The sequence below is a fragment of the Rhizobium sp. Root708 genome, from assembly GCF_001429725.1.
Classification (GTDB): Bacteria; Pseudomonadota; Alphaproteobacteria; order Rhizobiales; family Rhizobiaceae; genus Rhizobium.
In genome coordinates, this window is record NZ_LMHV01000034.1 from 283,610 (window position 1) to 339,006 (window position 55,397).

61 protein-coding genes (1 of these 61 cut by a window edge) are annotated in these 55,397 nt (G+C 60.3%); 28 read left to right on the forward strand and 33 right to left on the reverse strand.

Annotated features, from left to right (window positions below; genetic code table 11):
• The first annotated feature begins 78 nt into the window (after positions 1-78).
• Positions 79-909, forward strand: coding sequence for an alpha/beta fold hydrolase (locus tag ASE04_RS18375; RefSeq protein WP_056820031.1), 831 nt, complete (start codon positions 79-81; stop codon positions 907-909).
• A gap of 109 nt (positions 910-1,018) precedes the next feature.
• On the opposite strand, the gene ASE04_RS31230 is transcribed toward ASE04_RS18375, so the two are convergent.
• Positions 1,019-1,186 carry a hypothetical protein gene (locus ASE04_RS31230; RefSeq protein WP_200960737.1) on the reverse strand — a complete coding sequence of 56 codons (168 nt, stop codon included), beginning with the start codon at positions 1,184-1,186 and terminating at the stop codon, positions 1,019-1,021.
• 210 nt (positions 1,187-1,396) lie between these two features.
• On the opposite strand from ASE04_RS31230, the gene ASE04_RS18380 reads away from it, so the two are divergent.
• Together ASE04_RS18380 and ASE04_RS18385 are read left to right on the forward strand one after the other, a co-directional pair.
• Complete coding sequence (locus ASE04_RS18380) at positions 1,397-1,651, forward strand: DUF2188 domain-containing protein (protein WP_056820034.1); 255 nt, start codon at positions 1,397-1,399, stop codon at positions 1,649-1,651.
• A 2-nt stretch (positions 1,652-1,653) separates the two neighbouring features.
• Entirely contained in the window at positions 1,654-1,980 is a 327-nt protein-coding gene (locus ASE04_RS18385) for a hypothetical protein (protein ID WP_056820036.1), read from the forward strand.
• A gap of 165 nt (positions 1,981-2,145) precedes the next feature.
• Here ASE04_RS18385 and ASE04_RS18390 read toward each other — a convergent pair whose 3' ends face one another.
• Both ASE04_RS18390 and ftsZ read right to left on the reverse strand, forming a co-directional pair.
• The gene (locus ASE04_RS18390) at positions 2,146-2,343 is read right to left on the reverse strand and encodes a hypothetical protein (protein WP_056820039.1); all 198 of its coding nucleotides are present in this window, start codon (positions 2,341-2,343) and stop codon (positions 2,146-2,148) included.
• Positions 2,344-2,698: 355 nt separating this feature from the next.
• Positions 2,699-3,727: a cell division protein FtsZ gene (ftsZ, locus tag ASE04_RS18395; RefSeq protein WP_056820042.1), complete on the reverse strand. Its 1,029-nt coding sequence runs from the start codon at positions 3,725-3,727 to the stop codon at positions 2,699-2,701.
• A gap of 196 nt (positions 3,728-3,923) precedes the next feature.
• Here ftsZ and ASE04_RS18400 point away from each other — a divergent pair, with 196 nt between their 5' ends.
• Together ASE04_RS18400 and ASE04_RS18405 are read left to right on the forward strand one after the other, a co-directional pair.
• The gene (locus ASE04_RS18400; protein WP_056820045.1) at positions 3,924-4,139 is read left to right on the forward strand and encodes a hypothetical protein; all 216 of its coding nucleotides are present in this window, start codon (positions 3,924-3,926) and stop codon (positions 4,137-4,139) included.
• An 86-nt stretch (positions 4,140-4,225) separates the two neighbouring features.
• Positions 4,226-5,233: a ketopantoate reductase family protein gene (locus ASE04_RS18405; RefSeq protein WP_056820049.1), complete on the forward strand. Its 1,008-nt coding sequence runs from the start codon at positions 4,226-4,228 to the stop codon at positions 5,231-5,233.
• A gap of 54 nt (positions 5,234-5,287) precedes the next feature.
• Here ASE04_RS18405 and ASE04_RS18410 read toward each other — a convergent pair whose 3' ends face one another.
• Positions 5,288-6,445, reverse strand: coding sequence for a pyridoxal phosphate-dependent aminotransferase (locus ASE04_RS18410; protein WP_056820051.1), 1,158 nt, complete (start codon positions 6,443-6,445; stop codon positions 5,288-5,290).
• Between the two features lie 213 nt (positions 6,446-6,658).
• Here ASE04_RS18410 and ASE04_RS18415 point away from each other — a divergent pair, with 213 nt between their 5' ends.
• The 5 genes from ASE04_RS18415 (at position 6,659) to aat (ending at position 10,469) form a co-directional block, all read left to right on the forward strand.
• Positions 6,659-7,417, forward strand: a complete 759-nt coding sequence (locus ASE04_RS18415; protein WP_056820054.1) for a DsbA family protein — start codon at positions 6,659-6,661, stop codon at positions 7,415-7,417.
• 143 nt (positions 7,418-7,560) lie between these two features.
• The gene (gene aroQ, locus ASE04_RS18420) at positions 7,561-7,998 is read left to right on the forward strand and encodes a type II 3-dehydroquinate dehydratase (RefSeq protein ID WP_056820057.1); all 438 of its coding nucleotides are present in this window, start codon (positions 7,561-7,563) and stop codon (positions 7,996-7,998) included.
• A 22-nt stretch (positions 7,999-8,020) separates the two neighbouring features.
• Positions 8,021-8,491, forward strand: coding sequence for an acetyl-CoA carboxylase biotin carboxyl carrier protein (gene accB / locus ASE04_RS18425; RefSeq protein WP_056820060.1), 471 nt, complete (start codon positions 8,021-8,023; stop codon positions 8,489-8,491).
• Positions 8,492-8,501: 10 nt separating this feature from the next.
• Positions 8,502-9,848: an acetyl-CoA carboxylase biotin carboxylase subunit gene (gene accC, locus ASE04_RS18430; RefSeq protein WP_056820063.1), complete on the forward strand. Its 1,347-nt coding sequence runs from the start codon at positions 8,502-8,504 to the stop codon at positions 9,846-9,848.
• Positions 9,849-9,854: 6 nt separating this feature from the next.
• Positions 9,855-10,469, forward strand: coding sequence for a leucyl/phenylalanyl-tRNA--protein transferase (gene aat / locus ASE04_RS18435; protein WP_056820066.1), 615 nt, complete (start codon positions 9,855-9,857; stop codon positions 10,467-10,469).
• A 3-nt stretch (positions 10,470-10,472) separates the two neighbouring features.
• Here the strand turns inward: aat and ASE04_RS18440 are convergent, their stop codons facing one another.
• The 5 genes from ASE04_RS18440 to gatB form a co-directional block, all read right to left on the reverse strand.
• Positions 10,473-10,898 (reverse strand): DUF2155 domain-containing protein, encoded by a 426-nt coding sequence (locus tag ASE04_RS18440; protein ID WP_056820069.1) that lies wholly within the window; start codon positions 10,896-10,898, stop codon positions 10,473-10,475.
• A gap of 105 nt (positions 10,899-11,003) precedes the next feature.
• Complete coding sequence (locus tag ASE04_RS18445) at positions 11,004-11,402, reverse strand: NADH:ubiquinone oxidoreductase subunit NDUFA12 (RefSeq protein ID WP_056820071.1); 399 nt, start codon at positions 11,400-11,402, stop codon at positions 11,004-11,006.
• A gap of 104 nt (positions 11,403-11,506) precedes the next feature.
• Positions 11,507-11,968: a GNAT family N-acetyltransferase gene (locus tag ASE04_RS18450; protein WP_056820074.1), complete on the reverse strand. Its 462-nt coding sequence runs from the start codon at positions 11,966-11,968 to the stop codon at positions 11,507-11,509.
• A gap of 14 nt (positions 11,969-11,982) precedes the next feature.
• Entirely contained in the window at positions 11,983-12,486 is a 504-nt protein-coding gene (locus ASE04_RS18455; protein WP_056820077.1) for a GNAT family N-acetyltransferase, read from the reverse strand.
• Between the two features lie 4 nt (positions 12,487-12,490).
• On the reverse strand, positions 12,491-13,993 hold the full coding sequence (gene gatB, locus ASE04_RS18460) for an Asp-tRNA(Asn)/Glu-tRNA(Gln) amidotransferase subunit GatB (protein WP_056820080.1): 1,503 nt from the start codon (positions 13,991-13,993) through the stop codon (positions 12,491-12,493).
• A 137-nt stretch (positions 13,994-14,130) separates the two neighbouring features.
• Here gatB and ASE04_RS18465 point away from each other — a divergent pair, with 137 nt between their 5' ends.
• Positions 14,131-14,445, forward strand: a complete 315-nt coding sequence (locus ASE04_RS18465) for a DUF1294 domain-containing protein (protein ID WP_443216884.1) — start codon at positions 14,131-14,133, stop codon at positions 14,443-14,445.
• Here the strand turns inward: ASE04_RS18465 and ASE04_RS18470 are convergent, their stop codons facing one another.
• Positions 14,446-14,943, reverse strand: a complete 498-nt coding sequence (locus tag ASE04_RS18470; protein WP_056820086.1) for a GNAT family N-acetyltransferase — start codon at positions 14,941-14,943, stop codon at positions 14,446-14,448. It lies immediately after the preceding gene.
• Between the two features lie 292 nt (positions 14,944-15,235).
• On the opposite strand from ASE04_RS18470, the gene ASE04_RS18475 reads away from it, so the two are divergent.
• Positions 15,236-15,493: a YjhX family toxin gene (locus ASE04_RS18475; RefSeq protein WP_056820089.1), complete on the forward strand. Its 258-nt coding sequence runs from the start codon at positions 15,236-15,238 to the stop codon at positions 15,491-15,493.
• A gap of 44 nt (positions 15,494-15,537) precedes the next feature.
• Here the strand turns inward: ASE04_RS18475 and ASE04_RS18480 are convergent, their stop codons facing one another.
• From ASE04_RS18480 to ASE04_RS18500, 5 genes are all read right to left on the reverse strand, one after another.
• Positions 15,538-15,813 (reverse strand): hypothetical protein, encoded by a 276-nt coding sequence (locus ASE04_RS18480; protein WP_056820091.1) that lies wholly within the window; start codon positions 15,811-15,813, stop codon positions 15,538-15,540.
• 24 nt (positions 15,814-15,837) lie between these two features.
• Positions 15,838-16,302: a GNAT family N-acetyltransferase gene (locus ASE04_RS18485; RefSeq protein ID WP_056820095.1), complete on the reverse strand. Its 465-nt coding sequence runs from the start codon at positions 16,300-16,302 to the stop codon at positions 15,838-15,840.
• Between the two features lie 20 nt (positions 16,303-16,322).
• Entirely contained in the window at positions 16,323-17,804 is a 1,482-nt protein-coding gene (gene gatA, locus ASE04_RS18490; RefSeq protein WP_056820099.1) for an Asp-tRNA(Asn)/Glu-tRNA(Gln) amidotransferase subunit GatA, read from the reverse strand.
• 54 nt (positions 17,805-17,858) lie between these two features.
• On the reverse strand, positions 17,859-18,146 hold the full coding sequence (gene gatC, locus ASE04_RS18495; RefSeq protein WP_056820102.1) for an Asp-tRNA(Asn)/Glu-tRNA(Gln) amidotransferase subunit GatC: 288 nt from the start codon (positions 18,144-18,146) through the stop codon (positions 17,859-17,861).
• A 123-nt stretch (positions 18,147-18,269) separates the two neighbouring features.
• Entirely contained in the window at positions 18,270-18,974 is a 705-nt protein-coding gene (locus tag ASE04_RS18500) for a metal-dependent hydrolase (protein ID WP_056820105.1), read from the reverse strand.
• A gap of 116 nt (positions 18,975-19,090) precedes the next feature.
• On the opposite strand from ASE04_RS18500, the gene ruvX reads away from it, so the two are divergent.
• On the forward strand, positions 19,091-19,585 hold the full coding sequence (gene ruvX, locus ASE04_RS18505) for a Holliday junction resolvase RuvX (RefSeq protein ID WP_056820109.1): 495 nt from the start codon (positions 19,091-19,093) through the stop codon (positions 19,583-19,585).
• On the opposite strand, the gene ASE04_RS18510 is transcribed toward ruvX, so the two are convergent.
• From ASE04_RS18510 to ASE04_RS18530, 5 genes are all read right to left on the reverse strand, one after another.
• Complete coding sequence (locus ASE04_RS18510; RefSeq protein WP_056820113.1) at positions 19,522-19,854, reverse strand: DUF6105 family protein; 333 nt, start codon at positions 19,852-19,854, stop codon at positions 19,522-19,524. The genes ruvX and ASE04_RS18510 overlap by 64 nt on opposite strands.
• Entirely contained in the window at positions 19,851-20,024 is a 174-nt protein-coding gene (locus ASE04_RS31235; RefSeq protein WP_056820115.1) for a hypothetical protein, read from the reverse strand. Before ASE04_RS31235 ends, ASE04_RS18510 begins: the two co-directional genes overlap by 4 nt.
• A 123-nt stretch (positions 20,025-20,147) precedes the next feature.
• Complete coding sequence (locus ASE04_RS18520) at positions 20,148-20,810, reverse strand: TetR/AcrR family transcriptional regulator (RefSeq protein ID WP_056820118.1); 663 nt, start codon at positions 20,808-20,810, stop codon at positions 20,148-20,150.
• Between the two features lie 152 nt (positions 20,811-20,962).
• Positions 20,963-21,580 (reverse strand): GNAT family N-acetyltransferase, encoded by a 618-nt coding sequence (locus tag ASE04_RS18525; protein WP_056820120.1) that lies wholly within the window; start codon positions 21,578-21,580, stop codon positions 20,963-20,965.
• Positions 21,580-23,229 carry an acyl-CoA dehydrogenase family protein gene (locus tag ASE04_RS18530; protein WP_056820122.1) on the reverse strand — a complete coding sequence of 550 codons (1,650 nt, stop codon included), beginning with the start codon at positions 23,227-23,229 and terminating at the stop codon, positions 21,580-21,582. Before ASE04_RS18530 ends, ASE04_RS18525 begins: the two co-directional genes overlap by 1 nt.
• 181 nt (positions 23,230-23,410) lie before the next feature.
• Between ASE04_RS18530 and ASE04_RS18535 the strand changes: the two genes are divergently transcribed.
• Genes ASE04_RS18535 through dprA form a run of 4 tightly spaced genes read left to right on the forward strand, consistent with a single transcriptional unit; the run spans position 23,411 to position 27,443 of the window.
• Entirely contained in the window at positions 23,411-24,367 is a 957-nt protein-coding gene (locus ASE04_RS18535) for an aspartate carbamoyltransferase catalytic subunit (protein ID WP_056820125.1), read from the forward strand.
• A complete protein-coding gene (locus ASE04_RS18540) occupies positions 24,364-25,653 on the forward strand; it encodes a dihydroorotase (RefSeq protein WP_056820128.1) in 1,290 nt (429 codons plus the stop codon). Before ASE04_RS18535 ends, ASE04_RS18540 begins: the two co-directional genes overlap by 4 nt.
• 19 nt (positions 25,654-25,672) lie before the next feature.
• Positions 25,673-26,293: a glycerol-3-phosphate 1-O-acyltransferase PlsY gene (gene plsY / locus ASE04_RS18545; protein WP_056820131.1), complete on the forward strand. Its 621-nt coding sequence runs from the start codon at positions 25,673-25,675 to the stop codon at positions 26,291-26,293.
• A 1-nt stretch (position 26,294) separates the two neighbouring features.
• Positions 26,295-27,443 carry a DNA-processing protein DprA gene (gene dprA, locus ASE04_RS18550; RefSeq protein WP_056820133.1) on the forward strand — a complete coding sequence of 383 codons (1,149 nt, stop codon included), beginning with the start codon at positions 26,295-26,297 and terminating at the stop codon, positions 27,441-27,443.
• Between the two features lie 4 nt (positions 27,444-27,447).
• Here dprA and ASE04_RS18555 read toward each other — a convergent pair whose 3' ends face one another.
• The gene (locus ASE04_RS18555) at positions 27,448-27,627 is read right to left on the reverse strand and encodes a hypothetical protein (protein ID WP_056820136.1); all 180 of its coding nucleotides are present in this window, start codon (positions 27,625-27,627) and stop codon (positions 27,448-27,450) included.
• Positions 27,628-27,882: 255 nt separating this feature from the next.
• On the opposite strand from ASE04_RS18555, the gene topA reads away from it, so the two are divergent.
• The 5 genes from topA (at position 27,883) to rpmG (ending at position 35,088) form a co-directional block, all read left to right on the forward strand.
• Complete coding sequence (gene topA, locus ASE04_RS18560) at positions 27,883-30,537, forward strand: type I DNA topoisomerase (RefSeq protein ID WP_056820139.1); 2,655 nt, start codon at positions 27,883-27,885, stop codon at positions 30,535-30,537.
• Positions 30,534-32,906: a ribonuclease R gene (rnr, locus tag ASE04_RS18565; protein WP_056820142.1), complete on the forward strand. Its 2,373-nt coding sequence runs from the start codon at positions 30,534-30,536 to the stop codon at positions 32,904-32,906. The genes topA and rnr overlap by 4 nt, the downstream gene beginning before the upstream one ends.
• A gap of 32 nt (positions 32,907-32,938) precedes the next feature.
• A complete protein-coding gene (locus ASE04_RS18570) occupies positions 32,939-33,394 on the forward strand; it encodes a DUF983 domain-containing protein (RefSeq protein WP_056820145.1) in 456 nt (151 codons plus the stop codon).
• 248 nt (positions 33,395-33,642) lie between these two features.
• A complete protein-coding gene (locus tag ASE04_RS18575) occupies positions 33,643-34,827 on the forward strand; it encodes an MFS transporter (RefSeq protein WP_056820148.1) in 1,185 nt (394 codons plus the stop codon).
• 93 nt (positions 34,828-34,920) lie between these two features.
• Positions 34,921-35,088, forward strand: coding sequence for a 50S ribosomal protein L33 (gene rpmG, locus ASE04_RS18580; RefSeq protein WP_003547442.1), 168 nt, complete (start codon positions 34,921-34,923; stop codon positions 35,086-35,088).
• 695 nt (positions 35,089-35,783) lie between these two features.
• Here rpmG and ASE04_RS18585 read toward each other — a convergent pair.
• Together ASE04_RS18585 and ASE04_RS18590 are read right to left on the reverse strand one after the other, a co-directional pair.
• On the reverse strand, positions 35,784-37,151 hold the full coding sequence (locus ASE04_RS18585; RefSeq protein ID WP_056820151.1) for a PleD family two-component system response regulator: 1,368 nt from the start codon (positions 37,149-37,151) through the stop codon (positions 35,784-35,786).
• A 15-nt stretch (positions 37,152-37,166) separates the two neighbouring features.
• Positions 37,167-37,538: a response regulator gene (locus ASE04_RS18590; protein WP_010065708.1), complete on the reverse strand. Its 372-nt coding sequence runs from the start codon at positions 37,536-37,538 to the stop codon at positions 37,167-37,169.
• A 131-nt stretch (positions 37,539-37,669) separates the two neighbouring features.
• On the opposite strand from ASE04_RS18590, the gene ASE04_RS18595 reads away from it, so the two are divergent.
• The 4 genes from ASE04_RS18595 (at position 37,670) to ASE04_RS18610 (ending at position 41,353) form a co-directional block, all read left to right on the forward strand.
• Positions 37,670-37,978: a DUF3572 domain-containing protein gene (locus ASE04_RS18595; protein WP_056820154.1), complete on the forward strand. Its 309-nt coding sequence runs from the start codon at positions 37,670-37,672 to the stop codon at positions 37,976-37,978.
• 2 nt (positions 37,979-37,980) lie between these two features.
• Positions 37,981-38,625: a hypothetical protein gene (locus ASE04_RS18600; protein ID WP_056820157.1), complete on the forward strand. Its 645-nt coding sequence runs from the start codon at positions 37,981-37,983 to the stop codon at positions 38,623-38,625.
• A 107-nt stretch (positions 38,626-38,732) separates the two neighbouring features.
• Positions 38,733-40,025: a DNA polymerase IV gene (locus ASE04_RS18605; RefSeq protein ID WP_056820463.1), complete on the forward strand. Its 1,293-nt coding sequence runs from the start codon at positions 38,733-38,735 to the stop codon at positions 40,023-40,025.
• A gap of 92 nt (positions 40,026-40,117) precedes the next feature.
• Positions 40,118-41,353, forward strand: coding sequence for a L,D-transpeptidase family protein (locus tag ASE04_RS18610; RefSeq protein WP_056820159.1), 1,236 nt, complete (start codon positions 40,118-40,120; stop codon positions 41,351-41,353).
• A 3-nt stretch (positions 41,354-41,356) separates the two neighbouring features.
• Here ASE04_RS18610 and dnaE read toward each other — a convergent pair whose 3' ends face one another.
• A complete protein-coding gene (gene dnaE / locus ASE04_RS18615) occupies positions 41,357-44,854 on the reverse strand; it encodes a DNA polymerase III subunit alpha (protein WP_056820162.1) in 3,498 nt (1,165 codons plus the stop codon).
• A 304-nt stretch (positions 44,855-45,158) separates the two neighbouring features.
• On the opposite strand from dnaE, the gene ASE04_RS18620 reads away from it, so the two are divergent.
• Together ASE04_RS18620 and ASE04_RS18625 are read left to right on the forward strand one after the other, a co-directional pair.
• On the forward strand, positions 45,159-45,743 hold the full coding sequence (locus tag ASE04_RS18620) for a hypothetical protein (RefSeq protein ID WP_056820166.1): 585 nt from the start codon (positions 45,159-45,161) through the stop codon (positions 45,741-45,743).
• A 70-nt stretch (positions 45,744-45,813) separates the two neighbouring features.
• Positions 45,814-46,278, forward strand: a complete 465-nt coding sequence (locus ASE04_RS18625) for a DUF5680 domain-containing protein (RefSeq protein ID WP_056820169.1) — start codon at positions 45,814-45,816, stop codon at positions 46,276-46,278.
• Here ASE04_RS18625 and ASE04_RS18630 read toward each other — a convergent pair whose 3' ends face one another.
• From ASE04_RS18630 to ASE04_RS18670, 9 genes are all read right to left on the reverse strand, one after another.
• Entirely contained in the window at positions 46,279-46,962 is a 684-nt protein-coding gene (locus ASE04_RS18630) for an ABC transporter ATP-binding protein (RefSeq protein ID WP_056820466.1), read from the reverse strand.
• Between the two features lie 15 nt (positions 46,963-46,977).
• Positions 46,978-48,285: a lipoprotein-releasing ABC transporter permease subunit gene (locus tag ASE04_RS18635; protein ID WP_056820172.1), complete on the reverse strand. Its 1,308-nt coding sequence runs from the start codon at positions 48,283-48,285 to the stop codon at positions 46,978-46,980.
• A 15-nt stretch (positions 48,286-48,300) separates the two neighbouring features.
• Positions 48,301-49,623: a proline--tRNA ligase gene (gene proS, locus ASE04_RS18640; protein ID WP_056820175.1), complete on the reverse strand. Its 1,323-nt coding sequence runs from the start codon at positions 49,621-49,623 to the stop codon at positions 48,301-48,303.
• A gap of 561 nt (positions 49,624-50,184) precedes the next feature.
• Positions 50,185-50,466, reverse strand: coding sequence for a DUF1467 family protein (locus ASE04_RS18645; RefSeq protein WP_056820177.1), 282 nt, complete (start codon positions 50,464-50,466; stop codon positions 50,185-50,187).
• 119 nt (positions 50,467-50,585) lie between these two features.
• The gene (mce, locus tag ASE04_RS18650; RefSeq protein WP_056820180.1) at positions 50,586-50,990 is read right to left on the reverse strand and encodes a methylmalonyl-CoA epimerase; all 405 of its coding nucleotides are present in this window, start codon (positions 50,988-50,990) and stop codon (positions 50,586-50,588) included.
• Between the two features lie 5 nt (positions 50,991-50,995).
• Positions 50,996-52,666 (reverse strand): ribonuclease J, encoded by a 1,671-nt coding sequence (locus ASE04_RS18655; protein ID WP_056820183.1) that lies wholly within the window; start codon positions 52,664-52,666, stop codon positions 50,996-50,998.
• Positions 52,667-52,683: 17 nt separating this feature from the next.
• A complete protein-coding gene (locus ASE04_RS18660) occupies positions 52,684-53,448 on the reverse strand; it encodes a biotin--[acetyl-CoA-carboxylase] ligase (RefSeq protein ID WP_056820186.1) in 765 nt (254 codons plus the stop codon).
• Positions 53,448-54,893: an NADH-quinone oxidoreductase subunit NuoN gene (gene nuoN / locus ASE04_RS18665; protein WP_056820188.1), complete on the reverse strand. Its 1,446-nt coding sequence runs from the start codon at positions 54,891-54,893 to the stop codon at positions 53,448-53,450. The genes ASE04_RS18660 and nuoN overlap by 1 nt, the downstream gene beginning before the upstream one ends.
• Positions 54,894-54,911: 18 nt before the next feature.
• Positions 54,912-55,397, reverse strand: partial view of an NADH-quinone oxidoreductase subunit M gene (locus ASE04_RS18670; RefSeq protein ID WP_056820191.1) — the final stretch only. It continues 1,026 nt past the right edge of the window; the window shows 486 of its 1,512 coding nt (coding positions 1,027-1,512); its start codon lies off the right edge, out of view; its stop codon occupies positions 54,912-54,914.

Consider the following 55,397-nt stretch of genomic DNA (forward strand, 5'->3'; position numbering starts at 1 on the left):
TATTGGCGCAGGACGGGCGCTCGCGTGCCATTGATGCCAAGAACTCTCAAATCACAGTCACAAACAGGGAACGTTGCCATGCCATTTATCAAGACCGCCGACGGAACTGAGATTTTCTACAAGGATTGGGGTGTGGCCACCGCCCAGCCTATCGTCTTCCATCATGGCTGGCCGCTCAGCGCCGACGACTGGGATGCGCAAATGATGTTCTTTCTGGACAAGGGCTACCGGGTGATCGCCCATGACCGGCGCGGCCACGGGCGTTCGAGCCAGACCTGGCAGGGCAACGAGATGGACACCTATGCCGCCGACGTTGCGGCCCTTACCGACGCACTCGATCTCAAGAATGCCATCCATGTCGGCCACTCGACCGGTGGCGGCGAAGTTGCCCACTATGTCGCGCGCGCCAAGCCCGGCCGCGTTGCCAAGGCCGTGCTGATCGGCGCCGTACCGCCGATCATGGTGAAATCGGACAAGAACCCCGGCGGTCTGCCGCTCGAGGTTTTCGATGGCTTCCGTGCGGCACTTGTCGCCAATCGCGCCCAGTTCTTTCTCGATGTGCCGGCAGGCCCGTTCTACGGGTTCAATCGTCCTGGCGCGAAGGTCAGCCAGGGTATCATCGAGAACTGGTGGCGTCAGGGCATGATGGGAGCCGCCAAGGCGCACTATGATTGCATCAAGGCCTTCTCCGAGACCGACTTCTCCGACGATCTGAAAAATATCACGGTACCGACGCTCGTCATGCATGGCGATGACGACCAGATCGTTCCCTATGCCGATTCCGCGCCGCTTTCGGTCAAGCTCCTGAAGCACGGAACGCTCAAGACCTATGCCGGTCTACCGCATGGCATGTGCACGACGCATCCCGACATCGTCAACGCCGATCTGCTGGAGTTTTTCCTGGACTAGGACTGTCCGACCCGCGGCCTCTCTTCGGCTGAAAGCGAAGGGCTGCGGGATCTAAGCCAGAGAAGGCAGGCGGGCGAACTTCGGCTTCCCGTCTGCCGCTTCGCCTTCCTTACCGTTCCACGGCCGTTTCGGTTGCGGGTGGCTGCGGCAGTTCTTCCGCAATCTCTTCGGCAACGGCTGCGAGATCCAGATTTCCCCAGATCGAGGCGGACTGGCGGCGATCCTGACGGCGAGAGGATTTGACTTCGACAATGAACGGCTTCGACTGAGCGCGCATGGGGTTCCTATTGAGAGGCGTTGAACGAATCCATCAACGCCCTGAGCCTATGAAGCGTTCCGCGTTTGCGCAAGATCGACTGCACACGGAATCCAGCCTCACACAGGCCAAGGCGACAGGGAACAAGCATCGGGCGAGCTGCGTTCCACGTTTCAATCCGCATGAAACCTCCATGCAAATTCCTGCGAAAAGTTCTTGAAGGAATGCCCGATGTCGATTACCTACCACGTCGCCGAACATGATGGCGCCTGGGCTTACCGCCTGGACAATGTCTGGTCGGAAACTTTCCCAACTCACGAAGATGCACTGGCAGCGGCCAAACAAGCCGCGGAGCGACAACAGCTCGGTGGCCAGGATGCGGACATTACATATCAGCGTGCAGACGGCACCTGGACAACGGAACGGTCGAACGGAGGCGACCGCCCCGAAGCCGATGTCGTCGATGACGCCAAGGAAAAAGACTAGGAATGACCATTAAAGAACGTTTTCTGAAGCAGCAGCATGCCTGGATGCTCGGCGCATGCTACTCACGCAAACATCCTGATTTCCAGCGCTACGGCGGTATCGATGTCGCAGTCTCTCCTCGCTGGAAAGAGTCCGTTGAAACCTTCGTCAACGACATGATCGACAGCCTGCCGCGCAGCCTCTCCGAGCGTCGGATGGCGCTGAGAAACCCGCGTCGTCCTTTCGAACCAGGCAATGTCGAATGGGTTTTCGCAAGCAAGCACTACGGGCTTCGCGCCGCCGACGGCACGCGCCCGGACATGGCTGACTCCCGCTTGCGCCGCGCGTAAGCCACGCATTACCTATGGCATTCATCGCCGGCGGAGGCCACTTCAAGGCCTCTTTAGCCGGCGAATTATTTTTATACTTCTTCCTGAACGCGCATGTCACGCATCGGTGACTTTTCTTGGTGCCTGGCAATTGCTGCTGATGGCCCCTTCGCCCGGGCCTCCCGTTTAGCGCCGCTGCGCGCTTCTCGTCACCGCAAACACGACCACTCCGACGATTGCAGCCAGTGCGCCCCAATAAATCCACGGCGTCTGATTGATCATGAAGCTTTCCCCAGGATAGGGGAAATAGCCGCTACCCTGCCCCATCCAGACCAAACCGATCAGGACGAGCAGGACTGCAAACACGTAACCCAACTTCGCCATTCCAGACCTCCATCGCCCAGCCGTCCCCGCGGGCATACATGATCTTACGCTTTTGGAAAATCGGTCGCGAGGCTCGTTTTGCGCCATGCTCTATCTGCGCCAATCTCTTGCGCAGCCCGTCGGCGAGATTGTTGTAGCCGATCTCGCCGAGGGTCAGGTGCCGAGGCGGGTTCTCAACCTCACCGGAGGTTTCTGGGGCATGAGATTGTCCGGATCGTCGGAAGCACCTCATCGGGCTAAGGGGCGAGAGCAAATCTACGGCACCGCCTGCCCTGTCCAGCACGCGCAGGCCCCGCCCGAACGGCATATCAGGATTGGCCTGCGCGCCGATCAGGGCGCGCAGGCGGAAGGATACTTACTGCAGCGTCCGTGTCTGGACGTCCTGACCGACCGGCAGGCCCTGGCGGGCCTGTGTACCCGCGCTGGCGCCATCAAGGCCCGTCGCGACGACCGCCACGCGGAACTTGCCGTCGAGATTACGGTCGAAGATCGCGCCGACGACGATATCGGCTTCGTCCTGCACTTCGTCGCGGATACGGCTGGCTGCCTCGTCCACCTCGAAGAGCGTCATGTCGGAGCCGCCGGAGATCGAGATGAGAACGCCCTTGGCGCCCTTCATGGAAATGTCGTCGAGCAGCGGATTGGCGATCGCAGCTTCGGCGGCCTTCATTGCACGGCCCTCGCCCGAGGCTTCGCCCGTGCCCATCATTGCCCGGCCCATACCGCGCATGACCGACTTCACGTCGGCGAAGTCAAGGTTGATGAGGCCTTCCTTGACGATCAGATCGGTGATGCAGCCAACGCCGGCGTAAAGCACCCGGTCAGCGGTCATGAAAGCGTCCGCGAAGGTCGTCTTTGCATCGGCGATGCGGAAGAGGTTCTGGTTCGGGATCACGATCACGGTATCAGCGGCCTCGCGCAGAGCTTCGATCCCGACGTCCGCCGTTTTCATGCGGCGGTTGCCTTCGAAGGTGAAGGGCTTCGTGACAACACCGACCGTCAGAATGCCGGCGTTGCGGGCAGCCTGAGCAATGACGGGTGCTGCACCCGTTCCGGTGCCGCCGCCCATGCCTGCGGTGACGAAGCACATGTGGGAGCCGGCAAGATGGTCCATGATCTCATCGATCGATTCTTCGGCAGCAGCGCGACCGACTTCCGGCAGCGAGCCGGCGCCCAGGCCTTCGGTCACGTGTGCGCCGAGCTGAATGCGGCGGGTTGCCTTCGAGGTCGCCAGCACCTGCGCGTCCGTATTGGCAGCGATGAAATCGACGCCTTCGAGATTTTCCGCAATCATGTTGTTGATGGCATTGCCACCGCCGCCACCTACACCAATTACTGTTATTCTTGGTCGCATTTCGGAAACCCCGTTCTTGGCGTTCGTCATCGCAATCTCCTTCGTGCGTTTCGTCGTGGCTCCGCCTGTAACCGGGAACCGAATCGAGCATCAGCCTAGTTGCGCAACAAGGCAGAGCCGGGGCGAAAGAACAAGATGAAGCTTTCTTGAAACTTTATCCGGAACCTTTTTTGCGTTCGTGCATTATTTTGAGTCATCCCCTGCCAGAGAGAGGAGTACCGCGCAGATGCCTACGCTCGCCACCCGCCAATCAGTTACCCCTCCGAACGATCACATCGTTACCGCCCAAGAGGCCCTGGAACCGCTGTTCCTGAAGATTGAAGAGGAGGCCGAGGTCCGGATGATCGCCGCGGCCATCCGGGCGGGCTGGTCCGCCGAAGATGCAGTGGCAGCGATCGACGAGCTTCGTCGAAACGAGTTGCTTCCGGGCTCCAGCCATTAAAAGCCTCCGTCGGCTCCATGTATCACTCGCCTTGAGGGCTGGATGACCTAAGTTCAGCGCGACCCCACTCGCGGAAAGATCATCGCATGCCCTTCAAGAATATCTGCATTTTCGGCGCCGGCGCGCTTGGCGGCGCCATTGCGGCCAAGCTTTCTTCGTCGCTCGGTACGGACGCCACCGTTTCAGTCGTTGCGCGCGGCGCCCACTTGCGCGCCATCCAGAGCGACGGACTTCGCCTCCTCGAGGCGGGTGCGGACGCTCCGCTTACCGTTCGCGTGGAAGCCACCGACGATCCGAGGCAGCTGCCAAAGCAAGATCTCGTCATTACCGGGCTCAAGGGCCATCAGCTTTCCGCCGCGGCTGATGGGATCGGGCATCTTCTGAAGGATGGCACGCGGGTGCTGATGATCCTGAACGGTATTCCGTGGTGGTACTTCCACCGCGATCAGCAGAGCGGGCACGCGGAACTCCAGTTCGACGAGCTCGATGAAGGCGGCAAGCTTTGGCGCCTCGTCGGTCCGCACCGGGTGATCGGCTGCGTTGCGCACCAGGGCGCTGAAGTCAGCAGCCCCGGCGAGGTCAGGCTCAGCAACAAGGGCCATTTCATCCTCGGCGAGCCCTCCGGCGAAATCACCGACGACTTGCGAGACGTGGAAGCACTGCTGCAGCGCGCCGACATCGGCGTGAAGCTGTCGTCTCGGATAAGGGACGATATCTGGAGCAAGCTGATGGGCAATGCCTCGTTCAATCCGATCAGCGCCCTCACCCGCTCATTGATGTCCGACATGATGGCGGATGCGGCGCTCAGCAATCAGATCGGCAAGGTCATGAAGGAGGTAAAGGCGGTCGGAGAAGCGCTCGGCGCCAAGGTTGGAATGTCGGTCGAGCAGCGGCTGGCACAGGCGCAGCAGATCGGTCCGGTTCGAACCTCGATGCTGCAGGACCTCCTTGCGGGCAAATCGCTCGAAATCACGCCACTGGTCGGAATGGTCGTCCTGCTCGGGCGCCTGGCGGCGGTGCCTACACCGGTTTCGGAAACGATCCTGGCGCTGGTCTCGCGGCTCGATCGGGAAAATTGCCGAGCGGATACCTAAGGCCCGGCGACAGGGCGGCATACTACAGGACTTCGAAACGTCACCGTCGGTGACCTATTTCAACCAGCCAGCGATTCTATCGACAGCTTCGACGATCTCGGCCTGTGCGCCGGCATAAGACATGCGCAGCGACCGATTGCCTTCCAGCGGGTCGAAGTCCAGACCAGGTGTGGCGGCGACGTTGATCTCGGCCAACATCCGCTTGGCGAAGGCCATGCTGTCGTTGGTGAAGCGGGTCACATCGACGTAGGCATAGAACGCGCCGTCCATGGGCGAAGCGATCGAAAGACCGATCTCCGGCAGGCGCTTCATCAGGAACTCGCGGTTGGCAGCATAGCTTGCCTTGTAGACATCGAGCTGCTCGTCCGCGCCAAGTGCCGCCGTTGCCGCGATCTGCGAGAGTTCCGGCGGAGAAATGTAGAGGCTCTGCGCCACACGCTCGATCGGGCGAACGAGCCTTTCCGGCAGCACCATCCAGCCGATCCGCCAGCCGGTCATGCAATAGTATTTGGAGAAGGAATTGATGACGATTGCCTCGTCGGTCAGTTCCAGCGCGCTGGTCTCCTCCCCCGCAAACGTCAGCCCGTGATAGATCTCGTCGGAGATGAAGGCGATCGAATTGCCGGCGCAGTAGTCGGCCAATGCCTTCAGTCCCTCGCGACCCGTCACGGTGCCGGTTGGATTGGCGGGGCTTGCCAGCAGAACACCCTTCAGCCGGACGTTATTTGCCGCTTGCGCGGCGTCCAGGCTCTCAGGCGTCAGCGTGAAGTGCGTCTCGGCCGTAACAGGCACTTCGATAACCTTCAGGCCAAGCGCACCGAGGATATTGCGATAGGCAGGATAGCCCGGCCTGGCGATAGCAACCGCATCGCCGGCATCGAACAGCGAGAGGAAGGCGAGATTGAAGCCAGCGGAAGAGCCGGTGGTGATCGCGATGCGGGCCGGATCGATCGTCAATCCGTGACGATCGCGATAGTGCCCGGCGAGAGCGTGCTTCAGTTTCGTAGTGCCGAGCGCGTCCGTATAGCCGATCCTGCCTTCGACAAGCGCTGCCTGAGCCGCTTCCAATGCGGCGTTCGGCGCTGGATGGGATGGCTGGCCAACCGCCATCGAGATGACGGGATGACCGCTTGCCCGTCGCTTCGTCGCTTCGGCTAGAACGTCCATCGCGTGAAAGGGCTCGACTTCGCTGCGCTGTGAAATGGAAAACAAGATCGCTTCTCTCTAACTTTGCCTCGCGGCCAGACAATTGCCGCAATAATCGGATCATCACAATCCCGCGATTGAATGGCGGATGCGAAAATACCTGTTTGAAGACGGCAGGACGCACCGTAGTTTGGCGGAAATCACCTGACGCCGATAGCAAGAGCGGTGTATTCCATCGCTATGAATCGACGCACAAGAACTGCTGATGACGAGGATATAATGGCCACGCTTCGAAAAATCTTCACCGCTCTGGCGCTCACCGCCTCCGTTGCGACGGCTTATCCGGCGGCAGCGCTCGATGATGCGCAGAAGAAGGAATTCGGCGAGTTCATCAAGCAGTATCTGATCGAAAATCCCGAGATCATGCTCGATGTGCAGGACGCGCTGCAGAAGAAGCAGGAGCAGGCCCGCCTGGTGAAGGCCAATACCGCAATCTCCGACAACAAGACGGAGATTTTCGACGCGAAATACGATGTGACGCTCGGCAATCCAAAGGGCGACGTTACGATCGTCGAGTTCTTCGACTACAATTGTGGCTACTGCCGCCACGCGCTGTCGGATATGCAGACCATGCTGCAGAAGGACAAGAACGTTCGCTTCGTTCTCAAGGAGCTTCCAATTCTGGGGCCGGAGTCCGTGGCCGCGCACAAAGTCTCTGACGCCTTTAGAAAGCTTTCGCCTGAAAAATACAGCCAATTTCACGTTGCGCTGCTTGGAAGCGAAGGTCGCGCCGATGAATCGACCGCGCTCGATGTCGCGCAGTCGCTCGGCGTCAGCGAGAAGCAGATCCGCGCGGAGATGGCCAAGAGCTCCAGCGATCAGTCCGTCCAGGAAACCTACCAGCTCGCCCAGAGCCTCGGCATCACAGGTACACCGTCCTATGTGATCGGCAATGAACTGGTCCAGGGCGCTGTCGGCTTCGACGATCTTGAGACCAAGGTCAAGAACATGCGCACCTGCGGCAAGACAAGTTGCTAATCGGCGCTCATCAAATCGCCAAAATCGAAGTGTTTCAGCCATGTGGACAAATATGGCGCGATTCGGGCTGCGCTTTCCAAAGGGCTTTCATTAGCTCCGCTGGGAGTCTATAGGTTGCCGTCTCGCATCTACTGGAACATTCGATGACGCAAACGATATTCGTCCTGAACGGGCCTAACCTGAACATGCTCGGCAAAAGAGAGCCCGGCATCTATGGTGGCAAGTCGCTTCAGGATATCGAGGCAGACTGCAAGGCGGCAGGGCGAGAGCTCGGTTTCGACATCGACTTTCGCCAGAGCAACCACGAAGGTACGCTCATCGACTGGTTTCACGAAGCGAACGACAAGGCGGTTGGCGTTGCGATCAATGCCGGTGCCTACACGCATACGTCGGTCGCGCTTCACGATGCAATTCGGGCTATTTCCATTCCGGTGATAGAGCTCCATATTTCCAACGTCCACGCGCGGGAAGAATTCCGCCACAAGTCGATGATTGCGCCAGCAGTGAAAGGCGTCATCTGCGGCTTCGGGCCTTACAGCTATATTCTGGCGCTGCAGGCGCTGAAGAATCTTACGGCATAAAAAGAAGACAGGGCAAACACTCATGGCTGAGAAGAAAAACGGTATCGACCAGGCGCTGATCCGCGATCTCGCGAACATCCTCAACGACACGGACCTCACGGAAATCGAAGTCGAACAGGAAGATATGCGCATCCGCGTTTCGCGCGCCGGCAACACCCAGTACATTCAGGCTCCGATGGCCGCACCTGCATTCGCAGCGGCTCCGGCCGTGGCTGCCCCGGCAGCTGCAGCAGCCCCGGCGGCGGCTGTCCGCAACCCTGCCAACACCGTCAGCGCTCCGATGGTCGGCACGGTCTACATGGCTCCGGCTCCCGGCGCACGCGCCTTCATCGAGCTCGGCGCTACCGTGAAGGAAGGCCAGACGCTGCTCATCATCGAAGCGATGAAGACCATGAACCAGATCCCTTCGCCGAAATCCGGCAAGGTTACCGAAATCCTCGTCGAGGACGGAAGCCCCGTCGAATACGGCCAAGTCCTCGTCGTCATCGAATAAGGCGGGCGTCATGGTCTCGAAAATCCTCATTGCCAATCGCGGGGAAATCGCGCTTCGCGTGCTGCGTGCATGCAAGGAGCTCGGCATTCCCTGTGTCGTGGTTCACTCGACCGCCGACGCCGACGCCATGCATGTGCGCCTCGCCGACGAGAGCGTTTGCATCGGTCCTCCGCCTTCGCGCGACAGTTATCTGAACATCCACCAGATCGTCGCCGCCTGCGAAATCACCGGCGCCGACGCTGTGCATCCGGGCTACGGCTTTCTCTCCGAGAACGCCAAGTTCGCGGAAATCCTCGAAGCGCACGGCATCACGTTCATCGGCCCGACGGCGGAGCATATCCGCCTCATGGGCGACAAGATCACCGCCAAGACGACCGCCCAGGAACTCGGCATCCCCGTCGTTCCGGGTTCGGATGGCGAAGTGAAGACCGAGGAAGAAGCACTGCAGACTGCCGCCGAAATCGGCTATCCGGTGCTGATCAAGGCAACTGCCGGCGGCGGCGGTCGCGGCATGAAGGTCGCAAAGTCCGCAGATGACGTGATCGAAGCCTGGTCGACGGCCCGTACCGAAGCGGCTGCCGCCTTCGGCAACGAAGCCGTTTACATGGAAAAGTATCTCGGCAAGCCGCGCCATATCGAAATCCAGGTCTTCGGCGATGGCGAAGGCAATGCGATCCATCTCGGCGAACGCGACTGCTCGTTGCAGCGCCGCCACCAGAAGGTCTGGGAAGAAGCGAACTCCCCTGCTCTCAACGTCGAACAGCGCATGCGGATCGGCCAGGTTTGCGCCGACGCCATGAAGAAGCTGAAATATCGCGGCGCCGGCACGATCGAGTTCCTGTACGAAAACGGCGAGTTCTATTTCATCGAAATGAACACCCGTCTACAGGTCGAACACCCGATCACCGAAGCGATCACCGGCATCGACCTCGTGCACGAGCAGATCCGCGTCGCCTCCGGCGGCGGGCTTTCCGTGCAGCAGGATGAGATCAACTTCCACGGTCACGCGATCGAGTGCCGTATCAACGCCGAGGACGCGCGCACCTTCGTACCCTCGCCCGGCACGATCACGCACTTCCATGCGCCGGGTGGTCTTGGCGTTCGCATCGATTCGGGCGTCTATCAGGGCTACAAGATCCCGCCTTACTACGACAGCCTGATCGGTAAGCTGATCGTGCATGGACGCACCCGCGTGGAATGCATGATGCGTCTTCGCCGCGCGCTTGACGAGTTCGTGGTCGACGGCATCAAGACGACGCTGCCGCTGTTCCAGGATCTGGTGGACAATCAGGACATCGCCAACGGCGACTACGACATCCACTGGCTGGAAAACTATCTGGCCAACAAACCGGCGTAACAGAGAATGGCAGGGTCGCGCAGGAAGTCTCCAGGCATAACACCGGAAATCCTCCTGCGCGCCTACTCCATCGGTCTCTTTCCGATGGCCGAATCGGCCGACGACCCGGAAATATTCTGGGTCGAGCCCGATCTTCGCGGCGTGTTGCCGCTTGACGATTTCCACATTTCCAAAAGCCTCGCCAAGACGATCCGACGCAAGCCGTTCGATATTCGTTTCAACTACGATTTCGAGGCGGTTATCGCGGCCTGCGCGGCAGAGACAGGCGACCGGCCGAGCACCTGGATCAACCAGACCATCAGGACGCTCTATTCGACGCTGCATCGGATCGGCCACGCCCATACCGTCGAGGCCTGGGACGGCGACCAGCTTGTCGGCGGTTTATACGGCGTGTCGCTGGGTTCGGCATTCTTCGGCGAGAGCATGTTCTCGCGGCGCACGGATGCTTCTAAAATCTGTCTCGTTCATCTCGTGGAACGGCTGCGCGCCAAGGGCTTTACGCTGCTCGATACGCAATTCACGACCGAGCACCTGAAGACGTTCGGAGCGATCGACGTTCCGAAGGATGAGTACGCGCACATACTCGCCGCGGCGATGGAATCGCCGAACCTTGAATTCTGAGATTTACTTGGCGGCCTTGTCGGGCGCGGGAACGTCGGAGTTCTGCTTGCAGTCCTTCAGCCACACGTCATAGATCGGATGCTCGACGGCGTTGAGGCCGGGGCTATCGGCAAACATCCAGCCCGTGAAGATGCGGCGGATCTTGCGATCGAGCGTGATCTCGTCGACTTCCACAAAACCATCGATCTTCTGCGCTTCGGCCTGGTCACGCGAATAGCAAGCCTTCGGCGTTACCTGCAGCGCGCCGAACTGTACGGTCTCGTTGACGTACACATCGAAGGTCGTGATGCGGCCGGTGATCTTGTCGAGACCGGAAAAAACGGCAACGGAGTTCTCGATGCGGGTAGCGGAGGCAACCTGTGGCAGAAGGCCGAGCGCCAGTGAGAGCCCGGCGGCACGCAGGATCTGGTTCCGCGTGAAAAGCTTCATATCTGCCCGTCTCCACAGCATCTTAAAAATCGAAGGCCGCAATCGCTGCGGCCATTCTGCGGGGTAATGGTCAATTGTGGCCAAAAGCGGGGCCAGTGGCCCTGCTTAGTTGCCAGGCGTCCAGGCGTCGTAGTCGCCGGTGACGCGCGGGCGTTCGCCAGGAACGACCAGCGAGCCCGGAGGGCGATAAGCCTGCGGCGAGCCTGTCAGGTTTGCGCGGTGTGGCTTCTGCCACTCCTTGGCGACGTAGTTTTCCTGCGTCGGAGGAACGTTGGTCCGGTGATGCATCCAGCCATGCCAGCCGGGCGGAATTGCCGAAGCGTCGGCATAGCCCTTGTAGATCACCCAACGCCGCGGAAGGCCGTAGGACGACATGCCGCCTTCGTAGTAAACGTTACCCAATTCGTCTTCACCGACGCGCTTGCCGAAACGCCAGGTCGCGAAACGCGTACCGATCGTCTGACCGTTCCACCAGGTGAAGATTTGCACGAGTAGATTCTTCATGTCTTTTCCTTGAGCTTGCCGAATGGCGAGCGGGACCAGAATTCGATCCCTCGCTTATGCCGCCAGCAGGAGGCGTTGTCCAGTGATTCCAAAGCAACACAGGCTCATTTCAGGGCCATCTTGAAGCCGAGATGCGATTGCTTGAAGCCCAGTCGTTCGTAGAAACGGTGCGCATCCTTGCGGCCGGCATTCGAGGTCAATTGGACGAGACGCAGACCGCTGCTTTTTGCTTCCGCGATGGCGAATTCGATCATCCGGGCACCGATACCCTGCCCGCGCATGTCGCCGCGTGTCTGCACGGCCTCGATAATCATCGACGATGAGCCGCGACCGACTAGCGCCGTCACGATCATCGTCTGGAACGTGCCGACAACCTGGCCTTCGCGTTCAGCAACATAGAGCGTCTGGTCCCGCGACGTCGCAATTCGCTCGAAGGCCCTCAGGTACTCACCGAAGACCTCGGGGGCCGTGGTGTCGCCATGGCCGCCAAGTTCGTCGGCGGCAAAGATGGCAACGAGCGCGGCGACGTCGGCGCTGCGCGCCTCGCGAATGGTGATCTCGTTCATGAGGGAGTTGTGACCTAGTGCTGTTCGAGAGTTTTTTCGAGGATCAGCGTCGGTATGCCGGATTGCCCGGGACCGTCGTTTTCATTGCGCCCGACATCCTCGAAGCCGTGAGCATGATAGAAGGCGATTGCGGTCGTGTTCCGCGGCTCGACCTCGAGACGCATGATCTCGGCGTCCGGAAAGCAGGTTTCCAGCTCGGCGAAGATCTCGCGCCCGATGCCCTGGCGATGCAGCGGCGGCCGGACATAGAGCAGATGGAGCATGACCGTCTTGGTCATTTCATCCGACATGGCGGCATAACCGATGCCGCCGATGTCTTTTCCGTTGTCCGCAACCAGGAACTCGGCGTTTTTCTTCGCGAGCCTTGTCTGAAGCGCCGTCGGCGAAAACAGGTGCTCGATCAGCTCGCTCACCTTCGTTTCACCGTAGAGGCCGGCGTAAGTCGCGCGGAACCCTTCATCCAGCAGGGTACGGATCTTGCCGAGATCACGCTCGCTGGCGGTGCGCACGAAATACACGACCTTACACCTCGATGCCGAGTTTCGCTTTCACGAGAGCCTGGACAGCTTGCGGGTTCGCCTTGCCGCCCGTTGCCTTCATCACCTGACCGACGAACCAGCCAGCGAGTGTCGGCTTGGCCTGAACCTTTGCGACCTGATCCGGGTTGGCGGCGATGATTTCGTCGACAGCCTTCTCGATCGCGCCGGTATCGGTGACCTGCTTCATGCCGCGAGATTCGACGATCTCGGCAGGATCGCCGCCCTCGGTCAGCACGATTTCGAACAGGTCCTTTGCGATCTTTCCGGAGATAGTCTCCGCCTTGATCAGGTCAATGATCGCACCGAGCTGGGCCGGCGAAACCGGCGTTTCCTCGATGCTCTTGCCGATCCGGTTCAGGGCGCCGAGCAGGTCGTTGATGACCCAGTTGGCGGCTGCCTTGCCGTCGCGGCCTTCGGCAACGGCTTCGAAATAATCGGCAATCGCCTTTTCCGAAACCAGAACGGAAGCGTCGTAGATCGACAGGCCGACTTCGCGCACGAAGCGCTCCTTCTTGTCGTCTGGCAGCTCCGGCAGATCGGCTTCCAGCGCCTTGACGAAAGCATCGTCGAACTCAAGCGGCAGGAGATCCGGATCCGGGAAGTAGCGGTAGTCGTGAGCATCTTCCTTGGAACGCATCGAACGCGTCTCGCCCTTGTTCGGGTCGAAGAGACGGGTCTCCTGCTCGATCGTGCCGCCATCTTCCAGAACGCCGATCTGGCGTCGGGCTTCGTATTCGATCGCCTGGCCGATGAAGCGGATGGAGTTGACGTTCTTGATCTCGCAACGCGTGCCGAATTCCGTGCCCGGACGACGGACGGAGACGTTGACGTCGGCGCGCATGGAGCCTTCGTCCATGTTGCCGTCGCATGTGCCGAGGTAGCGCACGATCGCGCGCAGCTTCGTCATGTAAGCCTTGGCTTCGTCCGAGGAACGCATGTCGGGCTTGGAGACGATCTCCATCAGCGCGACGCCCGAACGGTTGAGGTCGACATAGGACATCGTGGCGTGCTGATCGTGCAGCGACTTGCCGGCGTCCTGCTCCAGATGCAGTCGCTCGATGCCGATCTCGATGTCCTCGAACTGGCCCTGACGATCCGGACCGAGCGAGATGATGATCTTGCCTTCGCCGACGATCGGATCCTTGAACTGCGAGATCTGATAGCCCTGCGGCAGGTCGGGATAGAAGTAGTTCTTGCGGTCGAAGAGCGAGCGCTTGTTGATCTGCGCCTTGAGACCAAGGCCGGTGCGGACGGCCTGCCTGACGCATTCCTCGTTGATGACAGGCAGCATGCCGGGCATGGCCGCATCGACGAGCGAGACGTTGGAATTCTGCGGCTTGCCGAATTCGGTCGCGGCGCCCGAGAACAGCTTCGAATTCGACAGCACCTGCGCATGGACTTCCATGCCGATGATGACTTCCCAATCGCCAGTGGCGCCGGGAATGAAGCGTTTCGGATCAGGCGTGCGAACGTCGACAAGGGTCATGGAAATGCTCTTTTGAGGCTATCTTATTCAACAGGTGAGGTAACGGAAATGGCTTGCCGGTGCAAGGCTTTCGGCTGTGCGTCGCAGCAAGCCGGCCGGTTTGGTGCATGTTAACGCATCGACATTAGCCTGAGCCGATCATGGCAACACATATTCTGACAATCCTTGCACTCTTCATGGGACTGAACGCCCTCGCCTTCCTGGTCTATTTTCTGGACAAGCAGGCCGCGCGCAGCCGTCGGAGGCGGATCAGCGAGAGGACGCTGCTGACGCTGGCACTGATCGGAGGCAGCCTCGGCGCCGTTTGCGCGCAAAGACTGCTACGCCACAAGACGCAGAAGGAACCGTTTCGGACGCTGCTGAAGGCAATCCTCGTGTTTCATGCCACCGCTGTCATTGTTCTCTCGGCTGCGGCCGGATACATTTTTCTGGAGCTGCCGCTGCTAGACTGATCAGTATGTTCCGTCGTCAACGGAAACCAGCGATTTTGACAGGCCCACGGATGGCACATCCCGATCGAGCTTGGGGTTGTAGGCGATCGACAGCCAGTGAATCGCGTATCCGCGTTTCTGGAAGAAGCTGATCGCCTCGGTGTTTCCGGAGTGGGTCTGCATCGCCGCCGTATCGAAGCCGTGCCCGACGATTTCTTTTTCAAGTTCCTGCAGAAGCGCTGTTCCGAGGCCATGGCCGATGAAAGACGGATCGATCCAGAAATCCGAAATCTTCTCGTCGAGCGTTTCGCGCGCAGCCCAGCCCGCCGCATGCCCGTTCCACTCGATGACCGTAACGGTGATCCAGCTGTTCGAAACGAAATTGAAGAAAGCACTGCGTGCCGCATCGAGCATGGCATCCGCTTCGCCGATCGACATCATCGCCTTCTGCCAGGCCCTTACACCGATCTCGCTCAAAAGCTCCGCTTCATCGTCACGAGCATTGCGAATATGGATCAACGACACCTCCGTGCTGAGATCGAATTAAACCACCGAATCGTCGCGTTATCAAAGCCTTACGTTCGCGGCGCGAATTTCTTGTTGAGAATCGCTCGACGGTTGCAAAACTTGACCTCGCTCCCTGCTGACGGTATCAAGGCGCCATGTTGAACTCATACTCTGAGACCCGGTAGAGGCCCTGCCCGCAGGTTTTCCTGCGCGCGGGCCTGAAAAAAACGAAGCCCTGACGTCCAATCGGACGCCAGATCGTTTTTATGCGCCCACTCGGCGCTAATACCGGATCACCATATCCATGGACATTTCACGCACGGAGCAGCGTATCCTGCACCTATTGGCCCAGGGCGGCCGCATTGAAATCGAACGCAACGACAACCGGAAAATCGAAGCGGTGAAGTGCTTCACCCGCGACGGCTGGGCTTACCCCGGCTTCGGTATCGAGCTGTTTCGCAAGTTGAAGCAGAAGCGGGCGATCAAATCCTCGGGCGGCAAGCCTTACCGCATCACAGAACGAGGTTTGGTTCTCGTGAGGGCAGAACAGGATAACAGGTAGCCTTTCGACATCCAGCCGCGCGTCACCTCGGCGCGCGGCCTCGTTCACCGAAGAGCGGCAAGCTCCGCCCTCATCACCGACCATTCCTCGGCCATCGTGCCGGTCCCGCGGCGCTTGCCGGCTCGGCGGTACCAGTAGTCGGCGTTCCAATCGTCGCCTTCGATGCGGTGGCAGATCGCATGCCCCCAGTCGAAGGGCGCCTCGCCTTCATGCGCCTGGCAAATCTCGTGCACCGCCTGCCACTCGGCACCCATCACGAACCCCACCGCCGCAAGGCGATCGAGCGCTTCGATCATGTCAGTGAGATCCTGTTTGGACATAAGCCTCCTCCCGAGACTGCGGCCTTAGCCGAAATGCTTCTCCAGATGCACCTGCTCAAGCGAAATTCCGAGCTCTTGATCGAACGTCTGACCTCGCCGGACGATCGAGAAGCCGGCTCGCTCGTAGAGCCGAATAGCGCGCGTATTGGTCGCTCGGGTGTCGATTTTTGCAGCCCTGAAGCCGTCGGCGGCAATGCGTTCGATGAAATAACTAACAAGGGCGAAGCCAATGCCACCGCCCTGGTGAGCGGGATCTATCCAGATATCAGAGATACAATCTGGCTCGTATTCTCGCGCGCCCCACCCGACGATCCGGCCTTCAAGTTCAGCGACGGCGACATCGCCTTTAGCCGTAGCGGCATAATCAAGGAACGCCACGCGGGCACGTTCGACGACGTGATCCTGGCTGAAGGCAGCCTCTTCGGTGCTGCCGGATTTCCATGCCGCAAAACCGACTTCGCCGACCATGGGATGGTCGGCGACGGTCATTTTTCGGATTTTAAGTTCGCTTACCACCACTTGGCGGGGGTGAACTTGCCCGCCGCCTGTTCGATCACGTGCGCCGTCTTGAACAGGGTCTCTTCGTCGAAAGGCTTGCCGATCAGCTGCAGGCCGAGCGGGAGACCCTTGTGGTCGAGGCCGGCGGGAACGGCAATGCCGGGCAGTCCGGCCATGTTCACTGTCACGGTGAAGATGTCGTTCAGGTACATCTTGACCGGATCCGATGCGAGATTCTCGTCAGCGACACCAAAGGCTGACGACGGGGTCGCGGGTGTCAGGATCGCATCGACACCGGCGTTGAAGGCCAGTTCGAAGTCGCGCTTGATCAGCGTGCGAACCTTCTGGGCCTTGATGTAGTATGCGTCGTAGTAACCGGCGGACAGAACGTAGGTGCCGATCATGATGCGGCGCTTGACTTCCTTGCCGAAGCCGGCGGCGCGCGTCCTTTCGTACATGTCGACGATGTCCTTGCCATCGACACGCAAGCCGTAACGGACGCCGTCATAGCGGGCAAGGTTGGACGAGGCTTCCGCCGGAGCGACGATATAGTAGGCCGGGAGGGCGTACTTCGTGTGCGGCAACGAGATGTTGACGATCTCGGCGCCGGCGTCCTTCAGCCAGGCAATGCCCTGCTGCCAGAGCGTTTCGATTTCTTCGGGCATGCCATCGACGCGGTATTCATTCGGGATGCCGATCTTCATGCCCTTCAGCGACTGGCCGAGTGCGGCTTCATAGTCGGGAACCGGCAGGTCGACGGAGGTCGTGTCCTTGGAATCGACCGAGGCCATCGACTTCAGCAGGATTGCGGCATCGCGCACATCGCGGGCAATCGGGCCAGCCTGATCGAGGGAAGATGCGAAGGCTACCGTACCCCAGCGCGAGCAACGGCCGTAGGTCGGCTTGATGCCGACGGTGCCGGTGAAGGCTGCCGGCTGGCGGATCGAGCCGCCGGTATCGGTTGCGGTAGCGCCGGCGCAGAGGTGGGCCGCAACGGCAGCCGCCGAACCGCCGGACGAGCCGCCGGGTACCAGCTGCTGGTTGGAGCCAGCCGAACGCCAGGGATTGATCACCGCGCCGTAGTAGGAGGTCTCGTTGGAAGAGCCCATGGCGAACTCGTCCATGTTGAGCTTGCCGAGCATGACGGCGCCATCGTCCCACAGGTTCTGCGTGACCGTCGACTCGTAGTGCGGCTTGAAACCATCGAGGATGTGGCTGCAGGCCTGAGTATGAATGCCTTCGGTGGCGAACAGGTCCTTGATGCCGAGCGGGATGCCTTCGAGCTCACCGCCCTTCCCGCCTGCGAGACGCGCGTCGGAGGCTTCCGCCATCTGCAGCGCCTTTTCGGGCGTCACCTTGATGTAGGCGTTGAGCTTTTCGTTGGCCGTTTCGATCGCCGAAATATAGGCTTCGGTGAGTTCGGTCGCTTTGATTTCCTTGGCGCGCAGCTTCTTGCGGGCTTCGGCAATGGTCAGGCTGGTGAGTTCGCTCATGGTAATTCGCTTCAAATCTGGAATGGCAACGGAGGTCGGAAAACGGCGAAGGCCTTATTCGACGACTTTGGGTACCAGGAAGAAATTCTGATCGGTAACGGGCGCGTTCGAAACGATGTCGGCGGCCTTGTTGCCGTCGGTCACGTTATCGGTGCGCTTCTTCATCTCCATCGGCGTGACCGATGTCATTGCCTCGACGCCTTCGACATCGACTTCGGAGAGCTGCTCGACGAAGCCGAGGATACCATTCAGCTCACCCACCATGCGATTTGCCTCTTCTTCGGTGACGGCAATACGGGCAAGGCGCGCTACGCGCTTAACGGTGGCAAAGTCGACGGACATGGTATTCTCCGGATAGGATTTTCCTACCCGCTATAAAGGCCATGCCCGCTGTGCGCAACGGGCATGGCCTTTCGATTGCGTAGAATTCCGCCACCGAAATCGGAGCGGTTTCGCAGAGGCGACCTAGAAGGAAAGGCTTTCGCCCGGCTTAGGCGTCTTGATGGTCGTCTTCGATCCATCCATGCCGGAAACGAACTTCTCCGGCGTCTGATCGATGATCGGGAAGGTGCCGTAGTGGCAGGGTATGGCGGTCTTGAAGTTGAAGTAGCGCTGGCAGGCCAGTGCAGCTACAGCGCCGCCCATCGTGAAGCGGTCGCCGACCGGCACCAATCCGATGTCAGGCTGATGCAGTTCGTTGATCAGCGCCATGTCCGAGAAGATATCGGTGTCGCCCATGGCGAGGATGGAGGCTTCCTCATCGAAATGCAGCATCAGGCCGTTGGCATTGCCGAGCGCGTGGGAAACGCCATCCTCGGTGATCTGCGCGGAGGAGTGCAGCGCATTGGTGAAGGTTGCCGAGAAGCCGTCGAACGAAACCGTGCCACCGGTGTTGCCCATTTCGAGCTTCGAGAGGCCCTTCGAACCTAGCCACGAGGCAAGATCGGCGTTGGCGAGAACGACCGCGCCCGTCTCCTTGGCGAGTGCGACGGTATCGCCGACATGATCGCCGTGGCCGTGCGTCAGAAGGATGTGGGTAACGCCGCTGACGGCATCCTTCAGGTTCTGCCCTGAAAACGAGGAATTGTGCGTCAGGAAGGGGTCCAGCAGGATTTTCGCCTTTCCGACCTCGATGCGGAAAGCGGAGTGACCAAGCCACGTGATCTTCATGAAATTCTCCTTTTATTATGGATGCAAAAGCCTGCTTTGCTCGCTATGCACATATCCGATGCGGCCGCAAAGAAAAGCGGCGCTGCTTCAATTTCTTTTGACGGGATGAAACGACGATGACAGTGCTGACGATCGAAGAGCTGGCGACGGTATTGCAACCGGGACAGGCGATCGCGGGCCTCGATCTCGGCACCAAGACGATCGGGCTCTCAATGTCCGATCTCGGCCGGCGCTTTTCGACGCCGCGGCCCGTCCTCAGGCGCGAGAAGTTCACGATCGATGCGACGACGCTGCTGGAGTTTGCGGCAAAGGAAAAGGTGGCGGCCTTCGTGATCGGCTTGCCCATCAATATGGATGGATCAGCGGGACCGCGCGTTCAGGCAACGCGTGCCTTCGTGCGCAACATGGAGCAGAAGACCGACCTGCCCTTCGTCTATTGGGACGAGCGGCTTTCGACCGTCGCCGCCGAGCGTGCGTTGCTGGAAATGGACGTCTCGCGGAAGCAGCGTGCCGAGCGGATCGACTCGGCCGCGGCAAGCTTCATCCTTCAGGGAGCGCTGGACAGGCTTTCCTTGCTCGCCAGAACGGCGGCCGACGACCGCGACGCCTGACGCGCACGCCACCACGCGGCAATCGCCTTGCGCCGGCGGAACCCGATGATCGCGAAAACGACAAGGCTGTCGACGGCGATCGCGCGGGCGACCAGCGGCGGAATGGTCTCCGGCGGAATGCCGAGCACCTTGCCATAGATCTGGAAGGTCAGGTCATGAACCTGCCTGCTCAGCATGAAGATGCCGAAACTCATGTCGTAATAGGAGAGCCAGTACCATCCCGCCAGGAAGACGATCGGACCGGCCCAAAAGATCAGAAACCACTTCATGCGGCCGTCTCTCGTTCTCTGCGAATGGATAGTCCCTCGTGGGAAACCACCCATATCGACAACGCCATCGTACCCAGAACCAGCGCCGGCACAGCGATATCCAGCGCAAGCACAGCGAAAAACATCATCGCGGCAACAAGAAACGCGGCTCTTGCGATTTTGGTTCCCATGGTTCCAGACACCCAACATATTGGACTGCCCAGCAACCTGACGTCTTACCCGGCAAGGCGCAACGTAAACCATTCGTTAAGGTTAACGCGCCTCTGAGTGCCTGTGGAAAGATCGTCCCCGCCTCAGCCGTAAACGCCGCGCACGATGCGCTTCAGGGCGGTCGCGGCCTTCTCCCAATCCTTCGACGTTTTCAACGCCAGTCCGGCACACTGGCCGCCGGCGGACGCGGACAGAACGAGATGCTGGATGGCCGCGATCAGAATCGCATTGACGGCGACAACGTCGAGCCCCTTCGGCGGCGTCAGCGATCCCCGCATCCGATCGAGCCAGTTTGCCAACGCTTTCGACCGCGCCTCCGAAAGCCGCCTCACTTGCTCGGTGTTTTCCGAAACTTCCCAGGCAACGATCCGGCGAACAAGCGGATCCTCCCGCAACGCCTCGAGGAAAAGCAGCGACAGCCGTTCCATCAGGTCGCCGTAAGTCAGAAGGAACATGCCGCCCGTGTCCTCGGGGATGCGATCCTTGACCCAATTGCCGAGATCCGCGCCGATCGCCTCGACCAGACCGTTCAATCCGCCGTAATAGCGGTAGATCAGCTGCTTGTCGCAGCCGGCGCGGCGTGCCACAGCGTTGATGCCGAAGTTCTGGAACCCTTCTTCCGCCAACAGCGCCTTGGCTGCGTTCAGGATCGCTTTTTCCGTAGCGCCGCGGTCGCGGATGCGCTTCTCGGGTTCGACACGGGTTGCGTCGGAAACGGGCGCAAGTACCATTGGGTCGTTCAGCATGAGGGATTCGGTCCAGTTGTCACTTTCCGGTGAGTAACAACGGCGCACATGCGCGGCAACGGATCATCCTTGAAAGATTGTGGACAGTTCGCCGAGGACGGCAACAATTTCAAAGCTGTCACCGGGCGGCGACATTCTGCTGCCACAGGACCCTAGAGTCGCTGGCCGAACCACACCGTACGGTCGGAGGCCTCGACCAGAGGCGGGCCCTGTCGGCTGAAGCCGCGGGAACTCCAGAACCGCAGCGCACCGTGATTACCGGCGTTGGCGCCGAGATGGACTGCTTTCGCGCCGGCCTTTCGGGCAGTCGTGAACCACATGTCCAGAAGCCTGGTGCCCATCCCCTGCCCCTGCAAACGCGGCAGCAGGTTCATATGGATATGGGCGGGAAAGGCTTCGACAAGCCCGGCAGGTGCGTGGGACGGATGATGAATCGCGGCAATACGCTTCTGGTCCGCATCCCAGCTCTCGGGATCGCCCTGCGGATCGGTATAGGTGTCGCGAAGTGCCGGCCACCAGTCGCGCTCGAGCTGCTCGTCGAAGGCAACCGTATCGAATACACCGACGATGTATCCGGCGACGCCTTCGGCGTCCTCCGCCACGAAGGCGGTTTCGGGGCTCAGCATCACATAAGGTGCGGAATAGATGTGCCCGATCAACTTGCCGTCGCGATGCAATCCGGTCGCATCGCTGCCGGCATCGCCCGTCACCAGCGAGATTCGATAGATCTGTTCAAGATCGTCGGCGCGGACGGGACGCAGCACGGTCATCAGCTTGCCGGCGGATAGAGAAGATCGACGATGTAGCTGGCGTCGAAGCGCGAATCCAGCATGCCGTAAGTCGAGCGCCAGCCGCCCGCAAGGCGGGTTTCGATGAAGGCATCGGCGATCCGCCCTGCCCCCAGGCGATAAAGTTCGGCGGCACCGGCGGCGAGCGCCAGCTGTTCGACCAGCAGGCGTGCCGCACCCTCGTCCCGCTCGCAAAGCGCCATGGCGGCGCGCAGCACATCGATGGTCTTCTTGCCGGCCGGTCCGAGATCACGTGCGAGCCCGGCAAATACCGTCTCGAACAGATCCTTGCCGCGGTTCAGGATGCGCAGCACGTCGAGTGCCATGACATTGCCCGAGCCTTCCCAGATCGCGTTGACAGGTGCTTCGCGATAGTGACGAGCGATCGGGCGCTCCTCGATGTAGCCACTGCCGCCGATGCATTCCATCGCCTCGTAGATCAGCGCCGGTGCGATCTTGCAGCACCAGTATTTGGCAACCGGCGTCATCACACGGGCATAGGCTGCCTCTTCGGCACTGCCGCGCGCCCGGTCGAAGGCATCGGCAAGCCGGAAGGACAATGCCGTCGCGGCTGCCACATCGAGCGCCATATCGGCCAGCACCCGCGTCATGATCGGCTGGCTGACCAGCATCTTGCCGAAAACGCCACGCCCACGGGTATGATGCACGGCTTCGGCCAGCGAAGCGCGCATGATGCCCGAGGAGGCCAGCGCGCAGTCGAGCCGCGTCAATGTCACCATGTCGAGAATTGTGCGGATGCCGCCATCGGGCGTGCCGAGCAGGAAGCCGAAGGTATCGTTGAACTCGACCTCGGCCGATGCGTTGGAGCGATTGCCGACCTTGTCCTTCAGGCGCTGGAAGTGCAGGCCGTTCGCCGACCCGTCTTCGAGAAGGCGTGGAACGAGGAAGCAGCCCATTCCATCCTTCGTCTGCGCCAGCATTACGAACGCGTCGCTCATCGGCGCCGACATGAACCACTTGTGCCCTGACAGGCGGTATATGCCTTCGCTGACCTTCTCGGCTGCCGTCGTGTTGGCGCGGACATCGGTGCCGCCTTGCTTCTCGGTCATGCCCATGCCGATCGTCACCGCGGACTTCTGCATGGCAGGCTTGTTGGTGGAATCGTATTTGCGGGAGAGGATCTTCGGCGCCCAGTCCTTCTGCACGGCCGGCGAAGCCGAAAGTGCGGCGACGGAGGCGCTCGTCATCGTCAGTGGGCAAAGATGGCCGGATTCCAGCTGCGCCGTCAGATAGAAGCGCGCTGCCCTGACCTTGTGCGCCTGGTCCTTCGCCTCGGGGTCCGCCTGCGGATCCCAGACAGAAGAATGCAGCCCCGACGACATCGAACGGCGCATCAGCGCGTGCCAAGCCGGGTGGAACTCGACGACATCCAGCCGCTCGCCGCGCGGACCATGCGTGCGCAGTTGCGGCACGCCCTGATTCGCCATGCGTGCCAGCTCCTGCGCCTCCGGAGAGGTCACGTACCGGCCCATGTTGTCGAGGTCGTCGCGGATGCCGCGCGGCAACGTGCCGGTCAGGTCGACGATCAGCGGATCGGACCTATAGGCATTGATGCCGGACCACAGGCTCGGCTGGTTCAGTTCGGCAAGTTTTTCTTCGGCGGGCGTCATGAGTCGCTTCTAGTGCAAGAGGCAGGCAAAGGGAAACCGGAAGTTATAATTTCCCTCTCCTCTGCAATAGTTGAAAACGAGCAAAATTGCAGGGGGAGACGGGCCTTTGCCCACAGCACAAGCTTGCCGCCGCCCGGCTCACTCTTTATAGACCCCGCAGACGACAGCTAGAGGCAGGTTCATGGTCTTCTTTCCCCACCGCCACCTCATCGGTATCAAAGGGCTCACAGAGCAGGATATCACCTTTCTCCTCGACAAGGCCGACGAGGCCGTCAAGATCAGCCGGCAGAGAGAAAAGAAGACGTCGACCCTTCGCGGCCTGACCCAGATCAATCTCTTTTTCGAGGCATCGACGCGCACGCAGGCCTCCTTCGAGCTCGCCGGCAAACGCCTCGGCGCCGACGTGATGAACATGTCGGTCGGCAATTCTTCGGTGAAGAAGGGCGAGACCCTGATCGATACGGCGATGACGCTGAACGCGATGCGGCCCGATGTGCTCGTGATCCGCCATTCCAGCGCCGGTGCCGCCGCCCTGCTCGCGCAGAAGGTTTCCTGCTCGGTGGTCAACGCCGGCGACGGTCAGCACGAGCATCCGACGCAGGCGCTGCTCGACGCGCTGACGATCCGCCGCGCCAAGGGCAAGCTGTCGCGGATCATCGTCGCGATCTGCGGTGACGTGCTGCATTCGCGCGTGGCGCGCTCCAACATCCTGCTGCTCAACGCCATGGGCGCGCGGGTTCGCGTCGTGGCGCCCGCGACACTGTTGCCTGCCGGCATCGCCGACATGGGCGTCGAGGTCTTCCATTCCATGAAGGAAGGGCTGAAGGACGCCGATGTGGTGATGATGCTGCGCCTGCAGCGCGAGCGCATGTCCGGCGCCTTCGTGCCTTCGGTGCGCGAATACTATCACTTCTATGGGCTCGACGCGGAGACGCTGAAGGCAGCGAAGGACGATGCGCTCGTCATGCATCCCGGCCCGATGAATCGTGGCGTTGAAATCTCCTCCGAGGTCGCGGACGGGCCGCAGAGCGTGATTGCCGAACAGGTGGAAATGGGGGTCGCCGTGCGCATGGCCGTGATGGAGACGCTGCTGGTCTCGCAGAACCAGGGTCCCCGCACCGAAGGAGCCGGCGCATGAAGAACTCGATCGTCCTCAAGAACGTTCGCATCGTCGATCCCTCGCGCAATCTCGATGAAGTAGGCACGATTGTCGTCAACGATGGCGTGATCGTTGCGGCCGGCGCGGACGCGCAGAACCACGGAGCGCCCGATGGAGCCGAGGTGCGTGATTGCACCGGCCTCGTTGCCACACCTGGCCTGGTGGATGCGCGTGTTCATATCGGCGAACCGGGTGCCGAACATCGCGAAACCATTGCCTCGGCGAGCCGTGCCGCAGCGGCCGGCGGCGTGACGTCGATCATCATGATGCCGGACACCGATCCCGTCATCGACGACATCGCGCTTGTCGAGTTCGTCAAGAAGACGGCGAAGGACAAGGCGCTGGTCAACGTCTATCCGGCGGCGGCGATCACCAAGCATCTCGCCGGTGAGGAAATGACCGAGATCGGCCTGTTGATGGAGGCCGGCGCCGTCGCGTTTACCGACGGCCGCTCGAGCATTCATGACACGCAGGTCCTGCGACGCGTGATGACGTATGCGCGCGAATTCGGCGCGGTGATCTCCTGCGAGACGCGCGACAAATATCTGGGCGCCACCGGCGTCATGCATGAGGGACTGTTTGCGAGCTGGCTCGGTCTCGGCGGCATCCCGAAGGAAGCGGAGCTTATCCCACTCGAACGCGACCTGCGTATCGCCAAGCTGACGCGCGGCAACTATCACGCCGCGATGATCTCAGTTCCGGAATCGGTCGAAGCGATCGAGCTTGCACGCAGCCGCGATGCCCGCGTTACCTGCGGCATCTCGATCAACAATCTTTCGCTGAACGAGAACGACATCGGCGAGTACCGGACCTTCTTCAAGCTCTATCCACCGCTGCGCTCCGAAGACGATCGCGTGGCAATGGTGGATGCGCTGGCGCGCGGTGCGATCGACATCATCGTCTCCTCGCACGATCCGCAGGATGTCGATACGAAACGCCTGCCGTTCGGTGAAGCGGCCGATGGCGCGGTGGGGCTTGAAACGATGCTCGCAGCGGCGCTACGCCTGCATCACAGCGGCCAGGTCAGTCTGATGCGGCTGATCGATGCCATGTCGACGCGGCCGGCGCAGATCTTCGGCCTTGATGCCGGCACGCTGAAGCCGGGCGCGAAGGCAGATATCACGCTGATCGATCTCGACGACCCTTGGCTTGTCTCGAAGGACATGCTTCTTTCCCGCTCGAAGAACACGCCGTTCGAAGACGCGCGCTTCAGCGGACGCGCTGTAGCGACCTACGTCGCCGGACGCTGCGTGCATACAATATAAAAAGACCGCCGGAGGGAACATGGTCTCGGATCTCATGACTTGGCAGATCACGCTGCCGATCGCGCTTGCGGCGGCCGCCATCGGATACCTGCTTGGCTCCATTCCTTTCGGGCTGGTCCTGACAAAGGCGGCAGGGCTTGGCGATGTGCGCAGCATCGGATCCGGCAACATCGGCGCGACCAACGTGCTTAGAACCGGCAACAAGAAGCTTGCGGCCGCAACGCTCCTTCTCGATGCGCTGAAGGCATCGGCCGCAGCCTGGATCGTCGGCTATTTCCTGGGTGACGAGGCGGCCCTGATCGCAGGCTTCTTCGCCTTCATCGGCCACCTCTTCCCGGTCTGGATCGGCTTCAAGGGCGGCAAGGGCGTCGCCACCTACATCGGGACGCTGCTTGGCGTTGCTCCGATCATGGTTCTGGCGTTCGCCGTGGTCTGGTTGGCGGTCGCTTTCACGACCCGTTACTCGTCGCTTTCCGCGCTGGTTGCAATGCTTGTCATTCCGGTTGCATTGTGGATACTAGGCGCCGAGAAGGTTGCAGCTGTCATGGCGATCATGACGGTCATTTCCTACTGGAAGCACAAGGCCAACATCTCCCGCCTGATAAGCGGGACGGAAAGCAAGATCGGGGCGAAGGGATAGAATGGACGCTCACAGCGCAAGGCCAAAGGGAATTGCGCTGACGGAACGCCAACGCATCGCGTGGCTGCGTCTTATCCGCTCCGACAATGTCGGGCCGGCAACCTTTCGCGACCTCATCAATCACTTCGGATCGGCGGAGACGGCGCTTGCCGCCCTGCCCGAACTCTCGGCACGCGGCGGGGCGACGCGCTCCATCCGCATAGCGACCGAGAGCGAAGCCCATCGCGAGCTTGAGACCGCCGAGCGCTTCGGCGCGCGGTTCGTCGGCATCGGAGAGCCGGAATACCCGCAGACGCTCCGGCATATCGACGGGGCCCCGCCTCTCCTTGCGGCCAAGGGAAATCTTTCGGCTGCGATTCGGCCGGGTGTCGGTATCGTCGGTTCGCGGAACGCTTCGATCAGCGGCGCGAAATTCGCCGCGATGGTTGCGCGTCATTGCGGACAATCAGGCTATACCGTCCTGTCGGGACTTGCCCGCGGCATCGACACCGCGGCGCATCGCGCCAGCCTGGAAACCGGTACGATCGCTGCGATGGCCGGCGGCCTGGACAAGCCCTATCCGCCGGAAAACGCGGCCCTACTGGAAGAAATCTGGAACGGCAACGGGCTGGCGATCAGCGAGATGCCGTTCGGATGGGAGCCGCGAGCCCGGGATTTTCCGCGACGAAACAGGCTGATTGCCGGCGCCTCCCTCGGCGTGGTCGTCGTCGAGGCGGCAACCCGGTCCGGTTCATTGATCACCGCGCGCCTTGCCGGGGAGTTCGGGCGACTGGTCTTCGCGGTGCCGGGTTCGCCGCTGGACCCGCGAAGCCAAGGGACCAATGAGCTCCTGAAGGATGGCGCCCTCATCGTCACGACGCCGCATGACGTCGTTCAAGCCCTCGCTCCCCTATCGCAGTACGATCTGTTTTCTCCTCCGCTCGCGGAGGAGCCTGAACAGGAGTCGCGCTTCTCGTTGCTGCCCCCTGATGATTCCGACCGCGCGCGGATTGTCGATGCGCTCGGTCCGACGCCAACCGAGATCGACGATATCATTCGCCATACGGAGCTGACGGCCTCTGCAGTCTATCTTGTATTGCTGGAGCTTGATCTTGCCGGACGGCTGCACCGGCATGCCGGTGGGCTCGTTTCCCTTGCAATGGACCCGTGAATTCCTACATGCGGGCGTGGAGATCACCAGCCTCGACGTATGCCATCTCGATCAGATAGCAAAGCATGTCGGCCTTTTCCTTTTCCGCTACCTTGCGCAACTCAGCCAGCATCTGGCGGATGAAAGCGATGTTCTCGCGGGAGCCGGATCTGTTAGCATCTCTTTTTGCGTAATTAGCCGCCATGGCCAGACTCATTCCCGGATTGAGAAGGCTGTCATAGGCAGCCCGAACCACACGCAAAAAACGATAACGCAACAATCAGAAATTGCAACACGCGATATATCTTCTTTTGGTTGTATCGCGTTGTAATAGGTAAAAATGCATGCAAACCACTTGACCGGAACGATTTACCTGTCCATGTCGAAGGACCGGCAAGCATAACGCGGCAGGCTTTTCAATCAGCCAAGAAGCCGAGCGGCACTTTTTTAGAGAATCATCATGAATGTTGTAGTGGTGGAATCGCCTTCGAAGGCAAAGACGATCAACAAGTATCTGGGACCCGGATATAAGGTGCTCGCCTCCTTCGGACACGTGCGCGATCTGCCTGCCAAGGACGGATCGGTTTTGCCCGATCAGGATTTCGAGATGCTTTGGGAGGTCGATGGGGCCTCGGCAAAGCGTATGAAGGACATCGCCGACGCGGTTAAGTCCTCCGACGGCCTCATTCTCGCGACCGACCCGGATCGCGAGGGGGAAGCCATCTCCTGGCACGTCCTTGATATGCTGAACAAAAAGCGCGTCCTGAACGGCAAGTCGGTAAAGCGCGTTGTCTTCAACGCCATTACCAAGAAGGCCGTTCTCGACGCGATGGCGGAGCCACGCGATATCGACGTGCCGCTGGTCGATGCCTACCTGGCACGACGCGCGCTCGATTACCTTGTTGGCTTCAATCTTTCGCCGGTGCTGTGGCGCAAGCTGCCCGGCGCGCGTTCGGCAGGACGCGTGCAGTCGGTGGCGCTTCGCCTCGTCTGCGACCGCGAATCGGAGATCGAACGCTTCATCTCCGAAGAATACTGGAACATTTCGGCACTGCTGAAGACACCGCGCGGCGACGAGTTCGAAGCAAGGCTGGTTGCAGCGAATGGCAAGCGGTTGCAGGCGCGCTCGGTCGGAAACGGCGACGAGGCTTCTTCGCTGAAGGCGCTTCTGGAAGGCGCGTCCTACGTTGTCGACACGGTCGAAGCAAAGCCGGTCAAGCGCAACCCGGGACCACCCTTCACAACCTCCACATTGCAGCAGGCCGCTTCGTCGAAGCTCGGCTTCTCCGCCTCGCGGACGATGCAGGTCGCCCAGAAGCTTTATGAAGGCTTCGACATCGGCGGCGAGACCGTCGGTCTGATCACCTATATGCGTACCGACGGCGTGCAGATGGCGCCGGAAGCAATCGATGCGTCACGGCGTGCGATCGTCGATCAGTTCGGCGATCGATACCTGCCGGAGAAGGCACGCCTCTATTCGACCAAGGCGAAGAATGCCCAGGAAGCGCACGAAGCGATCCGTCCGACCGATTTCTATCGTTCGCCGGACCGCGTCCGCCAGTACCTGGATGCCGACCAGCAGAAGCTCTACGACCTGATCTGGAAGCGCGGCATCGCGAGCCAGATGGCTTCCGCGGAGATCGAGCGCACGACCGCTGAAATTACCGCGGACAACAACGGCCAGAAGGCCGGCCTGCGCGCCGTCGGCTCAGTGATTCGCTTCGACGGTTTCATCGCCGCCTACACCGATCAGAAGGAAGACGGCGAGCAGAGCGACGACAGCGACGAGGATGGCCGTCTGCCGGAGATCAATGCCCGCGAGAACCTCGCGAAGCAGAAGATCAACGCGACGCAGCATTTCACCGAACCGCCGCCGCGCTATTCGGAAGCGTCACTGATCAAGAAGATGGAAGAGCTCGGCATCGGGCGTCCGTCGACCTATGCCGCGACGCTTGCGACGCTGCGCGACCGCGAATACGTGACGATCGACAAGCGCAAGCTCATTCCGCAGGCCAAGGGCCGGCTGGTGACGGCCTTCCTCGAGAGCTTCTTCACCAAGTACGTCGAATATGATTTCACGGCCGACCTCGAAGAAAAGCTCGACCAGATTTCAGCCGGCGAGCTGAACTGGAAGCAGGTGCTGCGCGATTTCTGGACGGACTTCTTTGCCCAGATCGAGGACACCAAGGAACTGCGCGTCACGAACGTTCTCGACTCCCTGAACGATTCCTTGGCACCACTCGTCTTTCCGAAGCGGGAAGATGGCGGCGACCCTCGTATCTGCCAGGTCTGCGGCACCGGCAATCTGTCGCTGAAGCTCGGAAAGTACGGCGCTTTCGTCGGCTGCTCGAACTACCCGGAGTGCAACTATACGCGCCAGCTTTCGTCCGAAGGCGGCTCGGACGCCGAAGGCGTTGCGCTGAATGAGCCAAAGAACCTCGGCACCGATCCGGTGACCGGCGAAGAGCTTACGCTGCGTTCGGGCCGCTTTGGCCCCTACATCCAGCGCGGCGATGGCAAGGAAGCGAAGCGCTCCTCGCTGCCGAAGGGCTGGAAGCCGGAGGATATCGACTACGAGAAGGCGATGGCGCTGATCTCGTTGCCACGCGACATCGGCAAGCACCCGGAAAGCGGGAAGATGATTTCTTCCGGCATCGGCCGCTATGGACCCTTCCTGCTGCACGACGGCGGCTACGCCAACCTCGAAAGCGTCGAAGACGTCTTCTCGATCGGTCTCAACCGCGCTGTTACCGTGATCGCCGACAAGGCGAGCAAGGGACCTGCCGGACGCGGCCGGACTGCCGCGGCAGCCCTGAAGGAGCTCGGCGAGCATCCTGACGGCGGCGCGATCACCGTTCGCGACGGCAAGTATGGTCCCTATGTGAACTGGGGCAAGGTCAACGCGACCCTGCCGAAGGGCAGCGATCCGCAGGCCCTGACCGTCGAGGAAGCGCTGGTGCTGATCGCCGCCAAGGCCGGCAAGGCACCGGCATCGAAGAGCAAGGCAAAGCCGAAGGCGAAAGCCGCCTCGGCTGAAACCAAGGCGAAGACCGCCGCCAAGCCGAAGACGACCAAAGCCAAGGCGCCGGCAAAGACGAAGAAGAGCGAAGAGTGAGCAAAATCCCGCGGGAAAGAACGAAGGGCATGGGCAAGCGTCCCGGCAAGATCGGACGCGCCAGCCAGCAACCCGCAGCCGAACCGCTGAACATCGCCCACGGGGCCCTGCCCTCCCGCGACGTGATTTTGCGATTTATCGCCGACCATCCGCAGAAAGCGTCGAAGCGGGAGCTTGCGAAGGCCTTCGGACTGAAAGGCGAAAGCCGCGTCGAGCTGAAGCACCTCCTGCGCGAACTGGAGCAGGAAGGCATGCTCCAGAAGACGCGCAAGTCGCTGATCAGACCGGGCGCGCTGCCGCCGGTCACCGTGCTCGACATTACGACGCGCGACAAGGATGGCGAACTGATCGGTCGTCCGGCGGAATGGCCTGACGACCAGGGCGTTGCGCCAGCCGTCGCCATCCGCCAGTCAACATCGCCGGCAGGTCGCAACGGCAAGGGCAAGGCCCCTGTTGCCGGCATGGGCGATCGCATCCTGGCGAAAATCTTTCCGGCTGCCGATCGCGGCGGTCCGGCCTACACCGCGCGGATCATCAAGATCTTGGACAAGCGTCGCGGCGCGCTGCTCGGCGTCTTCAAGGACGCACCGGGCGGTGCCGGACGTCTGTTGCCGATCGAGCGGCGTGGCGAGGAAATGGTGATCGACCCCGAGTACAAGGGCGAGGCCAAGGACGGCGATCTTGTCGAAGTCGAGGTCGCCCGTCTCGGCCGCCTCGGCCTGCCACGCGCCAAGGTGTTGTCGATTGTCGGTTCGGTCGCATCCGAAAAGGCGATCTCGATGATCGCCATCCATGCACATGGCATTCCTCACATATTCCCGCCTGCCGTGGTCGCCGAAGCCGACGATGCCAAGCCCGCGACGATGTCACATCGCGAGGATTGGCGCGATGTACCGCTGATCACCATCGATCCGGCTGACGCCAAGGACCATGACGACGCAGTTTATGCCGAGGCGGACCCCTCGCCCGACAATCCGGATGGGGTCATCGTCACCGTCGCTATCGCCGACGTGTCCTATTACGTCCGCCCGAATTCGCCGCTCGATCGCGAAGCGCTGAAGCGGGGCAACTCGGTCTATTTCCCGGACCGGGTCGTACCGATGCTGCCCGAGCGCATCTCGAACGATCTCTGCTCGTTGAGAGAAGGTCAGGATCGGCCGGCGCTTGCCGTTCGCATGATGTTTTCGAAGGAAGGCCGCAAGATCGGCCATACCTTCCACCGCGTGATGATGAAGAGCGCCGCAAAGCTCTCCTATCAGCAGGCGCAGGCGGCGATCGACGGTACGCCAGACGATAAGACGGGACCGCTTCTCGAACCGATCCTGAAGCCGCTCTGGAATGCCTACCGGATCATGACGCTCGGTCGTGGGCGCCGGCAGCCGCTTGAGCTCGACATGCCGGAGCGCAAGATCCTGCTGAAGCCCGACGGCACGGTGGATCGCGTCGTCGTGCCACCGCGCCTCGACGCGCACAAGCTGATCGAAGAAATGATGATCCAGGCCAACGTCTCGGCCGCCGAGACGCTGGAGAAGAAGCGGCAGGTGCTGATCTACCGCATCCATGACGGCCCGACGCTCGCCAAGCAGGAAGTGCTGCGCGAGTTCCTGGCGACGCTTGGCATATCACTTCCCAAGGGCGGCAACATGCGTGCCAACAATTTCAACATGATCCTCGACAAGGCGAACGACACGCCGCATCAGACGATGGTCAACGAGATGGTGCTTCGCTCCCAGAGCCAGGCGATCTACAGTCCGGAGAATATCGGGCATTTCGGCCTGAACCTGATGAAGTACGCTCATTTCACCTCGCCGATCCGCCGTTATGCGGACCTGATCGTGCATCGTGCGCTGGTCGGATCGCTCGGCTTCGGTGAAGGCGGGATCACACCGGACGAAGAAGCCGCACTCGACGATATTGCCGCCGAGATCTCGACCTTCGAGCGCCGCGCCATGGCCGCCGAGCGCGAGACGGTGGATCGCCTGATTGCGCACCACCTTGCCGGCCGCGTCGGCGAGGAATTCGAAGGGCGCATAGGAGGCGTGACGAAATCGGGACTATTTGTCGCCCTGCCGGACTATGGAGCGGATGGCTTCATTCCTATATCTACGCTCGGAACGGACTACTTCATCTATGATGAGGCGCATCAGGCGCTGTCTGGCGAGAAAACCGGCCTCGGATATCGCCTGGGGGATAGCGTTACGGTGAAACTTGCGGAAGCCATTCCGCTCGCCGGTGCACTTCGTTTCGAGATGATCAGTGAAGGGCGACAGATGCCCACAGCTGTACGTTCGTTCCATAAGGCTGGCCGGCGCGACGCAAGCCGCGCGCGCAAGCAGGCCGGAACAAGGCCGCCAAGAGGGCGGCGATAGGCGCGTAGGGACGCCGCGAAAGGAAACGTACGATGACGACCACTTCCAGCGACCAGCCAATCCGTTACGGAGCAAGCGAGGAGGTGGAACGTCCGCTCGGCCGTTCTATCAAACGCGGCATGCTGAACACCTGCCCAAACTGCGGCACCGGCAAACTGTTCAAGAGCTTCCTGAAGCCGGTGGACAATTGCGCTGTCTGTGGAGAGGCAATGTACCACCATCGGGCGGACGACCTGCCGCCTTACCTCACGATCGTCATCATCGGCCACCTGATCATCGGCGGCTACATGGCGACCGATCTTGTTTGGCCAATGCCGCTTTGGCTCACCTTTGCGATCTGGACGCCGCTTACGCTGCTGGCAACGCTTCTGATCATCCAGCCGATCAAGGGCGGCGTCATCGGCTTGCAGTGGGCATTGAAGATGCACGGCTTCGGCGGGCACACGGATGACCACGATTCCTACGAGATTCCCGGCCGCCAAAGGTAAGCCGGCATCCTGACCTTCACCGTCACGACACATTTCGCGTGTAGCAGCCCACGTGCGTTCTCGCGTGAGAACGCGATGGCTGGTGGCGCGCGAAGGTAAGTCCTGCTTGATGCAATGTCGTAGACACCAAACAGGTTATTGCCGCCAGCGCCTTTCATCTTGTAAAGCTCAGCCGTCATTTGAGTTTGGCGCAATTGCGGCTTTCAGCGGCATGCGGTTTTCTGCAGTCAGTATTTAAGGATGAGTGTATGTCTCAGCCGCGAAACGGCACACCAGGCGATGTCGAGGAAATCCATTGGCCTTCATTGGTGGCAGCCGTTTCGTCGATCTCGGCGGTCGGGATCGCGATAGGCCTCGGCCTCCCGCTTCTGAGCATCATCCTTGAGAAGCGCGGCATTCCATCGACGCTGATCGGCCTCAATACGGCGATGGCAGGCGTTGCTGCCATGGCTGCGGCACCAATCACCACCAAGCTGGCTCACAGATACGGCGTAGCGCCGACGATGATCTGGGCAGTGCTGATCTCCGCGCTCAGCGCCCTCGGCTTCTACTACGCGCGCGATTTCTGGATGTGGTTCCCGCTGCGCTTCGCATTCCATGGCGCGACGACCACCCTCTTCATCCTTTCCGAGTTCTGGATCAACGCCGCCTCGCCACCCTCGAAACGCGGATTCGTGCTCGGCATCTACGCCACTGTGTTATCGTTCGGTTTCGCGGCCGGCCCTCTGCTGTTTTCGCTGCTGGGCAGCGATGGTGTTCTGCCCTTTGCAATCGGGGCTGCGGCGGTGCTTCTGGCAGCGATCCCGATATTCATCGCGCGTCACGAGAGCCCTGTTCTGGAAGAGAAGCCGGAGCTGCATTTCATGCGCTATGTCTTCCTCGTCCCGACCGCGACGGCTGCGGTCTTCATCTTCGGCGCCGTCGAGGCAGGTGGTCTCGCTCTGTTTCCGATCTATGCCGTGCGCGCTTCCTTCACCGAATCGCAAGCAGCCCTGCTGCTGACAGTCATGGGAATCGGCAATGTCATCTTCCAGATACCCGTCGGCCTTCTCTCCGACCGCATGAAGGACAAGCGACCGTTGCTTGCCGCCATGGCTTTCATGGGGCTGATCGGCTCGCTCATGCTGCCGTTCCTCGTGCACAGCTGGATCCTGATGGCCACCGTGCTGCTTTTCTGGGGTGGTTGCGTGGCAGGCCTCTATACCGTCGGCCTTAGCCACCTCGGCTCACGGCTGACCGGTTCGGACCTCGCAGCGGCCAATGCCGCCTTCGTGTTCTGCTACGCGGTCGGCACCGTTGCCGGCCCTCAGGTCATCGGGGCAGCCATCGACGTTGCCGGCAACAACGGCTTTGCCTGGGCGATCGCCGGATTCTTCGGCCTTTATGCCCTGCTTTCGGCCATAAGGCTGCTTTTCATCGGAAAGCGGGGTTGACTTTTCGGGCTGGATTCGTAGTTTCGCGCCAGAATTTGCCGTGGAGCCCATCCGGCCTGCCACGGCTTTCATTTTATTAAAGGCAGGACGACCATGGCTAAGGCTACCACAATCAAGATCAAGCTGCTGTCGACGGCCGACACCGGTTTCTTCTACGTCACGACGAAGAACAGCCGTACGATGACTGACAAGATGACGAAGACGAAGTACGACCCGGTTGCTAAGAAGCACGTCGAGTTCAAGGAAACCAAGATCAAGTAATCACTTGATCTGATTTCTCTTCAAAGAAGGCGCGCGCCATTGGCTGCGCGCCTTTTTGTTTGCCGAGATACCAGGCGCCCATACAGGGCGAAAACAAAAACGCCGTCCTCCCCAAATACGGGGAGGACGGCGCTTTCATGAAAGGGGGTCGACCGGCAGGCAACGCGGCACGAGGAACCGCTGATGTTGCATACCAGCCGACCGACCCCACGACCCAGGAGATGCGGCGGACCTGAGCATCATGGGGTATCTGCTGGCTCTCAAAGGAGCTTTTCTCTTATGAGCCGATAATTTGCGCGAAAATGAAAGAAAATCAACAAATTCTTAATGGTTAGATCTCTCAGGTTGATTTTATGGTTAAAAATCCGATTTTGGGACAAACTGCATAACTTCTGCGTGCGTATTGCCGGATAGACTAAGGCAAAATGCGGAAAGAACATGCATAGTATTACCTGAAGGTATTATTATGCTTTGCATGACGGGAATGATGCTCATCAACCTAAACGTCATGCCAAATCTGAAAAATCCTCATTTTTATTTTCAATAACGGCCCGTCTAGGCGCGCCGTAAGATTAAAGCGGACGCCGTACCAAGGGCCAGTACTTGGTTGTATTTCAGACGCCAGCATTGTGCGGGCGCACGCCAAGCTCAATATTTCTGTGGATCGCCGTCAAACGCCTTTATCGGCGGCGATATCAGGCCGCCGCTACGACGCGATTTCGACCGGAGTTCTTGGCCTCGTAAAGAGCCAGATCGGCCTGCTTCATCAGATGGCTGGGCGTGAGAATGGCGGATGTGCGGGTCGATATCCCGAACGATGCGGTGACGCTCAGTTCATTGCCGCTTGATTTCAGCGTGAATGGAGCAGCCTCGATGACGCCACGCAGCCTCTCGGCGACCGCGGAAGCGACTTCCGGAGAGGTATCCGGCATAATGACGACGAACTCCTCCCCACCATAACGGCAGGCAAGATCGGCACCCCGAACGGTCGATCGGATCCGGGCGGCGAATTCGCGAAGTACATCGTCGCCCGCGTCGTGGCCGTAGGTATCGTTGATCTGCTTGAAGCGGTCGATGTCGGCCATAAGCACCGAGAGTGGCCGTCCGCGTGCCATCGAACGGTTGAAGAGCGTGCTGATGTGATTGTCCAGATAGCGGCGATTGTTCAGGCCCGTCAGCGGATCCGTGATGGCGAGTTCGATCGTCTGCTGGACGCTGGCGCGCAGCCGGTCGTTATAATGCTTGCGGCGCATCTGGGTCAGGCTGCGCGCGACCAGTTCGTTCGGATCGACCGGGCGAACAATGTAGTCATTGACCCCAAGCTCCAGGGCACGCACCACCATCTCGTCGTCGCCCTGCTCCGTGATGATCAGCAACGGCAGAAAGCGGGTGCGTTCGAGCGAGCGCAACTGAGAGCACAGGCGAAGCGGATCGTAATCTTCGATGTTGGAATTGACGATGACGAGATCGTATGGATTCTCGGACGCTTCGAAGATCGCCGCCTGCGCATCCGACAAGGCAAACACGTGGGCAACCGGCTTGAGGGCCCTGACGATGCGCTCCTGGGAATTGGCGCGACCGTCGACCAGAAGGATCTGACCGCCCTCCTCACCGCGTGTTTCCGCCCGCAGCAACTCGTCGATCCCCATCGTCTGCGCCGTGCGGGCGCGAACGCGCAGTTCGTCGCTGAGCGTCTTGAGACGCAGGAGACTTTTCACTCGAGCGATCAGCTGCAGATCGTTGACGGGCTTCGTCAAGAAATCGTCGGCGCCGGCTCGCAACCCGCGCACGCGGTCGGCCGGCTGGTCAAGTGCCGTTACCATGACCACCGGAATGTGAGCCGTCTTGGGATTGGATTTAAGCCGCTCGCAGACCTCGAAGCCATCCATTCCCGGCATCATGATATCGAGCAGGATCAGGTCGACCTGGTTTTTCTCGCAGATCGCCAGCGCCTGATAGCCATCGCTGGCCGTCATCACGTCGAAATATTCGGCGATGAGGCGCGCTTCGAGAAGCTTCACGTTTGCCGGAATGTCGTCAACGACCAGGATGCGTGCAGTCATCAGCTCTTCCGATCCTTATGCATCACCCAGGTAGGTCTTGATGGTCTCGATGAACTTGGGCACCGAGATCGGCTTGGAGACATACGCCTCGCAGCCGCCCTGCCGAATCCGCTCCTCGTCGCCCTTCATGGCAAAAGCCGTGACGGCGATGACCGGGATGACGTGCAACTCGTCATCTTCCTTCAGCCACTTGGTCACCTCGAGCCCGGAAACCTCGGGCAGCTGAATGTCCATGAGGATAAGGTCCGGACGATACTTGCGGGCAAGATCAAGGGCTTCCATGCCGTTACGTGTCTGAATCGTCGTGTAGCCGGACGCCTCGATGAGGTCGCGAAAGAGCTTCATATTGAGCTCGTTGTCCTCTACAATCATCACCTGTTTAGGCATGGCACGTCGTCCTAACGTCCGTTCTGGAGATCGCCCAACGCATGCGAAGACATGCGAAAGCGTCGCTCCACGAAACCGATGGCTGCACGCTACCGGTATTTGGTTGAAAAATAGGTAACTTACCGCAAGAAATGCAGAGCAACTTCAAACCTTCCAAGCAACATGCCGTCGACCCGCAGCAAACTGCCATCGCAGTTCTGGCCTGGCTCGCGAACGAGCAAGATCTTTTCAGCCGATTCCTAGCCCTGACGGGTGTCGAGGCCTCCCAGGTACGGCATGCGATCCATGATCCCGGATTCCTGTCCGGAATGATGGATTTCCTCATGAACCACGAGCCGACGGCGATGGCCTTCTGCGAAGCCACCGGCACGCCGACCGACGTTCTCAACGCCGCATGGTTGCATTTTTCGCCGCCGGGATTGGGCTCCGGGGAGTACTGACATTGCAAGTCGCTACGGATATCTCGCATGTGCGTCTTCGCGACCGGCCGCTGGTCATTTGCGATATCGACGAGGTGGTTCTCGAATTCCTTTCGCCGTTCACGGATTTTCTGCGTTCTCATAACTACGATCTGCTTCCGAGATCGTTCCGTCTCCATGGTAACATCGTGTCGCTGCTTGACGGCAGCGAGATGGACCGTGATTCCTTCTCGAGCTTTCAGGACGCATTTTTCGCCAGCCAGAATCTCTGGCAGAAGCCGGCGGAGCGGGCGATCGAGACGCTGAGATCGTTGGCCGAGGACGCGGATATCGTGTTCCTGACAGCCATGCCGCCGCGCCATCAGGGTGTCCGGCGCGCGTTGCTCGATGAAGTCGGCCTCGATTTCGCGATGATCGCCTCCGAGGAACCCAAGGGGCCTATCGTCGCGAAGCTGCATGCTCGCCGCGCCCTGCCCGTCGCCTTCATCGACGACATCCAGCGGAACCTGCTTTCCGTCGCGGAAAACGTTCCGGAATGCCTTCTCATCAACATGATGGCAAACGATGACTTCCGTCAATTTGCACCTCCTCCGGTTGGTGCGATCGTCCCGGCTTCCGGATGGGACCAGGCCGGCCTTCTGCTGAAACGGCATTTTGCCGGCGACTGATCCCTATCTGCGCGATCGCCATATATGCGTGAACAGGCAGATCCGTCTCTTGAGAACCCAAAGCGTACGGGGTAATGTCGCGGCGTTCAACCTTTGTTCTCGCCCCGATGACACCTGCCTTTACCAAGACCGCCGGCTTCTGTCGTGACTGCCTTGCCGAGCAGAAGGATGAGACGCGCCGTTGCGCAGCCTGTGGAAGTCCGCGCCTTGTCCGACACAAGGAGCTCTACCAGCTCACGCTAGCGCATATCGACTGCGACGCCTTCTATGCAACCGTGGAGAAAAGGGACAATCCGGAGCTCGCCGACAAGCCTGTCATCATCGGCGGCGGCAAACGCGGGGTGGTGTCGACCGCCTGCTATATCGCGCGCATTCACGGCGTTCGTTCCGCCATGCCCATGTTCAAGGCGTTGGAAGCGTGTCCGCAAGCCGTGGTCATTCCGCCCAACATGGAGAAGTACGTCAAGGTCGGCCGCGAGGTGCGCGCCCTGATGCAGGAACTGACACCGCTCGTGCAGCCCATCTCGATCGACGAGGCGTTTCTGGAACTGGAGGGCACTGAACGGCTCCACCAGGATCCACCCGCCCGTACACTTGCCAGGTTTGCGCGGCGCGTCGAACGGGAGCTTGGGATCAGCGTTTCGGTCGGACTTTCCTATTGCAAGTTTCTCGCGAAGGTCGCCTCCGATCTGCAGAAGCCCCGCGGCTTCTCCGTCATCGGGCGGGAGGAAGCGATCGACTTCCTCGCTCCCCGGCCTGTCACGACAATCTGGGGGGTCGGCAAGGCCTTCGCCGCGACATTGGAGGCGGATGGCATCCGTACGATCGGGCAGTTGCAGACGATGGACGAAGGCGACCTGATGCGGCGCTATGGCAGCATGGGGCAGCGGCTGGCGAGGCTCTCCAGAGGCATCGACGACCGAGACGTCCACCTGAACGAGGGCGCCAAGAGCGTTTCATCGGAGACTACGTTCTTCGACGATATTTCGCGATATGACGAGCTGGTTCCGATCCTGAGAAGCCTGTCCGAGAAGGTATCCTGGCGCCTGAAGAAGGACGGCATCGCCGGCAATACCGTCGTCCTGAAGATGAAGACCGCGGATTTCAAATCCCGCACGCGCAACCGGAAGCTCGAAGACCCGACCCAGCTTGCCGACAAGATTTTCCGCACCGGGATTGAACTTCTTGGACGGGAAACCGACGGCACGAAATTCCGGCTGATCGGTATCGGCGTCACGGATCTCTGTGATCCGGCGCGCGCCGACCCACCCGATCTCGTAGACATCGACTCCGGGCGCCGGGCGGCGGCGGAAGCCGCGATGGACAAGCTTCGGGACAAATTCGGCAAAGGCACAGTCGAAACAGGCTACACCTTCGGCGGCAAGCGCGATCAACATTAGGTGAGCCGGCCTACCCGACTGTCTATTTCAAGTTTTCCTTAAGCTTCGATCTCTACGCTCCTCCCGTCTAGTATTGCGTATGGTTGAGTACAATGTTCTCGCGTTTTGTCTTCGGGCTCGGCTTGTTGTCGGCCACCGCACTCGTGCACCCGGCGCTCGCCGCAAATGCGCGCGCGCTGCAGATCTTTGTTTCGAAAGACAAGCAATCGCTGACCGTCTACGACGGCCAGGAGGTTATCGCGACCTCCAAGGTTTCGACCGGAAAGCCGGGCCACACCACGCCAAGCGGCATTTTCTCCGTGATCGAAAAGCAGAAGTATCACGAATCGAACCTCTACTCGGCCGCGCCGATGCCCTACATGCAGCGCCTGACCTGGTCGGGTATCGCGTTGCACGAATCCAATTCGGTGCCGCGCTATCCGGCCTCACACGGGTGCGTGCGCATGCCCGGCGTATTCGCCAAGCAGCTTTACAAGATGACCGGCATGGGTGTTCCCATCGTCATCACCGATGCGGAAATCAGGCCGCAGCCGATCACGCACCCCACTCTTTTCCAGCCAGAAGCGCCGGAACCGCCGCCCCTGCTTTCGGATGTCGTGCTTCGTCCGGCAATCGGCGACCAGCCGATCGAGATCGCCATGAACGAAGTCTCCATGCCGCGCCTGCAGCCGCAGTCGATCATCGATCCCGTCAACGACGAACCGGTGCGGATATTGATTACCCGCCGCAGCCAACGCGACGACATCATCGACCTTCAAGGCAACCTAGCCTTGCTTGGTTTCGAGGTCGGCGAGGCGGATGGATTGCTTGGCCCGGCGACCGTTCAGGCAATCGGCGACTTCAAGACCCAGCATCCGCTCGATCCCGACAGCAGAAAGTCACTCGTCAGTGACGCGCTCTTTGAAGCCGTAGCCATAGCTGCAGGCAAGGAAAAACCGGCAAACGGGGTCCTGCTCGTGCGGCGCGGCTTCAGGCCTGTGATGCAGGCAACTGTCACGATCGATGATCCGGGGCTGGCGCTTGGAACGCACTTCTTCACGGCCTACAATGTCGACGCCGACAGTGGCTCGGCGGATTGGCTGGGGGTCACGCTCGCCAACCCCTTGACGAGCAAGACCATGAAACGCCTCGGGATCAGCAAGCTCGAAAGCTCGATCATATCAGGCACGCCAATCGAGAACGCGCTGAGCCGGATAGGCATTCCGGATGAGACGCGCCGAAAGATCGGCGCAATGCTGGTCACCGGCTCATCGCTGACCATCTCCGATACCGGGATCGGCCCCGAAACCGGAGAAGGAACCGATTTCATCACGGTCACCCGCGGCTGACGGTCAGACCAATTCGACGTCGATGACACCTGGCGCGGCACGTAACGCGGCGGCGATCTCCGGCGTTATCCGGTATTTCTGCGGCAGCTCGACCTCTACCTCGCGTTTCCCCTCCTCCTTGATAACGATGAAGGAGACGAGGCCGTCCCCCCTTGCATTGAGGTGAGCGGCGACAGCACGCAGCGGGCCCGAATCGCGAACGTAGACCCGCAAGGCCTTTTGCATCTGCAGCGATTTTTCCTCCAGCGACTGGATCGTCTGGATGCGAAGGCCGATACCCTCAGGCCGTTCCTCGCCGATCGCCGTGATCACGAACGATTTTCCGGATTCCAGAATATCCCTGTATTGATTGAGCATTTCGGAGAACAGGACAGCTTCGAACTGCCCGGATGAATCCGAGAAGACAACAATGCCCATCTTGTTGCCGGTGCGCGTCTTGCGCTCCTGCTTCGAGATCACCGTGCCGGCAAGACGACCGTTGCTTGCCCCTTGTTTCACGGCACCGGAGAAGTCGGAGAATGTCTGCACACGCATTTTCTGGAGAACGGCATTGTAGGAATCCAGAGGATGCGCCGTCAGATAGAAGCCCAGGACCTGGAATTCCTTGAGCAGCTTTTCCGAGGCCAGCCACGGCGAAAACGGCGGAAGCGAAATCTTCTCGGGGCCTGACGATAGGGCGCTGCCGAAAATATCCGACTGGCCACTCAGCTTGTTTTCCTGCGCCCGCTGGGCGTAGCCCATGATCCGGTCGAGACCGCCTGACAGCTGAGCCCGGTCGATCTTGAAGCAATCGAAGGCGCCGGCAAAGATCAGGCTTTCGAGCACGCGGCGGTTTACCTGCTTCGGATCGATGCGCAGGCAGAAATCCTCAAGGCTCGCGAATGGCGTGTCGCCGCGGACCTCGACGATATGGTCGACGGCCGATTCGCCGACGCCCTTCAGCGCGGCCAATGCGTAATAGATGCGGCTCTCGCCCGTCTGAAAATGGCGGAACGAGCTCTGCACGGATGGCGGGACCACCTCGATCTCGAGACGCTTGGCGTCCTGTCGGAAGTCGTTGACCTTTTCGGTATTTGACATATCGAGCGTCATCGACGCGGCGAGGAATTCGACCGGATAATGCGCCTTCATGTAGGCCGTCTGGTAGGAGACGATCGCGTAGGCGGCGGCGTGCGACTTGTTGAAGCCGTAGTTGGCGAACTTTGCGAGCAGCTCGAAGATGTTGTCGGCCTGCGGCTTCGACACGCCGTTCTTCACGGCGCCAACGACGAAGCGCTCGCGCTGCTGGTCCATCTCCGCCTTGATCTTCTTACCCATCGCGCGGCGCAGAAGGTCGGCTTCGCCGAGCGAATAGCCCGACAGGACCTGGGCGATCTGCATGACCTGCTCCTGGTACACGATAACGCCCTGAGTTTCCTTCAGCAGGTAATCGATCGTCGGATGGATCGACTCGACTTCCTCCTCGCCGTGCTTGCGGGCGTTGTAGGTCGGGATGTTTTCCATCGGGCCCGGACGATAGAGGGCCACGAGCGCGATGATGTCCTCGATGCAGTCCGGCTTCATGCCGATCAGCGCCTTGCGCATGCCCGCACTTTCCACCTGGAACACGCCGACGGTCTCGCCACGCGACAGCATCTCGTAGGTCAGCTTGTCGTCGAGTGGGATCGAGGCAAGGTCCACCTTGATGCCACGCTTGGCGACGAAATCGACGGCGACCTTCAACGTTGTCAGCGTCTTCAGTCCGAGGAAGTCGAATTTGACGAGGCCGGCCTGCTCGACCCACTTCATGTTGAACTGGGTAACCGGCATGTCGGAGCGCGGATCGCGGTACATCGGGACCAGCTTCGACAGTGGGCGGTCGCCGATAACGATGCCGGCGGCGTGCGTCGATGCGTGGCGGTAGAGACCCTCGATCTTCTGGGCGATATCGAGCAGGCGAGCGACGACGGGCTCCTTGTCGGCCTCCTCCTGCAGCTTCGGCTCTTCCTCGATCGCCTTCGACAGCGGCGTCGGGTTGGCCGGATTGTTCGGCACCAGCTTGCAGATCTTGTCGACCTGGCCGTAAGGCATCTCCAGCACGCGACCGACGTCGCGCAAAGCCGCGCGCGCCTGCAACGAACCGAAGGTGATGATCTGCGCGACCTGTTCGCGGCCGTATTTGCGCTGCACGTAGCGGATCACCTCTTCGCGGCGATCCTGGCAGAAGTCGATATCGAAGTCCGGCATCGAGACGCGTTCCGGATTGAGGAAGCGTTCGAAAAGCAGCGAGAAACGCAACGGATCAACGTCGGTGATCGTCAGTGCGTAGGCGACCAGCGACCCTGCACCGGAACCGCGGCCCGGACCGACGGGAATGTCCTGCTGCTTTGCCCATTTGATGAAGTCGGCAACGATCAGGAAGTAGCCTGGGAACTTCATGCGTTCGATAACGCTGAGTTCGAATTCCAGGCGCTCGCGGTAATCCTTCTCCTCGTAACCCGCCGACATGCCGAGCGTCGCGAGGCGGTTGTCCAGCCCCTCCTCCGCCTGACGGCGCAGTTCGAGCGCTTCTTCGCGCTCCGCTTCCTCTGCATCGGCGGTGGCGCCGGTGAACCGTGGCAGGATCGGCTTGCGCGTGTTCAGGATGAAGGAGCAGCGCCGGGCGATCTCGATGGTGTTTTCCAGCGCTTCCGGCAAATCCGCAAAAAGCTTCGCCATCTCGGCGCGGCTTTTCAGATAGTGATCGGGCGTCAGGCGGAACCGGGTATCGTCCGAGACGATGGCGTTATGAGCGACCGCCATCAGGGCGTCATGCGCATCATAGTCGTCACGGGTCGGGAAGAAGGCTTCATTGGTGGCGACCAGCGGCAGGTCATGCTCGTATGCAAGCGCGATGATCTTCTGCTCATGGCGCTTGTCATAGGTGCCGTGGCGCTGCAGCTCGACATAGAGCCGATCGCTGAAATGGTGTTTCAGCAGCATGAGGCGCGCTTCAGCCTGCGCTGTGTGCCCGTCCTTGATCGCCATGTCGATCGGTCCGGTCGAGGCCCCGGTCAGGGCGATCAGACCATCCGTACCGATCTCATCCAGCCAGGACGAGCGAATGTGGATCGCGCCGTTCCCCTCACCGCCAAGATAGGCTCGGCTGACGAGATCCACGAGCCGCTCATAGCCGGCATCCGTGGCTGCCAGGAGCACCAGCGACGGGAGCTTGACGAGCGCCTGCTGGCCACCGCGTCGTTCCGTCTCCAGCCCGTCTTCCATGTCGATCGTGACCTGGCAACCGATGATCGGTTGCAAGCCCTCCTCCGTCGCCTTCTGAGAAAACTCGAGAGCCACGAAAAGATTATTGGTGTCAGTGATGGCGATGGCCGGCTGACTGTCGCCCGATGCCTTGTAGAGAATCTTCTTGAGCGGCAGCGCGCCCTCAAGCAGCGAGTAGGCCGAGTGGACCCGAAGGTGGACGAAGCCCGGCGTACCGCCGATGAAACCGCTCTCCGCGTCTTTCTCCGCACCCGCCATGACATGCCTTCCAATCACCTGATTCAATCAGGTCTATTCTCAGCATTGAGGGGTCGATGTCCAGACAAGCAATTGCGTTCGGACCGCATGGCAGCCATGCGGTCCCCTGAATTCTTACATTGCCATGCAGATCAGCGAGAAGCTGGCAACGAACATTGCGATGGAGGTGAATGCTGCGATATCACGGATCATGTCAGTCATTTGGCTCTCCTGTTCTCTTATGTTTATAATTTGTTCCCATATTGTTCTATTGTCAACAGGATTCCTTTCGGCTCTGCTGGCGGCGCGGCAACGGGAGAAAAGCATGTTTAAGTTTGCATTAACGGCAGTACTGGCGCTTTCGGCGGCGTTTACCACTCAGGCGGGACAGATCGATCCCTCACGCATCGTCGACGCCGCGGCTGGGGATTGGGACGGTGACGGCAAGCCGGATCTCGCGCTGCTCGTTGCGCCCGAAGACAGCGCCGGCGACGATCAGATAGGAATCTACATCTATCTTCGCGACAACGACCATGAGCTGCTGCGGCTTTCGGTCAACGCGCCAAACAAGATCTGGGGCAGCACGGCGTCAGATGGCCTGTTTGGACAGGAACCCTCGATAAAGGCCGTCGGCACGTCCTCGATCGCGATTCATTCCCAGAACAGCGCCATCGGACGAGATCGCTGGGACCAGACGCTGACGCTCGCCTATCGCAACAAGCAGTTTGTCGTCGCCGGCTACACCTACAATCACTACGACACGCTCGACCCCGACGCGGCAGGTTCGTGCGATTACAATGCGCTCACCGGGAAGCTGCAGAAGGACGGCAAGGACGCCAAAGCCGAGGCACGTGTCATACCGATCACAGAATGGAACGACGACACCGGACAATCCATCTGCGGTCGATAGGTTTTGTTCCTTTTTTGTTCTTTACAAATACCCGCTTTGCTGAGAGCTTCCGGAAGGGAGGCACCTCGCCATGAACACAGCCGAATTGAACAGCTTTATCGTGGAAGCCAAGGCCGGCAGCTATGTCGGAGGCGGAATGACGTCGCCGGCTTGCCGGCAGGGGTCACACGATATCGGCTACCGGCGGGGCCGCTGGCGTTATCTCGACAGCTATTTCGGCGATACGCACTTCGCCGGGCAAGAAGTGGTCTGGCTTGACGGTGCGCCGGTCTGGGCGATGAACTACTTCGGGCGCATCGTCGAACGCTCGCTGATCGACGGCGAGCGAGCCGGCACCATCATCAAAGCGGCGCTGTCGAAAATGTATGCCGAGTACGGCTACTTCCTCGGCGGCATGGAATTCGATCACCCACTCGGCTTCTATGCCGATGAGAACACCGGCGACTGCCGCCACTTCAGCGGACGCGAGGTGATTGTCGTGAGCGAGCGCCGAGTCTACGAACTCGATTACCGCGGCGGGCTCATTCACCCCTGATCAGAAATCGACGATCTTTCCGTCAGCGATCGTGACCCGGCGGTCCATGCGCCCGGCGAGTTCGTGATTGTGGGTTGCGATCAGCGCAGCCAGGCCTGATTGACGCACCAGTGCTTCCAGCGCATCGAAAACGTAGCTTGCGGTTTCAGGATCGAGATTGCCAGTCGGCTCGTCCGCCAATAGCAGGCTCGGCGCATTGGCCACGGCGCGTGCGATCGCGACGCGCTGCTGCTCCCCACCGGAAAGCTCTCCGGGGCGATGCGCCCCTCGGTGGCCAATGCGCATGTAGTCGAGCAACTGACTCGCCCGCTCCTTCGCTTCCTTGTTCGAAAGTCCGGAAATCATCTGCGGCATCATGATGTTCTCCAGAGCGGAGAACTCGGGCAGCAAATGATGGAACTGGTAGACGAAGCCGATTTCGCTACGGCGAATCGCTGTGCGCTTGTCGTCCGGCAGGTTGTCGCAGATGTGGCCGTTGATGGCCACTTCGCCCGAGTCCGGGTGCTCCAGCAGCCCCGCGACATGCAGAAGCGTCGACTTACCCGTGCCGGATGGCGCGACGAGGGCAACGATCTCACCACTGTTCAGCGTGAAATCTGCTCCGCGCAGGATCGACAGAAGTGTTTCACCCTGCCCGTAATGGCGCTCGACGCCGGAAAGCTTCAGAACGGTATTCCGCTTCATTGAGTTGAGCATTCCTTATTCGTAGCGCAGAGCCTGGACGGGATCGAGCCTGGAGGCTCGCCATGCGGGAAAGATCGTCGCGATGAAGGAGAGCGTCAGCGCCATGACCACGACCGAGATGGTCTCCCCGAGTTCCATCTTTGCCGGCAGTTGGCTGAGGAAGTAGAGCTGTGGGTCGAACAGAACGGTGCCGGAGACCCAGGAGAAGAACTCGCGGATCTTCTCGATGTTGATGCAGACGATCACCCCGAGCAGGACGCCCGCGAGCGTTCCAACGATGCCGATCGCGGCACCGGTCATGAAGAAGATGCGCATGATCGCGCCTGAGGTTGCGCCCATGGTGCGCAAGATCGCGATATCGCTGCCCTTGTCCTTCACCAGCATGATCAGGCCGGAGATAATGTTGAGCGCGGCGACGAGCACGATCAAAGTCAGGATCATGAACATCACGTTGCGCTCGACCTGCAGCGCCGAGAAGAATGTCTGGTTACGCTGGCGCCAGTCGGTTATCGCGATCTGGCGGCCGGCGGCTGCCTCCACCTTCGGACGCAAGTTGTCGATATCGTCGGGATTGTCGGCGAACAGCTCGATCGATTGAACCAGGCCATCCGCATTGAAATATATCTGGGATTCCTCGAGCGGCATGTAGATGATCGAGGCATCGTATTCCGACATGCCGATCTCGAATATACCTGACACCTTGTAGGACTTGACCCGCGGGTTGACACCCATCGGCGTGACGTCACCTTCCGGTGAGATCAGCGTAATGTTGTCGCCCGCCTGCAGTCCGAGCTGGTCGGCCATGCGCGAGCCGATCAACACGCCCTGCCCGGCTGCAAAGCCGACGAGATCGCCGGACTTGATATTGCTTGAGATCGTCTTGACCTTGTCCAGATCCTCGGCGCGGATGCCGCGCACGAGTGCACCCGTGCCAGCACCACCCTGACCGGAAGCCAGCGTCTGCCCTTCCACAAGCGGCAGCGCGAGCTTGATGCCGGGGACCGCGCCAAGGCGATCCGTCAAAGCGGCATAATCGGTAAAGGGACCATCGACCGGCTGCACGATCATGTGGCCGTTGATGCCGAGAATCCGTGAAATGAGCTCCGTCCGGAAACCGTTCATGACCGCCATGACGATGATGAGCGTCGCAACGCCAAGCATGATGCCGATGAACGAAAAGCCGGCGATCACGGAAATAAACGCCTCCTTGCGGCGGGCGCGCAAATAGCGCCACGCCACAAGTCTTTCAAAGGCGGAAAATGGCCGGCTGGCCGGCGCCGGGCCGGATGTGGAACCCCGCTGGCTCACCGTTGCATCTGCCATTTCGCCTCCGCTTTCTTAGCCTGCGAGCTTCTTGATCGCCGCGTCGATGGTCATCGTTTCGCGAGCGCCCGTCTTGCGGTCCTTCACTTCGACTTCGCCGCTCGCGACCGCACGCGGGCCGGCAATGATCTGGAGCGGAACGCCGATCAGGTCGGCGGTCGCAAACTTCGTTCCGGCGCGGTCGTCGGTATCGTCGTAAAGGACATCCTTGCCGGCGTTCGACAGCGCTGCGTAGATCTTCTCGCAGGCAGCATCACACGCCGCATCACCGGCCTTCATGTTGATTACGACCACATCGAACGGCGCAACGGACGCCGGCCAGATGATTCCGTTCTCGTCATGCGATGCTTCGATGATGGCGGGAACAAGGCGGGTGGGGCCGATACCGTAAGAACCCATATGAACATTGTGTTCCTTGCCGTCAGGTCCCTGCACCTTCGCGCCCATCGGCTCGGAGTATTTCGTGCCGAAGTAGAAGATGTGGCCGACTTCGATGCCTCGGGCCGAAAGGCGATCGCCTTCAGGAATGGCGTCGAATGCGGCCTCGTCGTGCATCTCCGAGGTCGCGGCGTACACCGACGTCCACTTGTCGAAGATCGCCTGCATGCCGGCGACGTCGTCGAAATCGATATCGGCCGCCGGAATGTCGAAGTTCACGAAATCACGGTGCGAGAACACTTCCGACTCGCCGGTGTCGGCGAGAATGATGAACTCGTGGCTGTGATTGCCGCCGATCGGGCCGGTATCGGCACGCATAGGAATGGCGCGGAGACCGAGACGGTCGAAGGTGCGCAGGTAGGCCGCGAACATCTTGTTATAGGAGTGAACGGCGTCTTCCTTGTTCAGATCGAAGGAATACGCGTCCTTCATCAGGAATTCGCGCGAGCGCATGGTGCCGAAGCGCGGACGGATCTCGTCGCGGAACTTCAGCTGAATATGATAGAGGTTAAGCGGCAGGCTCTTGTAAGACTTCACGTAGGACCGGAAGATGTCCGTGACCATTTCCTCGTTGGTCGGGCCGTACAGCATGGGACGGTCCTGCCGGTCCTTGATGCGCAGCATTTCCTTGCCGTAGGCGTCGTAACGACCGCTTTCCTGCCAGAGCTCCGCCGACTGCAGCGTCGGCATCGATAGTTCGATCGCGCCTGCGCGGTTCTGCTCTTCGCGGACGATATTGTTGACCTTGTCGAGGACGCGCTTGCCGAGCGGCAGCCAAGAATACATGCCCTGCGACTGCTGGCGGATCATGCCAGCGCGCAGCATCAACCGGTGGGAAACGATTTCCGCTTCCTTGGGGTTTTCCTTGAGGATGGGCATGAAATAGCGGGACAGACGCATGGCGAACTTCCGGAACAGTTGAGATGCCGCAGAATACGGAATCGAAGGCGATCGTTAATATTGGCAGCGTTCATAGACGCTTCGCGGGAGGAAAGAAACCCGCGACAGATATAAGCGACCTTCCGTACCAGCAAGTTCAGTCAACAAAATCGCGTCGTTGTAGAAAAGTATGTGATTATAATGGTTTGAAGGAAATCCTTATCAACAGAAAAAAATTGCTACACTGTAGCAAAAATGCAAAAAAACCTGATGACAAAGCCCAATCTTTGAGCTAGTTTTAGCCCACAAAACAGGCAGAGAGTTAATCTCCGTCAATTTCGCGGTCAAGTCTTGGGAGGATCAGATCTTAGGCGCGCTCGTCGCAGCCCCGGCAACGGTTACGGATCACGCGATACTTAAAACAAGGCTTTTAGCCTTGTTTTTTTTTGATTTTTCGGCAGTCCCAGTATCCATCTAACGTAACGAAAGGCTGGCTTTCCTTTACGGAAGGCACATGCCTGACTTTGATGACATGGATATGACAGCGCTTGGAAACAAGTGCCCAAGCTTTGAGCAAGCGCCCTACACGTTCGAGAAGGACGGGCCGATCTGGGGCAGGGCATCGAAGCCCCAGCCGAAGTAATTCGACGAGATATACCAGGCCGCGTAGATGACCGCCGAGACGATCGTGGTCAGCGAGAAGACGAACAGCGGACGAAACTTGGTGGGCGCACTATGGACCGTACCTAGGACGATATCGTTGTCTTCCGCCTGCGTGCGCAGACCGATCGGCAGGACGCCGAAAAGCGTAATCCACCAGACGATGAAGTAAACGGCGAAGCCCTGAAGAAATATCTGCAGCATTCGTTATCCCATGTACCGTACCATACGGTTTCGTTGCGCGCTTATAAGCCTTCGCAGCCGTCAAATCCAAGAGGGCTCGTTCGTTTCACCCGGCTTGGGTCACTCTGCCGCAGCCTGCCCTAGACCTGCTCGAGCTCGATCAGCGTTCCGAAGAAGTCTTTCGGATGCAGGAACAGCACCGGCTTGCCGTGAGCGCCAATCTTCGGATCACCTTTGCCGAGCACCCGGGCACCCGATGCGACAAGCTGGTCCCTTGCGGCAAGGAGGTCCATCACCTCGTAGCAGATGTGATGCATCCCACCAGCCGGGCTCTTCTCAAGGAACGCCGCGATGGGAGACCCCTCACCCAATGGCTCCAGAAGTTCGACCTTGGTGTTCGGGAGCTCGACGAAAACCACGGTTACGCCGTGCTCCGGCAAAGCCTGTGCCGCAGATACGACGGCGCCCAACGTATCGCGATACGCAGCAGTAGCGGCGGCTAGGTCCGGCACGGCGATCGCGATGTGATTGACGCGCCCAAGCATCTCGGTCAGATCTTGTTGACGAAAACGGTGACAACAGGCTTCTTGCCCCAGATCTGGTTGGCAGCGGCACGTACCGCGCGCCGGACCGACTCCTGAAGCAGATCGAGATCCTTGCGGCGCGCACGCGGAATACTCTCCAGAGCGCCCACCGCGGCGTCATAGAGTGAATCTTCGATCTCGTCGCCTTCGTCGTCATAAACAGGCAGACCGATAGCGACAAGATCCGGCTCGCCGACGATATCGAAGCGGTTGTCGATGATGACGTTTACAGCGACGTGACCGACATAGGAGAGCTTCTTGCGCTCGCCGATGCCCATCTCGTCGAAGTCGCCGATCAGCGCGCCGTCCTTGTAGATGCGGCCGTGGGGTGCCTCGTCGATGACCTCGACAGCTCCCGGCGCCAGACGAAGAACGTCGCCGTTGCGCACGCGCGGCACGATGCCGATGCCGGACTGCTCGGCAAGCTCCTTGTGTGCCGTCAGGTGCGCCGCCTCGCCGTGCACAGGCACAACGATCTTCGGCCGTGTCAATTCGTACATCTTCTGCAGCTCGTTGCGCCTCGGATGTCCGGAGACGTGAACCAATGCCTCGCTATCCGTGATGATGTGGACGCCCTGCTCGATGAGGCCGTTCTTGATGTCCCCGATCGCCTTTTCATTGCCCGGGATAGCACGGGAGGAGAACACCACGACGTCGCCGGCGGCGAGCGCAACGTTGCGCATCTCATCACGCGATAGCTTGGCGAGCGCCGCACGGGGCTCTCCCTGGCTTCCGGTCAGGATAACCACGACCTTGTCACGCGGGATATAGCCGTACTCGTCTTCCGAGATGAACGGCTTGACGCCTTCCAGGAGGCCGATATCACGCGATACATCAACGACCCGCTTCAGCGAGCTTCCGAGCAGAAGCACCTCGCGGCCAGCCGCCTCGGCAGCCTCGGCAACGGTGCGGATACGGCCGACATTCGACGAGAACGTCGTGACCGCCACGCGGCCTTCGGCGTTCTCGATGATCTTGCGCAGACTTTCGGAAACATCCTTTTCGGACGGCGAAACGCCATCGCGAAGAGCGTTCGTGGAATCGCACATCAGAGCCAGTACGCCCTCGTCGCCAAGCTGGCGGAAACGGGCTTCGTCGGTCAGTGGCCCGAGCGACGGCTCGTGGTCGATCTTCCAATCGCCCGTATGGATCACATTGCCCAACGGCGTACGGATCATCAGCGACATCGGCTCCGGGATGGAATGGTTGACGGCCACGCCTTCAACGCTGAAGGGGCCAACATTGACCACTGTTCCCGCCGTGAACGGCGTGATCGGGATTTCGCCGACCGCCGACTTCTCGAAGTTGCGCTTTGCCTCAAGCAGGCCGGCGGTAAAGGCCGAGGCGTAGACGGGAACATTGAGACCGGGCCACAGATCCGCGAGCGCACCGTAATGGTCCTCATGCGCGTGCGTGATGAAGATCGCCTTCAGGTTCTTGCGCTCGCTGGCGAGATAGCGAATGTCCGGCAGCACGAGGTCGACACCCGGCAGATCCGGCCCCGGGAAGGTGACGCCGCAGTCGACCATGATCCACTGGCGATGATCCGGCGGGCCGTAGCCGTAGAGGGCGAGATTCATCCCGATCTCGCCTACGCCGCCCAACGGCAGAAATACCAGTTCGTCCTGCTTCGCCATATTAATCTTTTTTCCAATCAACCAAAGAAGACATCGCCTGCGGCGATGGTCATCATCCTGCCTGCCCCAGTATCGAGCTTCAACAGGCCATTATCATCAATTCCATCGAAGTGCCCGGAAATCGACCGATCCGGCAGGTTCACGGTTATCTTTTCGCCAATGCCGCAGGCAACTTTGCGCCAGCGCTCGGTGATTTCGCGCACGCCGCGGCCACGGTCCCATGCTTCCAATACTTCGGCCATCGATGCGAAAAGATGGGCGAAGACGTCTTCCGGAGAAGCGGAGCTGCCCTGCTCGCGCAGGCAAGTGACCGGATACAGCGGATTTTCAGGCATGAAGGCGACGTTGATGCCGATGCCGATGACAAGCGCATGCCGTCCATCGGGAAGCGCTTCACCCTCGACGAGAATGCCGCACGTCTTCTTGCGTCCGATCAGGATATCGTTGGGCCACTTCACTTCCAGCGGCTCGGCGGTATGCGGCAGAACCTGACGCACCGCCTGATGCACGGCGACGGCAATTGCCAGCGGCAATGAACCAAGGCGCTCCATCGGCGCCGGATCGATAAGAAGAAGCGAGGCGTAGAGATTGCCCCGTTCAGAAACCCAGGGGCGGCCACGGCGGCCACGGCCGCCGGTCTGCTCTTCCGCTGTCACCCAGAGTAAGCCGCGGTCCCCTGCCCGGGCCCGGGCAAGGCATTCGCTATTGGTGGACGATGTTTCCGACAGAGCCTCGTGCCTGAAATCGTCAAGCGATATCCGGCGCCGTGGGTCTAGGCTCATCAGAACAGGGTCGCCGCAGCAAGCTCGGCTGCGCCACCGATCGGACCGCCGATGAAGACATAGGCGAGAACCAGCAGGCCAGAAACACCGAAGACGAGGCGCATAGAACCCGACACGCGGGCAAACTCGCCGGTCGCTTCATCGAACCACATCAGCTTGATGACGCGCAGATAGTAGAAGGCGCCAACGACCGAGGAAAGGATACCGATGATGGCAAGCGCATAGAGCTTGGCTTCGATGGCGGCGACGAAGACGAAGTACTTCGCGAAGAAGCCTGCGAGCGGCGGGATGCCGGCCAGCGAGAACATCAGGATCGTGAAGATGGTCGCCATGAACGGGTTCGTGGTCGAGAGGCCTGCCAGATCGCTGACATTCTCGACGACGGTGCCGTCCTTGCGGCGCATCGACATGATGATCGCGAAGCCGCCGAGCGTCATGGTCATGTAGATGACCATGTAGAGCATGACGCCCGAGACACCGGTCTGATTGCCGGCCGCAAGACCGACGAGCGCATAACCCATGTGACCAATGGACGAATAGGCCATCAGTCGCTTGATGTTCTTCTGGCCGATAGCCGCGAAGGAGCCGAGCAGCATCGATGCGATCGAGATGAACACCACGACCTGCTGCCAGTCGGCCATGACAGGCTGGAAGGCGCTGATGACGATACGCGTCATCATGGCCATGGCGGCAACCTTCGGAGCACTTGCCAGGAATGCCGTTACCGGCGTCGGCGCACCTTCGTAAACGTCGGGCGTCCACATGTGGAACGGAACGGCCGAAATCTTGAAGGCAATGCCGGCGAGGATGAAGACGAGACCGAAGACCAGGCCAAGCGAACGAGCGCCATCGACCATAAGCGCCTGGGCGATATCGCCGAAGTGCGTGTGACCGGTGAAGCCATAGACCAGCGACATGCCGTAGAGAAGCATGCCCGAGGACAGCGCGCCGAGCACAAAGTACTTCAGGCCGGCTTCCGTCGACTTGACGCTATCGCGGTTGATCGCGGCAATGACGTAGATCGCGAGCGACTGCAGCTCGAGGCCGAGATAGAGCGAGATCAGGTCGTTGGCGGAGATCATCAGCAGGATGCCGAGCGTGCAGAGCACGATCAGGACCGGGAACTCGAACTTGTCGAGCTGGTTCTCCTTGGCGAGACCGAGCGACATGAACAGCGCCACGATCGAGCCGACGAGCGCCGTGACCTTCATGAAGCGGCCGAAGCCGTCCGACAGGAAGACGCCGCCGTAAGCGAGGCCCTCGCTCGGCACGAAGACGAGCCAGAGAGCGGCCGCCGCCAGGACGAGAATGGCGAGAACGCTCACCATGCGGGCGGAGCGTTCGCCGACGAAAACGCCGATCATCAGCAGCACCAGGGAACCGACCGCGAGGATCAGTTCCGGGATGGAAAGATGCAGGCTTGCGAGTAGTGTTTCAGAGGTCATATCACAAAAGTCCCGTCATCATTTCATAGACAGCGCAACATCATGCGCTGCCTGCACCGCGGCCGAATAGCTATTCACCAGCTGGTCGACGGACGCTGCGGTCACATCGAATACCGGAGCCGGATAGACGCCGAAGAAGATTGTCAGAGCGATCAGCGGATAGAGGATCAGCTGCTCACGCGGCGACAGGTCGAGGAGAGCCTTGAGCTTTTCCTTTTCCAGCGCGCCGAAGATAACCCGGCGATAGAGCCAGAGCGCATAGGCTGCCGACAGGATGACACCGGTGGCGGCAAAGAGCGCAACCCAGCTGTTGACGCGGAAGACACCAATCAGCGTCAGGAATTCGCCGATGAAGCCCGAGGTGCCGGGAAGGCCGACGTTCGCCATGGTGAAGATCATCATCGCAACGGCATACTTCGGCATGTTGTTGACCAGACCGCCATAGGCCGCGATCTCGCGGGTATGGGTGCGGTCGTAGACCACGCCGACGCAGAGGAAGAGCGC

Coding starts and splice junctions, on each gene's coding strand:
- ASE04_RS18375 (WP_056820031.1), top strand. CDS start 79: ATGCCATTTATCAAGACCGCCGACGGAACTGAGATTTTCTACAAGGAT.
- ASE04_RS31230 (WP_200960737.1), bottom strand. CDS start 1,186: ATGCGCGCTCAGTCGAAGCCGTTCATTGTCGAAGTCAAATCCTCTCGC.
- ASE04_RS18380 (WP_056820034.1), top strand. CDS start 1,397: ATGTCGATTACCTACCACGTCGCCGAACATGATGGCGCCTGGGCTTAC.
- ASE04_RS18385 (WP_056820036.1), top strand. CDS start 1,654: ATGACCATTAAAGAACGTTTTCTGAAGCAGCAGCATGCCTGGATGCTC.
- ASE04_RS18390 (WP_056820039.1), bottom strand. CDS start 2,343: ATGGCGAAGTTGGGTTACGTGTTTGCAGTCCTGCTCGTCCTGATCGGT.
- ftsZ (WP_056820042.1), bottom strand. CDS start 3,727: ATGACGAACGCCAAGAACGGGGTTTCCGAAATGCGACCAAGAATAACA.
- ASE04_RS18400 (WP_056820045.1), top strand. CDS start 3,924: ATGCCTACGCTCGCCACCCGCCAATCAGTTACCCCTCCGAACGATCAC.
- ASE04_RS18405 (WP_056820049.1), top strand. CDS start 4,226: ATGCCCTTCAAGAATATCTGCATTTTCGGCGCCGGCGCGCTTGGCGGC.
- ASE04_RS18415 (WP_056820054.1), top strand. CDS start 6,659: ATGGCCACGCTTCGAAAAATCTTCACCGCTCTGGCGCTCACCGCCTCC.
- aroQ (WP_056820057.1), top strand. CDS start 7,561: ATGACGCAAACGATATTCGTCCTGAACGGGCCTAACCTGAACATGCTC.
- accB (WP_056820060.1), top strand. CDS start 8,021: ATGGCTGAGAAGAAAAACGGTATCGACCAGGCGCTGATCCGCGATCTC.
- accC (WP_056820063.1), top strand. CDS start 8,502: ATGGTCTCGAAAATCCTCATTGCCAATCGCGGGGAAATCGCGCTTCGC.
- aat (WP_056820066.1), top strand. CDS start 9,855: ATGGCAGGGTCGCGCAGGAAGTCTCCAGGCATAACACCGGAAATCCTC.
- ASE04_RS18440 (WP_056820069.1), bottom strand. CDS start 10,898: ATGAAGCTTTTCACGCGGAACCAGATCCTGCGTGCCGCCGGGCTCTCA.
- ASE04_RS18445 (WP_056820071.1), bottom strand. CDS start 11,402: ATGAAGAATCTACTCGTGCAAATCTTCACCTGGTGGAACGGTCAGACG.
- ASE04_RS18450 (WP_056820074.1), bottom strand. CDS start 11,968: ATGAACGAGATCACCATTCGCGAGGCGCGCAGCGCCGACGTCGCCGCG.
- gatB (WP_056820080.1), bottom strand. CDS start 13,993: ATGACCCTTGTCGACGTTCGCACGCCTGATCCGAAACGCTTCATTCCC.
- ASE04_RS18475 (WP_056820089.1), top strand. CDS start 15,236: ATGGACATTTCACGCACGGAGCAGCGTATCCTGCACCTATTGGCCCAG.
- ASE04_RS18480 (WP_056820091.1), bottom strand. CDS start 15,813: ATGTCCAAACAGGATCTCACTGACATGATCGAAGCGCTCGATCGCCTT.
- ASE04_RS18485 (WP_056820095.1), bottom strand. CDS start 16,302: ATGACCGTCGCCGACCATCCCATGGTCGGCGAAGTCGGTTTTGCGGCA.
- gatA (WP_056820099.1), bottom strand. CDS start 17,804: ATGAGCGAACTCACCAGCCTGACCATTGCCGAAGCCCGCAAGAAGCTG.
- gatC (WP_056820102.1), bottom strand. CDS start 18,146: ATGTCCGTCGACTTTGCCACCGTTAAGCGCGTAGCGCGCCTTGCCCGT.
- ASE04_RS18500 (WP_056820105.1), bottom strand. CDS start 18,974: ATGAAGATCACGTGGCTTGGTCACTCCGCTTTCCGCATCGAGGTCGGA.
- ruvX (WP_056820109.1), top strand. CDS start 19,091: ATGACAGTGCTGACGATCGAAGAGCTGGCGACGGTATTGCAACCGGGA.
- ASE04_RS18510 (WP_056820113.1), bottom strand. CDS start 19,854: ATGAAGTGGTTTCTGATCTTTTGGGCCGGTCCGATCGTCTTCCTGGCG.
- ASE04_RS31235 (WP_056820115.1), bottom strand. CDS start 20,024: ATGGGAACCAAAATCGCAAGAGCCGCGTTTCTTGTTGCCGCGATGATG.
- ASE04_RS18520 (WP_056820118.1), bottom strand. CDS start 20,810: ATGCTGAACGACCCAATGGTACTTGCGCCCGTTTCCGACGCAACCCGT.
- ASE04_RS18525 (WP_056820120.1), bottom strand. CDS start 21,580: ATGACCGTGCTGCGTCCCGTCCGCGCCGACGATCTTGAACAGATCTAT.
- ASE04_RS18530 (WP_056820122.1), bottom strand. CDS start 23,229: ATGACGCCCGCCGAAGAAAAACTTGCCGAACTGAACCAGCCGAGCCTG.
- ASE04_RS18535 (WP_056820125.1), top strand. CDS start 23,411: ATGGTCTTCTTTCCCCACCGCCACCTCATCGGTATCAAAGGGCTCACA.
- ASE04_RS18540 (WP_056820128.1), top strand. CDS start 24,364: ATGAAGAACTCGATCGTCCTCAAGAACGTTCGCATCGTCGATCCCTCG.
- plsY (WP_056820131.1), top strand. CDS start 25,673: ATGGTCTCGGATCTCATGACTTGGCAGATCACGCTGCCGATCGCGCTT.
- dprA (WP_056820133.1), top strand. CDS start 26,295: ATGGACGCTCACAGCGCAAGGCCAAAGGGAATTGCGCTGACGGAACGC.
- ASE04_RS18555 (WP_056820136.1), bottom strand. CDS start 27,627: ATGGCGGCTAATTACGCAAAAAGAGATGCTAACAGATCCGGCTCCCGC.
- topA (WP_056820139.1), top strand. CDS start 27,883: ATGAATGTTGTAGTGGTGGAATCGCCTTCGAAGGCAAAGACGATCAAC.
- ASE04_RS18570 (WP_056820145.1), top strand. CDS start 32,939: ATGACGACCACTTCCAGCGACCAGCCAATCCGTTACGGAGCAAGCGAG.
- ASE04_RS18575 (WP_056820148.1), top strand. CDS start 33,643: ATGTCTCAGCCGCGAAACGGCACACCAGGCGATGTCGAGGAAATCCAT.
- rpmG (WP_003547442.1), top strand. CDS start 34,921: ATGGCTAAGGCTACCACAATCAAGATCAAGCTGCTGTCGACGGCCGAC.
- ASE04_RS18585 (WP_056820151.1), bottom strand. CDS start 37,151: ATGACTGCACGCATCCTGGTCGTTGACGACATTCCGGCAAACGTGAAG.
- ASE04_RS18590 (WP_010065708.1), bottom strand. CDS start 37,538: ATGCCTAAACAGGTGATGATTGTAGAGGACAACGAGCTCAATATGAAG.
- ASE04_RS18595 (WP_056820154.1), top strand. CDS start 37,670: ATGCAGAGCAACTTCAAACCTTCCAAGCAACATGCCGTCGACCCGCAG.
- ASE04_RS18605 (WP_056820463.1), top strand. CDS start 38,733: ATGACACCTGCCTTTACCAAGACCGCCGGCTTCTGTCGTGACTGCCTT.
- ASE04_RS18610 (WP_056820159.1), top strand. CDS start 40,118: ATGTTCTCGCGTTTTGTCTTCGGGCTCGGCTTGTTGTCGGCCACCGCA.
- dnaE (WP_056820162.1), bottom strand. CDS start 44,854: ATGGCGGGTGCGGAGAAAGACGCGGAGAGCGGTTTCATCGGCGGTACG.
- ASE04_RS18620 (WP_056820166.1), top strand. CDS start 45,159: ATGTTTAAGTTTGCATTAACGGCAGTACTGGCGCTTTCGGCGGCGTTT.
- ASE04_RS18625 (WP_056820169.1), top strand. CDS start 45,814: ATGAACACAGCCGAATTGAACAGCTTTATCGTGGAAGCCAAGGCCGGC.
- ASE04_RS18630 (WP_056820466.1), bottom strand. CDS start 46,962: ATGAAGCGGAATACCGTTCTGAAGCTTTCCGGCGTCGAGCGCCATTAC.
- ASE04_RS18635 (WP_056820172.1), bottom strand. CDS start 48,285: ATGGCAGATGCAACGGTGAGCCAGCGGGGTTCCACATCCGGCCCGGCG.
- proS (WP_056820175.1), bottom strand. CDS start 49,623: ATGCGTCTGTCCCGCTATTTCATGCCCATCCTCAAGGAAAACCCCAAG.
- ASE04_RS18645 (WP_056820177.1), bottom strand. CDS start 50,466: ATGCTGCAGATATTTCTTCAGGGCTTCGCCGTTTACTTCATCGTCTGG.
- mce (WP_056820180.1), bottom strand. CDS start 50,990: ATGCTTGGGCGCGTCAATCACATCGCGATCGCCGTGCCGGACCTAGCC.
- ASE04_RS18655 (WP_056820183.1), bottom strand. CDS start 52,666: ATGGCGAAGCAGGACGAACTGGTATTTCTGCCGTTGGGCGGCGTAGGC.
- ASE04_RS18660 (WP_056820186.1), bottom strand. CDS start 53,448: ATGAGCCTAGACCCACGGCGCCGGATATCGCTTGACGATTTCAGGCAC.
- nuoN (WP_056820188.1), bottom strand. CDS start 54,893: ATGACCTCTGAAACACTACTCGCAAGCCTGCATCTTTCCATCCCGGAA.